Source organism: Helicobacter mesocricetorum (assembly GCF_900198605.1).
Lineage (GTDB): Bacteria > Campylobacterota > Campylobacteria > Campylobacterales > Helicobacteraceae > Helicobacter_D > Helicobacter_D mesocricetorum.
This window is the reverse complement of record NZ_FZPJ01000012.1, coordinates 1-57,671: the sequence shown is the minus strand read 5'-3', so window position 1 is coordinate 57,671 and position 57,671 is coordinate 1. Positions and strand designations below refer to the sequence as shown.

Sequence of the window (57,671 nt, the reverse complement as noted above, 5' to 3'; positions counted from 1 at the left end):
GAGCACACACCCAAGATACCAAAACCATTCAAAAAAGCTTTGAAACCACTTATAAGATTTATGAAAAGCTACTCCCCATAGGCGCACAAACTCTAAGTATGGGAATGAGTGGAGACTTCGAGCTTGCCATTAAATGTGGAAGCAATTGTGTGCGACTAGGTTCTATACTTTTTAAATAATTAAAAATTAAGTTTGACAAGTTTTTGCGGAATCTTGACAACAATCTTTTGGACAAGCTCACTTTCGGCAATGGAGATTCCACCTGCATGAACATCGTTAGATTCAAAAACTGCTAACTGCCCATTAAAGAGTAATAGCGTTGAAGCATAAATACTGGGATAATACTCTATTAAATCCCTCTCTTTATCATAAGGTTTCTTAACTTCACAGAGACTATGGGGGGCAACGAAAAATATCTCCCTGCCCTTTAATACCATTTGAAAATCCACCATTTCTTGATGACTTTCATAAAATGCTTCTTTAGGAGGCTTTGTATAATAGGCTTGTTCGATGACTTTAATATCCTCACCCAAACACACTTCAAAACTCTCACCAGCCCCTAAATTTGTGATTCTGCGATAAACTTCACTTTCCTCATCTAAGGCTTCATCTAAATAACTACACACCTTTAAGAGAGAATCGCTTTTCTTAAACTTTCTCAAAACATCAGCAAAATAGCCCACAAACATACTAAGCCTTTAAAAGTTTCTTAAGCCTACTAATCGCCATTTATTATCCTTTTGCTCTAGCTCCACCACACAACCTTTGCCAATCTTTAAAGAAAATTCCCCGCAAAGGTATCGCACAAATTCACTTATGGTAGGCTCGTGTCCTACGAAACTTACCACTTCCCAATCTTGCTGTATCTCTTCTTTGCATTTAATATAGCCCTCTATTCCTGCTTCTGGATTTAAAGAGGGGCTTAAAAAGAAAGTGCTTTGCTTTTGATGAGCGGCGACATATTTAGCCGTATCAGAAGCCCTAATGGCTAAAGAGGCAATTATGGCATCAATTTGGTATTTTTTAAGATATTTCCCTATATTTTTGGCTTGTTTAATGCCTTTTTTGGTTAGAGGTCTTCTTAAATCTTCTTTCGCACTCCATTTTTCTCTATCTTCAGCTTTCGTATGACGAACCAAAATTAAGCGCATTACAGCCCCATTTTCTCTACCATTTTAACAACAAGTCGTGTGCTTTTTCTTGCCGCCTCCTCTAAAAACTCTTCATAGCTCACCAAGGCTTCATCACTTGCATTATCAGAGATTGCACGCAAAATACAAAAAGGGATTTGCAAATTATCACACACCACCGCTACACTAGCACCCTCCATTTCTATGGCATCGGCTTTAAAAGTATTTTTAATCCACTCTTTGCGTTCAAAATTATGAATAAATTGATCCCCTGTGGCAATCACTCCTTCATACATTCTAAAACCTTCATTTTTGGCAACTTCTTTAGCGATACTATTGAGTTTCTCATCGGTTTTGGTAAAAACTTTTCCTCCTGATAAGAATCCAAAAGGATGCCCAAAAGCAGTAATATCTACATCGTGTTGGGCTAATTCTACCCCTAAGACTAAATCACCAATTTTATAGTTTGGATTAACACCCCCTGCAACCCCTGTAAAAATAATACGCTCACAACCAAAATGCAAAATCATAATAGAAGCACTAAGAGCAGAAAACACCTTACCGATGCGGCTACTTGCGACAATGATTCCATTTTGTTTGATTTTATAAAAAGTATTTCCGCCAAAGCAAATACTCTCATAATCTTTATAATGCTCCAACAAAAGCATTATTTCTTCATCCATTGCCCCTAAAATACCAACTTTCATTAAAAATCCTTCTCTAAAAATTCTTGCACTTCTTGATAGTTTTGCAAGCTTATCGTGTCTCTTTGTGTCAAACGTTTATTAAGCCCTTTTAGCACATTACCACCGCATTCGACAAAAACCTCAATTTCTGAATCATTTTCACGGATAGATTGCTTATAAAGCACAGGAGAGATAAGCTGATTAGATAATAGCTCTAAAGCCTCATCCTTTGTGTTATAGGGCTTTGCGCTAACATTAGAAATAACAGGGAATCCAAAGGAATCTTTTAAAAAATCTTGCAAAATTGCCTTAAAATCTTCACACATTCCTTCTAAAAGAGGACAATGACTAGCAACAGAGATAGGAAGCATTAATGCCCTCTTAGCACCAAGCCCTTTTATCTCTGCTTCAAGACTTAATAAATCTCCTCTATTTCCTGCTAATACCATCTGCCCATCAGCATTATAGTTCGCACACCAAACCTTCAAACCTACATTATGCTTTTTTTGACAAAATTCCTCCAGCACTTGATCATCTAACCCCAAAACAACCATCATACCAGCATTTTTCTCCTTACAACACTCCTCCATTAACCTCCCTCTTTGATTAACCAAAGCTAAGGCATCACCAAAATCAAGAACGCCACTAGCACATAAAGCACTAAATTCTCCCAAAGAATGCCCCAAGCCAAACTTTATCTTTCCTTTAATCTTAGGATAAATCAAAGAATACACTCCATAGCTTACAAGCAAAATCGCTGATTGCGTATATCGGGTAAGATTTAACTTCTCATTTTCCTCAAAACAAAGCTTTGCCATATCTTCTTGCAAAATATCACTTGCTTTTTCAAAAAGCATTCTAACCTCTTGTGAGTTTTCATAAAGGTCTTTTCCCATTCCTATGCTTTGGCTACCTTGACCAGGAAAAATTACTGCAACATTCATTATTATCCTTTACATTTTTGTCTTTGCTTGTATGCCCAAAAGCTCTAATCCTTGAAAAATGGCTTGAGCTACAATCTTTAAAACACTTAAAATTTGCTTTTCATTTTCGGTGTGCAAAATCTTTTCTTCATTATAAAAATGATGAAACTCTGAAGAAAGCATACGCAAGTATTCCACTACCTTTTGAGGCGCTCTTTGGTAAAAAGCATCTTCTAAAACCTTATGAAAACTCAAAGCCAATACCAATAAATCGCGCAAAGATTCATTAATGCCCTCTAAAGACTCGCCTTGAAAACTTTCAAAATCTTGATGAGATTTTTCAAAGAGGGTATGAATCCTAGCGTGTGCATAATTAATATAATACACGGGGTTAGAAGAATCTTGTTTCTTTAAATCCTCCACATCAAATTCCAAATGGGTATCGGCTTTTTTACTCAAAAAAGTCAAGCGCAGGGCATCAGAGCCAACCTCTTGTGCCACATCTTTTAGCAAAATAAAATTACCCGCTCTCTTGCTCATCTTATAGGTTTCACCACCTTTTAACAAAGCCACCATTTGTGAGAGTAGCACTTCTAGCTTCTTGCTATCATAGCCCAAAAACTCTATGGCAGCTTTTATTCTAGCTATATAGCCGTGGTGGTCAGCCCCCCAGATATTGATACATCTATCAAAGGAACGTTGAAACTTATCCCTATGGTAAATAATATCTCCGGCAAGATAAGTAGGCTCTCCATTCTCGCGAACAATCACTCTATCCTTTTCGTCTCCATATTCACTAGATTTTATCCATAACTTTTGCTCTAATTCATAAACCCCATTGCCTCTTTGTAATTGCTCTAAGGTGCTATCCCATTCCTTAAAAAGTGCTTTTTCGCTCACAAAATTATCAAATACGATTCCAATCTGGGCTAGATTTTCTTGTATTTCCTCTAGCATTTTATCTTTTCCAAAGACGCTTAAACAAAAGATATTTTTCTCCGCTTCAAAGCATTCTTGACCAAAAGTTTCTTTTGCTTCTTTTGCTAACTCTAAGATATATTCTCCTTTGTAGCAACCCTCTGGCATTTCATAAGATTCACCAAAATACAAATGCCTCCCTGCAATATAAATAGATTTTCCTAGATTTTCTATTTGCGCTCCGGCATCATTAATATAATATTCACTGACAACCTCAAAACCCAAGTATATTCCAAGACGCACCAAGCAATCCCCAAAAATCGCCCCCCTTGCGTGTCCAATATGCAAAGGACCTGTGGGGTTAGCACTCACATATTCAAGCAAGATTCTTTCTTTGGTATTTTTGGGAGATTTTGGAGCTAGAAAATCCTTTGCGCACTCTTGCAAAAACCCATCGCTTACAGAGAAATTCACATACCCACCTACAACATTGACACTAGCAATCTGTGGCAAGGATTGTAAAGTTTCTCCAAACTCTCTTGCGATTTCTTGAGGATTTTTTTTAAGGTTTTTAGCAAGGCTAAAAGTTGGTAAAGCAAAATGCCCGAACTTTTTATCTTTGGGTTTTTCTAAAAAGCATTCAATAGCTAATGCCTTATTAATAAGAGCTTTTAGGCTTTGATACATTTTTAAACTTTAGTGCTTTCAGAGTTATTCATTGTAGTTGTTGAAGCATTTTCTTGTTTATCTTGCTCAATTTTAGTATTTGTTGCTATCTCCTCCTCTTCTTCTTTTACAGCTTTTTTGAAATTTTTAATCCCTGAACCTAACCCTTTAGCCAAATCTGGAATCTTCTTAGCCCCAAATAAAACAATGATAATTAATAAAACAATTAATAATTGTTGCACGCTTGGCATCATTTTTGCATCCTTTGAAAAAATTTCCAAATTATAGCATACATTTAAACTTGCAACCTGTATCAAAACCTATCTAAGATGCCAAAAACTTGCTTGATAAAACTCATTAAAATAACCCGCACTATCTCCCTTACTATCCCTCAAAATAGCGTTGTAAATCCCTTCTTGTTTATTGGTTTTAAACACCACTTTCCCATCTCTAAGCAATAACACATCCTCACAAAGTTGCAAAATAATGCGCAAATCGTGCGAAATCACGAGATAAGTGATAGAAAGCTGCTTTTGCAAAGACTTTAACATCTCAATCATTTTCATTTGCAAATGCACATCCAAATTAGAAAGTGCTTCATCTAAAATTAATACTCTAGGCTGAAGCGCCAAAACCCTTGCAAGATTAATCCTTTGTTGTTCCCCACCACTAAATTCAAAGCTCTTTTTATCCAAAGAATCTTTAGGTAAGCCTACAAGCTCCGCTAACTCTTCGCTCTGATCTTTGGGATTTTTAAGCATTTTAAAATTTTCTAATCCCTCTAATAAGCATTTTCTAGCACTCCATCTAGGGTTTAGAGAACTTTGAGGATCTTGAAAAACCGCCTGAATGAGCCTCCTCTCCTGCTTTTTGTCAAAAAACATTCTCACCTGACCACTTTTTGGCTTTTCTAATCCTAACAAGATTCTAACAAGGCTTGATTTTCCTGCTCCATTGCGTCCTAAAATGCCTAAATTTCTATTTTCAAACAAAGAAAAACTCACCTTCTCCAAAGCCACATTCAAAGGAGCTTTAGAGAAAAAATTACCTTTTTTATAATATTGAGACACTCCATCAACTCTAATTAACTCTCGCACGAAAATCCCCCCAAGGTGTTTGGAATAGCTTTTGATTCTCATCAAGCAATTCTTTTGTTTTGATAGCTTTTGGAGTCTTTAAAATCTCTTGTGTTTTTCCATATTCAATCATTCTCCCATTATCTAAAATCGCAATAGTATCTGCGACTTTAGCAGCCAAAAACACATCATGCGTTACAAACAAGATTCCAAATCCCTTTTGCCTCTGCAAAGACAACAATAATTCCACAATCTCATTAACTCCAATGCAATCCAAATCACTCGTCATTTCATCACTAAAAACAAAATCAGGATTAATACAAAGTGCTAAAGCAATCATAGCCCTTTGAAGCATTCCTCCACTTAACTCAAAAGGATAAGAATCTAGCACATCTCTTGCTAATCCCACAGATTCTAGCCCCCATTTTTCTTCTTCTAAGTCCATTTTATGTGCTTTAAGGGTTTCTACAAAATGGCTTCTTAAGGTATAGATTCCATCAAAACAGCTCGAAGGATTTTGCAAAATTACGCCACTTCTTAAGCCATTATAAACCTGCCCTATTTGACAAATATTTTGAGGCAATAGCCCCAAAATAGTCCTTAAGAGCATACTTTTCCCACTGCCACTCTCACCTAAAATAGCTAATTTCTCGCCCCTTAAAACACTCAAAGAAATATTTTTTAAAATCTCTTTATGTGGGCTTTTTAAAGAAAGATTTTCTACTTTAATCATTTTTTACCTTTAAGCAATCTAAGGCGTATTTATCCCGTAAAGCTTCCCCTAAAGTATTAAAAACTGCCACACTTATAAAAATACAAAGCCCCGGATAAAGCATCAAATGAGGATACTCCATCACAAAAGGCGCAAAATCTTGAATCATAACCCCCCACTCTGCCATTGGAGCTTGCACCCCAAGCCCCAAAAAAGACAATCCTGCAACATGCAAAAGTATATGCCCAAAATCTAGGGTAATGAGAATAATCATCTGCACAAAAACCACAGGTAAAATATGTTGGCATAAAATCTTTAACTCACTCCCGCCAAGCATTTTAGCAGCCATTATGTGGTTTTGTGTGCGCACTTCTAGCACAATGCTTCGAACCATTCTTGCATACCAAGCCCAATGCGTAAGAGTAATCGCTAAAATCACATTCACCAAACCAACACCCAACACAGCAATAAAAAACAACGCCAAAACAAAGGTAGGAAAAGTCAAAAACACATCGCAAAAACGCATTAAAATATTATCCACCATTCCACCCCTATATCCAGCAATCATCCCCACACTAAAAGAGCTTATAATAATCAAAAAGCTAACACACAGCACACTAAAAAAAGAGATTCTTGCCCCATAGCCCAAACGGCTTAAAATATCTCTTCCCAAGTGATCACTCCCAAGCCAATATTCACTGCTAGGAGAAGAAAATTTCATTTGCAAATCCCCTATATTTGGATCGTGAGGAAATATCAAAGGGGCAAAAATAGCCACAAAAATCAAAACAACACTTAAAAACAAGGCAATCTTTAAACGCATTTAAACTTCTTTATAACGAATTTTGGGATTAAGAGAGGCTAATGCAATATCAACCAACAAATTTACTAAAGTAAAAACCACCACCATTAAAAGCATAAAAGCTTGAATCACCGGATAATCGTGGCTATAAATTGCCCCTATGGCATATCTGCCAAACCCGGGCATTCCAAAGAGGACTTCTACAACCACAGCCCCACCTAAAAGCTCCCCAAAGTGCATTCCAAAAGAAGTGATGATTGGCAAAATAGAGTTTTTCAAAATATGCTTATAAATAGTGCTTTGGGATAATCCCCTAGCATAGGCATACAACACACTTCTTTGGTTTTGATGCTCTAAAAAACTCACCCGCATTAATCGCATATTAATCGCTATGGACATCAAGCTTAAAGTAATAACTGGCAAGATATAGCTTGTAGGTGAAAAATCCTCATAAGGAGACAAAATACCAAACTTCAAGGTAAAAACATAAATTAGCAAAAACCCAAGCCAAAAACTTGGTGTTGAAACTGCCACAAAAGCAAAAATCCCAAGCCCTCTATCAAGGATAGAATCTTTCTTCACAGCTCCTAATACACCTAGAACAACCCCAAAACCCATAACCACAATCATCGACAAAAAGGCAAGGTTTAAAGTTGTGGGCAGATAATACAAAATATCCCCTAAAACTGGAGCTTTGGTAACATAAGAGATTCCAAAATCTAGGTGCAAGATATTTTTTAGCCATATCCTATACTGCTCCAAAAAGGGAAGGTTTAAACCTAGCTCCTCTCTAGCAGCCTCTAATGCTTCCTGTGTTGGGGGTATCTGGGATTGCGTAAGATAAGCAAATGCAGGATCAATAGGGCTTAGACGCAAAATCCCAAAAACAATAAAAGAAACCACTAGCAAAGTAGGAATCAAAAATAAGAGCCTCTGTGCTATAAACCTAAACATCTATTGAATCTCCACATTTTCAAATAAAAATTCATTTTCCATATTGCCAAGCATATAAGATTTAATTTTGCTTTTATGATACACCCCTAACACCACGTCATAGGCTAAAGGCAAATAAACATCACTCTTATGAAGAGAAAAAAGTAGAGTCCTATATTCTTCTTGCAAGGTTTTTTCTTCATAAGCATTTAAGATTCTATGAATATTTGCATCAATGTCTTTTTTGTTTTCTAAATCTCTTTGAATCGCAAAATCAGCGTGTGATGGAATTAGCATTGAAGCGACAAAAGAATGAGGATCGTAGGGATTCCCCCAAGTATCATTAAAGATTAAATCAAAATTACCATTTTTTTGACGCTGAAAAAATGCAGTGGATTCACTTGCGACCAATTTAACTTCAAGTCCAATTTTACTCAAATCCAAAGCAATTGCTTCGGCGATGGATTTTTGTGTGGGATTGTTAGCCACATAGACAAACTCCAAAGGCTTAAAATTCTTATCTTTTAGCAATGTTTTTGCTTCTGTTATATTAAACGCAATCTTTTCTAATCCTACATCACAAAAGGGCAATGAAGGGTTAAATAAAAAATCTGCTTTGGGATCAATTTGCAACAAAATCTTTTCCCAAATGAGATTCTTATTCACACCTGCAATAATCGCCCTTCTTAAATCTTGATTAGAAGTTACCCTATCCTTTGAGGCGTTAATAGCAATATGAAAAGTCCCCTGCGGTTTGGAAGTGATAACCTGATATTTTGGATTTTGACTAAGTCGCTTAAAATTCTCCCTAGAAATAGCATCTTTGCCGACTAAAATATCCAAAGAGCCACTTTCAAAAGCCAAGATTCTAGCATTGGCATCGGGTAAAATCTTCATCACAAGGCGGGAGATTTGTGGTTTTTTGCCTACAAAGTGAGGATTAGGGACGAACACATCACGTACGCCAGATATACTCTCTTCTAACATAAAAGCACCACTACCAATAGGGGCTTTTATCCCATTTTTAGTGCTTTTATCTATCATCGCCTCTGGAGCAATCATTCTAAAAGGGCGCGGTAAAGCAAGTTCATTCAAAGTCGCCACATAAGGACTATTAAGCTCCAGCCTAAAAACATCTGCACTTAGGGCTTTGTAGCCAACAATCTTATGGATTAATCCAAGCCAAGAATGCCTTGAACGATTTTCCAAAATTGCTACAAAGTTTGCTTCAATCGCATAGGCATCTAAAGGACTTCCATTAGAAAACTTTAAATCTTTTTGAATCTTAAAAGTATAGGTTTTGCCCCCATTAGAAATCTCCCAAGATTTAGCAATTTGTGGCTCTATGCCCTTTTCTGTATAGCGCACAAGCCCTTGATAGAGCATCACTTGCGCATAAAGCTGATTGGGAGAATAAAGATGGGGATTAATCTTGCCCGCATTTAAAGACCACGCACTAGTAATCTCAATAGAAAAACTATAAGAAAAGAAAAGGAAGATAAAAAACAAAACTCTCATCACTCTACCTTTGCATATCTAAGATATAAGACGCAATTTTACATTTCAAAACTTAACAATTTACTTAAAAACAATTTTAATAATGAGAATATTAAATCTAAGAACTAACCAAAAATAAGATTAATTAAGAATAAGAGAATCTAAAAAATAAAATGAGAATAAGAAAGCCTGAAGAGAAAGATTAGCGGGAGAGGGATTAGTGAGAAACCGCCTCACTAATACCAATACCACTTTGCGCTCTAAAATCTTGTGCATTAAATCCACTTTTATCAATCTCTGCTCGTTTGGAAGTATCAAGCTTAGAAATAATATAAATAAGGACAAAAGTCAAAGGCATAGAAAAAATCGCTGGGTGATTATAAGGGAATATTGCCTCACTAAAGCCAAAGCTCTTCACCCAAATGCTAGGGCTTAAGATTACAAGAATCAAAACAACAACAAGTCCGATTAAACCGCCCCAAAATGCTCCTTTTGTCGTAAGATTCCTCCAATAAATACTTAGTAGAAGAATAGGGAAATTAACACTAGCGGCAATCCCAAAGGCTAAACCAACCATAAAGGCTACATTTTGCTTTTCAAAAATCATACCTAAAACAATAGCGACAATCCCAATACCAATCGTAGCAATTTTTGTTACCCTCCTCTCTAGCTTTTCATCACATACACCATTTTTGCAAACATTCACAAATAAATCGTGGCTTATTGCCCCAGCCCCAGAAATAGCAAGTCCAGAGACAACAGCTAAAATAGTCGCAAAGGCAACTGCGGAAATAAATCCTAAGAAAATATCCCCACCTATAACCTCTGCTAAAGTAATAGCAACCATATTAGCAACACCATTAAAAGTCCCATCTGCATTGGTATAGTTAGGATTCCCAAGCAAAAGAACAATTGCTCCAAATCCTATAACGAAAGTTAGAATATAAAAATACCCAATAAACACTGTAGCATAAAAAACAGATTTTCTTGCCTCTTTGGCATCTTTAACCGTGAAGAATCTCATTAAAATATGAGGCAAACCTGCTGTCCCAAACATCAATGCAAGCCCTAATGAAATAGCAGAAATGGGGTCTTTTATAAATCCACCCGGACTCATAATACCCTCACCTTGAGGGTGATTCTTTATTGCTTCAGAGAAATAATAGGTTAAATCAAATTTTGTAAGATACAAAATCATAAAAGACATAAAAGTAGCCCCACTTAAGAGTAGAATTGCTTTAATGATTTGCACCCAAGTTGTAGCGTGCATTCCGCCAAAAGTTACATAACAAATCATTAAAATCCCAACTAAAACAACCGCCACAGCATAAGGAAGCCCAAAAAGCACTTGGATTAACTGCCCAGCACCAACCATTTGCGCAATGAGATAAAAACTAACGACACTTAAAGCAGACACTGCGGATAAAATTCTAATAGGCTTTGAATCCAATCGGTAAGCGGTAATATCTGTAAAGGTAAATTTACCAAGATTCCTAAGCTTCTCTGCAATTAAAAATAAAATAATAGGCCAACCAACCAAAAACCCAATGGAGTAAATCAATCCATCAAAGCCATTGGTAAAAACAAGTGCGGTGATACCCAAAAATGAAGCAGCACTCATATAATCCCCAGCAATGGCAGTCCCATTTTGGAGTCCTGTGATATTCCCTCCAGCGGTATAAAAACTACTTGCAGATTGACTTTTTTTGCTTGAATAATAAGTAATCCCTAAAGTTGCTAAAACAAATGCCAAAAACATAATAACGGCAGTTGGGTTAAACTGCGCTTTTACAATCTCACCAACATCAACACCCGCCCCAAAACACAAACTACTGAAAATACTTAAAAAGATGATTGTTTTTTTCATTTATTATCCTTATAATAAGTAATCTTACCTTCTTTAAAATCCTCTAATAAACCACTGCTTTCTAACTCTTGTAATGCTTCTTGTTGAGTTTTATCAAAATATACATTCGCAAAGAAAGTATAAATTCCTGTTGCAACGACACAAATAATAATTAAGAAAATACCAACAACAATTCCAAGCGTGACTGCGCTAGGTCCCAAACGATATCCAAGAATCTCTGGAAAAGAACCAACACCGACTATAAAAGCATAATATAAAACCAAAATAACAATAGATAATGTCAAAGAAACCCTATTTCTTAGAGAAATAAAATTCCGAAACTTTTCAATAACCTCATCATTTTTCATAATGCCATCCTTTAGAGTTGAAAATGTATTCTATATGCTACTTAAAAACTCATAAGTTTTACCTAATAATTTTTAAGCAATCGCAATAAATAGAAAAGATTGTTTATTATAGTAACTATGTACCATAAAAATTTTGATTTTGGGTATAATAGAAACACCACAGAATCCTTATCTGCTCTCTATTCATAAGGATTCCATCAAATCTACCCTAATACTTTTTAATAAAAGCTCTAGCAAAATTTTGCTATTTGCAATCAATGCCCTCCAAAATTTATTGACTAAAAAATTATTGCTTAATACCTTGATGAAGCAACCAAAATATCAAATGTCTTAAAACTTTTGTTATAATGCAAGGACAAATTATAGATTCCAAGGATGCGTATGCAATACATTAATAATACTTTAGAGGGAAAGCATATTTTAATCACTGGAGGAGCAGGATTTATAGGCTCTAATCTAGCATTATATCTCCAAAAATATCATCCTAAAGCCAAAGTGGTAGTCTTTGATTGCTTCAGAAATGAAGAAATTTTTAGTAATGGCAATCTCAAATCTTTAGGGCATTTCAAGAATCTATTAGGTTTTAATGGAGAGGTAATTGTTGGCGATATTAATAATAAAGAGGATTTAAAACGATTAGAAGAAAATAGATTTGATTACATCTTTCACCAAGCGGCTATTTCTGATACAACTATTAGCGACCAAGAAGCGGTTTTAAGAAGCAATGTAAATGCCTTTAAAGATTTATTACAATTATGTTTGAAAATGGATTCTAAGATGATTTATGCCTCTAGTGCAGGGGTATATGGAAATACTCCTGCTCCAAACAGCATAGGAAGCGGTGAGATTCCAGAGAATATTTATGGATTTTCTAAACTTATGATGGATAATCTAGCCAATAAATATTTACAAGACAATCCTTGCTTACATATTGTTGGATTGCGGTATTTTAATGTGTATGGAGAAAATGAGTTTTACAAGGGAAAAACGGCTTCTATGATTTTGCAATTAGGGCTACAAGCTCTAAAAAACAAAAAAGTTCGCCTTTTTAAAATGGGGGAACAAAAACGCGATTTTGTCTATATTGAAGATGTTATTCAAGCCAATATTAAAGCAATGGAAGCTAAAAAAAGTGGAGTTTATAATGTAGGAAGCGGAAATGCTAGAAGCTACAATGACATAGTGGATTCTCTTAAGCAAAATTTAGGAGAATTTGAAGTGGAATACTTTGATAATCCCTATGCTTTCTTCCAAACACATACACAAGCTAGTCTCACACTCACTAAAGAATTTCTAGGCTATGAGCCTAGATTCTCCTTAGAAGTTGGTATTAAAAAATATATAGAACAAATTCAAGAAATTCATCTAAAGGGTTGGTAATTGAAGCCAAATATCTTAGTTATTGGGGATTTAATCTTAGATCATTATGTTTGGGGAGAATGCGAGAGAATCTCTCCTGAAGCCCCTGTGCAAGTTATTGAAGTAACCAAAGAAACTCTAAGTTTAGGTGGTGCTTGTAATGTTGCCAATAATTTAGTGGCTTTAGAAGCGGAAGTCTTTATCTGCGGGATGATAGGTGCTGATGAAGCAGGAGAAAAGCTAAAGCACCAACTACAAACTCTCCATATCCATACACAGGGAATCTACATTCATAAAAATCGCCCCACAACGAAAAAATCAAGAATTATCGCCGCACACCAACAGGTTTTACGCGTAGATAAAGAAGATAAAGAAATGATTTGCCAAGAAGGAGAATCTTTTATCTTAAACTTTAGTGTGCAGCTTATCAAAAACCACAAGATTGACTGCATCATTCTTTCAGATTACCAAAAAGGAGTTTTAAGCCCTAAGCTTACACAAGAGCTTATCACTCTTGCTAATAAATCTAAAATCAAGATTTTAATCGACCCAAAAGGCAAGGATTATCAAAAATATCGAGGTGCGACACTCCTAACTCCTAACAAAAAAGAAGCTAAAGAAGCCACGAATATCTCTATTTATAATGAAGAAACACTACTTTTAGCGACTAAAAAATTAAAACAAATGTGTGATTTGGAGTTTTCTTTAATCACCTTAAGCGAAGATGGCATAGCGGTTTTAGATAAAACCTTACAAACAATTCCCACAGTAGCCAAAGAAGTCTTTGATGTAACAGGTGCTGGAGATACCGTGATTGCTGCCTTAGCCTATATGCTTTCCTTACAAAAAAATATTCTCCAAAGTGTTTATTTTGCTAATGCAGCAGCGGCTGTTGTTGTGAATAAAATAGGTTCAGCCACCGCCTCTAAGGAGGAGATTATTAATTATTTAAAGAAAAACAATTTACTAAACTCACAATTTGTCGATGCCAATTTTTTATCAACCCTACAAGAGGATAACCACAAAAATCCTCCTTTCTTTTTGCAACTCCAAAAAACACCCCAAAAAATAAGAAATTATAGGGATAAATACATTAGCCCCCCACACTTAAATGATTTTTTTACAACCCTAAAAACCCTAGAATCTAAAATTGTTTTCACAAATGGTTGTTTTGACATTTTACATTTAGGGCATATTGACTACCTCAACCAAGCAAAAAAATTAGGGGATTTACTAATTGTTGGCTTAAATAGTGATGATTCTATTAAAGCCCTTAAAGGCAAGGAACGACCCATCAACGCACAATATGATAGAATAGCAATGCTATGTGCATTAGAATGCGTGGATTTTGTGATTGTTTTTGAGGAAGAAACCCCTTTAGAGCTTATTAAAAAAATCAAGCCTGATATTTTAGTCAAAGGCAAAGATTACCTAGATAAGGAAATAGTAGGAAGTGCTATTGCCAAAGAAGTGCGCTTAATAGATTATATAGAGGGCAAAAGTAGCACCGCTATTATTGAAAAAATTAAAAATTCCAAAAATAAAGATTAGGAGCATTTATGATTCAAATCACAGGGTTAGGTATGCAATATGCCACCAAAAAGCTTTTTGAAAATATTAATTTAAAACTTGATAAAGGTAAGCGTTATGGACTAATTGGGGCTAATGGTGCAGGAAAATCAACCTTTTTAAAAATCCTAAGCCAAGAAATAGAACCTACCAATGGAAATATTGCTTTTGCCCCTAATGCAAGAATTGGCATTTTAGGGCAAAATCAATTCGCCTTTGAATACTTTAGCATTGAAGATTGCGTTTTATATGGCAACAAAAGACTTTATGAGGCTATCAAAGAAAAAGAAAAGATTTATGAAAGCGGGGATTTTAGCGATGCTATTAATGAACGCTTAGGGGAGCTTGAAACCATTTGCGCCGAAGAAGACCCTACTTATGAATATGATATACAGATTCAAAAAATTTTAGAAGATTTAGGGTTTCGTGCTTCTATCCATAAGGAATTAATGAAAACTCTAACAGGGGGAGATAAGTTTAAAGTGCTATTAGCACAAGTGCTTTTCCCACGACCTGATATTTTGTTTTTAGATGAACCCACTAATAACTTAGACTTAAATGCTATTGCCTACTTAGAAGAACAATTAAAAAGACACGAGGGGACTTTAGTAGTTATCTCTCACGATAGACATTTTTTAAATAGCGTTTGCACACATATTTTGGATTTAGACTTTAAAAATGTGCGCGAATTTAGCGGAAATTATGATGATTGGTATATTGCTAGCACACTTATAGCCAAACAACAAGAAATGGAACACAATAAAAAGCTCAAAGAAAAAGAAGAATTAGAATCTTTTATCGCACGATTTTCAGCAAATGCCTCCAAAGCACGACAAGCCACTAGCCGACAAAAACAACTTGAAAAGTTGGATATAAAAAATCTTGAAGTCTCTAGCCGAAGAGAACCTAGCATTCTCTTTAAACCCGAACGCAATATTGGAAATGAAGCTTTAGATATTGAAAACCTAAGTTTTGCCTATGGAGATTTGGAGATTTTAAAAAATCTTGATTTAAAAATACTTCCCGGAGATAAAATCGCCCTTATTGGACGCAATGGAATTGGAAAAAGCACTTTTTGTGAATTAATTTGTGAAAATCTAATGCCAAAAGAGGGAAGCATAAAATGGGGAGCAACTATAAAAAGAAGCTATTTTCCCCAAAATACTACCGAACTTATTGTAGGAGAAGAAAGTCTCTATGAATGGCTTAGGGGCTTTGATAAGAAAAAAGAATCTACAGAAATACGCAACGCTCTAGGAAGAATGCTCTTTAATGGGGAAGAACAAGAAAAAAGTGTAGGGAGTTTAAGTGGAGGGGAGAAACATCGCATAATGCTTTCTAAGTTAATGCTAGAGGGGGGGAATTTTTTAGTGCTAGATGAACCCACTAATCATCTTGATTTAGAAGCCATTATTGCATTAGGTGAAGCACTTTATAAATATAATGGGAACATTATTTGCATAAGCCACGATAGAGAATTAATTGATGCTTTTGCTAATCGCATTATAGAATTTAAAGAAAATAATGAAATCCTAGACTTTAGAGGGAGCTATGAAGAATATATAGAAAATTCCTCAAAGTTTTAGTATTAGCGCATCAAAGAATAACTCGATACTAAAATAAAGATGAACTATGATATTTTCTAATCTTAAAATCCGCACAAAAATGCTATTACTCTTATGTGTTCCTCTAGTTATTTTTACTTGTATCTCTGTTTTGCTTATCCAAAATAGCTATAAAGAATATCGTAGAATCGAACTTTTAGAAAAGGGCATTTTATTTTCTGCCAACATTAGTGCAACTATCCACGAATTACAAAAAGAAAGAGGGGCTTCTGCAGGTTACTTAGGGGCAAAAAATGAAAAATTCCAAAAACTCTTATTTGAGCAAAGATTATTAACAGATAAAGAAATAAAAAACCTAAAAGACTTTTTGCAGTCCTTTAATTTTGCGGATTATCCAAGGATTCTCCAAGAATCTTTAAATAACTCCTTAAAACAACTAGAATACCTACAAAGTATTCGGGGTGGGGTTGATTCTTCTAGTATCAAAATTGGAGAGGTTTTAGGCTATTATACACAAACGATTTCAAGCCTTATAGAAAATATCACAGAGATAGCAAACATTAGCAGAGATTATGTAGTTGTTCGCTCTTTGATTGCTTTTATTGAGCTTGTTAATGCAAAAGAAAATTCTGGACAAGAAAGGGCTGTTTTATCTAATGTTTTAGGGGCTAATAAGTTTGCAGAAGGATTATACCAACGCTTTATCTCCTTAATAACAGCGCAAAATATCTATTTAGAAAACTTTATCCATTATAGCACGGAGGAAGGATTAGAATTTTACCAACAAGCCATCAAAGACCCAAGCTTCCAAGAAGTAGAAAGAATGCGCAAAATCGCTATTGCAAAAGCAGAAACAGGCAATTTTGGAATCTCACAGGCTTATTGGTTTGACACCATTACATCAAAAATTAATATTTTAAGAACTATTGAAGATAGGCTTTCTAATAATCTCATCTCAACCGTTTCACAAAATAAATCTAAGAATTTCTTTAATTTTGTAGGATTAAGTGTTGTCTTGGTGTCGGTTATTATTTTAACCTTAGGAATAAGCTATCTTATCGTTTATAACATCACCTCGCGTATTAAAAAAATTTTAGAATTCCTTGTTTATATCAACAAAACTAAAAACATTAGCCAAACCCTTGCTTTCAAAAAAAGCTCTGATGAAATTGGGATTATGTATCAAGCAATTCAGAATTTTTTACAAACTATTAAACAAATTTTCATAGAGCTAAACTTACAAAGTAAGCATAACCTCCAGATTTCCCAAGATTTACTCAAAGGCGCAAAAGATGTCTTAGGTTACACAAAAGAGAGCTTTAGGCTTTCTAACTATTCTAATGAAATCGGAAAAGAGGTTGGGGAATCCCTAGAAATAAATATCCAAAAAACAACCCATACAATGACAGATATTATAGGAGCAAAATCCCAATTAGATGAAACCAAGAATTCTATTGTAAATTTTTCAGAAAACATTGAACAAGACGCACAAAATCAAGAGACATTGGTCGATAATATCACAACACTTACCCAAGATGCGCAAAATATCAAAAATATACTAGCAACTATCACTGATATTGCAGACCAAACAAACTTATTAGCACTCAATGCTGCTATTGAAGCAGCAAGAGCAGGAGAACACGGAAGAGGATTTGCGGTTGTTGCTGATGAAGTTAGAAAGTTAGCAGAGAGAACAGGAAAATCTTTAAATGAGATTGATACCACCATTACGATTATCACACAATCTATCAATAATGTTAGCACACAGATTTCACAAAACTCCAAAAAATTCTTCTCTTTTGTGAATAGCTCTCACCAAATTCAAGAAAATATCAATAAGGTTAATGAAGCCATAGAAGAGGTAAGCTCTCTTGCTAATGAAACCATTACAAGTTCGCAACAGCTCAATAGTGAAGCAAACTCACTTTTAGACAACAATAAAAAGCTTAATGAACATCTACAAAATATTTCGCAAGAAATGGATAAAATCTCTAATATTTCTAAGGAACTCTCAACGCAATCACAAAAGATTGAATCTAAAATTAATGAATTTAAGCTCTAAGAAGACAACCGCTTTTTTAAGGCTATTAAATGACAATTTTTGGAGATTATGTTTATTCTAAACCCCTTAAACACATTTTTACTTTTAAGAAAAAAGATCTACCCCTTTGCTTTAAAAAAATCCAAAAATATTCCAAATATGGATATTTGGTTGGGTATGTTAGCTATGAGGCAGGATTATTTTCCTCCAAGGAACAAAAAGAATACAAAAAACCTTTATTAGAATTTATCCTTTTTAAAAAACGTTCTTTACTCTCTAATTCATCTTTAAAAACCAAAGCTTTGTTTTATCCTACCATTAAGCAAGGACTTAATGAGGAATTTTATAAGCATACTTTTCAAAAGGTAAAGCAAAATCTAAAACTTGGGAATACCTACCAAGTTAATCTCACACAAGAACTACATTTACAAAGCCATTGTGAGGGATTAGAGATTTTTAAAGCTTTACTCCACACGCAAAATACAGATTATAAAGCCTATTTTAAAACCCCTTTTGTTGAAATTATTTCACTCTCCCCAGAGCTTTTTTTCCAACTTAAAAAAGACAAAATCACTTTAGAACCGATGAAAGGAACGATTAAACGAGGTAAAAACAAACAAGAGGATAAGAAAAATAAAAAAAGCTTAAAACAAGATTCTAAAAATATTTCAGAAAACATAATGATTGTGGATTTATTGCGCAATGATATTAGCCAAATTGCTAAACTCCACACCCTAAAAATCAAATCCCTCCTTACTATTAAAACTTATCCCACACTCCACCAAATGGTTTCAAAACTCCAAGCAAAAATCCCTAATCAACCCCTTTATAAAATCTTTAGTGCTTTATTTCCTTGTGGCTCTATCACAGGAGCACCTAAAAAATCTACTATGGATATTATCCAAAACCTAGAACTTAGGGATAGGGGAGTGTATTGTGGTGCAATAGGGGTTATTACAAAAAATAAGGCTTGTTTTAATGTCCCTATACGCACACTGATGAAATACCAAGATGAAGACTTTTATCGCTATGGTGTAGGCAGCGGAATCGTGTGGGATTCTAAATGGGAAGAGGAATTTAAAGAATTGCAATTAAAATCTCAATTTCTCTTTCCTCATAATTTTAAGCTTTTAGAAACTATTCTTGTACGTGGCAATCAAGCCTTTTTACTCTCTTACCATTTAAAAAGGATTTTAAAAAGCGCAAAAGATTTTGGTTTTTATTGCCCTAAATTCTTAGAAGATTCCTATGAGGCTTTATGCTCTAAAAATCTTAATATGATGAAAAACTTTCAAGCCTTTGAACCACTTTTATCCAAGATAGGGTGGCAAAGTATCCCCGATATACTTTTACCGTTCCTCCAAAGGGATTCTAAACCTTCTATTTTGCGTCTTTTATTAGATCAAAAAATACTTTTTGAGCAAACTCCCTATACTCCTATTTGCTCTTATAATATTGCCTTTGCTAAAGACTGCATTTATTCGCATAATGATTTACTCTATCACAAAACCACCCTAAGGAGACATTTTACTAAGACTCCCAACCAAAAAATTTTTGATTATATCTACACCAATGAAAAAGGAGAAATTACAGAGGGCAGTAGGAGTAATATTATAATCTTAAAAAATAATACCTTTCTCACTCCTCCTAGAAAAAGCGGTTTATTAGGGGGTTGTATCCGGCAATTCCTTTTAGATTCTAAACTTATTTATGAAAAGACTTTGTTAAAAAAAGATCTTTTAGAAGCAGAAAAAATCTTTTGCACCAATGCCTTAAGGGGTATTGTAGAGGTTACAATCAATGCGCAAAAAAATACTTCTGATTGATAATTATGATTCTTTTACTTACAATCTGTATTATTACTTTTTATCCTTAGGTGCAAAGATTAAAGTTATCAAAAATGATGCTATTGTGGAAAAAAATTTTGTGGAATCTTTTAGCCATCTTGTTATTTCTCCAGGCTTTGGTTCCCCTAAAGATTCAGGAATATCCTTGAAAATTCTTACAAGCTTCCCCTATAAAAAAACTCTTGGGGTATGTTTGGGTATGCAATGTATTGCAGAAGTCTATGGAGGCAAAGTAGAAGAAATGGACACTCCACTACACGCTCAAAAAATGCTTTGTGAATTTATCCCCAATAAACTTTGTAAAAATATTTATAAACCCTTTCAAGTAGCTCTCTACCACTCTTTGTATGTTTCAGAACTTGGAGAATGCCAAATGTTAGGATTTATCACAAAAAATCATCGCAAAATCCCTATGATAATCCAACATAAACATCTTCCACTCTATGGCATACAATTCCACCCAGAATCCATTTTACAATCCCAAGGCAAACAATTACTCCATAATTTCTTAAAAATCTAAAATTTAACAAAATTTTAAACACTAAAGACTATTTTTTAAAAACTCTCATAAATTTACATTTTGTAACTTCAAATAATAAAACATATTAATTTTAATAAAATACGATATGTATTTATAAAATAATAGTATAATGCTATTTTATATCTATAGCAACAAGGAAAAAAATGAGTAATATTTTAGGATTCCCACGCATTGGGAAAAATAGAGAATTAAAAAAAGCATTAGAAAGTTTTTGGGGTGGCAAAAGCAAGGAAAAAGAATTAGAACAGGTTGCACAAGATTTAAGAGCAAAACATTGGGAATTACAAAAAGATCTTGACTTTGTATGTGTGAATGACTTTAGTTTGTATGATAATGTGTTGGATTTAGCTTATGCTTTGGACGCAAAGCCAAAAAGATTCAAAGGTTTAAGCGGTTTGGAGGGCTATTTTGCAATGGCAAGAGGGTATAAAGATGGCGTGGCTTGCGAGATGACAAAATGGTTTAACACTAATTATCACTATGTTGTTCCAGAACTAAGTAATGAGGATACTTATAAAGCTGACGCTAGTAAAATTATTCAACAATACCAAGAAGCCCTAAGCTTAGGCTATACACCAAAAATTCAACTTATTGGGATTTTTACTTTCTTTGCTTTAAGCAAAATCATTGATGGAGAAGAAAAGGAAATTTTTAAAAAACTTAAAAAGGCTTATTTAGAACTCATTGAGCAAATATCCATACTTAATAATGTAGTCATTGAATTTAGTGAGCCTATTTTTGCTAAGGGTTTTAATGAAAAATCTCCTAATTTACAATGTGTATATAATAGTGATACCATTGAATACATTTATAACGAAATTAGCAAAAAAGGAATTAAGGTAATTGTAAGCACCTTTTTTGAACATAGTTGTGAGCTTACAGAAGTTTTACTAAAAACAGATATTTATGGCATAGGGCTTGATTTTATTTATGGAGAGAAAAACAAACAAAGCCTAAAAGCCTTGGCTAAAAGTAATAAAGTCCTCTATGCAGGAGTGATTGATGGACGCAATATTTGGATAGCGGATTTAGAATCTAAATTAGCCCTTTTAGATTCTATAAATTCCTTTATCCCAAAGGAACGCATTGTCCTAAGCAGCTCTTGCTCTCTTTTGCATCTGCCTTTTAGTAAGGAGGGAGAGGATAAAATTGAAGATGAGATTCTCTCTTGGCTTAGTTTTGCAAAAGAAAAGATAGAAGAATTAAAAACTTTAGAACTCGCCTTTAGGGGTGAAAAAAAAGACTTTAAAAAAGCTTTGGAGGAAAATGCTAAAATCAATTGCTCTAGGAAAAATTCTACCAAGACTAATAACCAAAAAATTCGCAATAGAGTAAAACAAAATACTCTCAAACAAAGAAATATGCCTTTTAAAGAACGATTAAAATTACAAAAAAATTTTCTCAATCTCCCTATTTTACCTACTACTACAATTGGTTCATTCCCGCAAACTCCAGAACTTAGAGCATTAAGATTGGATTACAAAAAAGGCAATATTGATAAAGCGACCTATGAAAAGGGCATTAAGGATTACATTAAAGATTGTGTAGCTTTTCAAGAAAGTATTGGAATTGATGTATTAGTGCATGGTGAGCCAGAGAGAAATGATATGGTGGAATATTTTGGGGAGCAATTAGAGGGATTTGCATTTAGTTCTAATGCGTGGGTGCAAAGTTATGGAAGTCGTTGCGTAAAGCCTCCTATTATTTATGGTGATGTAGAGCGAAAAAATCCTATGACAATAGACTGGATTACCTTTGCCCAAAGCCTAACAAAAAAGGCAATGAAGGGTATGCTAACAGGTCCTGTAACCATTCTTAATTGGAGTTTTGTGCGAGATGATATTCCAAGAAAAGCAGTGTGTGAGCAAATTTCCCTTGCTATTGCCGATGAGATTAATGATTTACAAAAAGCAGGAATTTCTATTATCCAAGTTGATGAGGCGGCTTTTAAAGAGGGGTATCCTCTAAGAGAAGAAAATATTAAAGAGTATGAAAAATGGGCTTTAGATTGCTTTAAAACCTCAACAGCCATAGCTTCACCACAAACTCAGATTCATACCCATATGTGCTATAGTGATTTTAATGATATTATTAAAACCATAGAAGCCCTTGATGCAGATGTGATAAGCATAGAAACCGCTAGAAGTGGAAATGAACTTCTAAAAGTCTTCAAAAAAATAGGTTATACCCACGAGGTGGGACCAGGTGTTTATGATATACATAGCCCTAGAATCCCAAATATAGAGGAAATACAAAAGCAAATTCAAGCCTTGCTTGAAGTGCTGCCAAAAGAGCAATTATGGATTAATCCTGATTGTGGGTTAAAAACAAGAAAATGGGAAGAAGTAAAACCTAGCTTAAAAAATATGGTAGAAGCGGTTAAAGCCATTAGAAACTCATAAGCTACTATAGCTTTTAGGGCATAGTAATTCGTTTTGGTTTATCTAATATTAATTATGTTACAATAAGCTCCTTTATAATATAAGGAGTGGAGTTTCAATTATGGTAATAAATTTGAATTTTTATGCTACTTTGGTTGCTTTAGTAGGTGTTTTACTGCTTGGGCGATGGGTGATAAGTAAGAGTAAATTCTTACAAGATTATAATATCCCTGATCCTGTTGTAGGAGGCATTATCATTGCTATTGGTATCTTTTGTTTATCGCAATATGGTGAGATTAAGTTTAATTTTAATGACTCCTTAAAAGATCCTTTAATGTTGGCTTTTTATGCAAGTATTGGCTTAAGTGCAGATTTTGCTTCCCTTAAAAAAGGAGGAAAGATTCTTTTTATTTTCTTAATTTTTGTGAGTTTGTTGCTGTTCTTGCAAAATATCGTAGGGCTTTTTATCGCAAAGCTTATGGGGGTAAATCCGCTCATTGGGCTTTTAGGAGGCTCTATTACAATGAGTGGCGGACACGGAACAGGAGCTACTTGGGCAGAGATTTTTAAGGCTAATCCTTATAATTTTGATGCGGCTTTAGAAGTTGCCCTTGCTTGTGCAACCTTTGGCTTAATTGCAGGAGGGCTTATTGGAGGTCCTGTTGCCCATTATCTTGTTAGAAAATATCATCTACAACCTACTTCTGATATAAATGAAGAATTATCCCCACATGGATTTGAAAAACCAGAAAAAGAACGTTTAATCACAGCGGCTTCTTTCGTGCAATCTTTGGCTTTGATTGCAATTGCCCTATTATTGGGAACTTTACTATCTGAATACTTGAAAAACTACTTTTCTTTGCCGACTTTTGTATGGTGTTTGCTTGTTGGAGCGATTTTACGCAATCTTCTATCTTTGACTAAAATTCATCAAGTTTTTGATAGGGAAGTTTCTGTTATTGGAAATGTAAGCCTATCACTCTTCTTAGCCTTTGCCTTAATGACGATTAATCTCTCACAGCTCATTTCTTTAGCCCTTCCTATGTTTGTAATACTTACTGCTCAAGTTATACTTATGGCAAGTTTTGCAATTTTTGTAACTTTTAGATTCTGCGGTAAAGATTATGATGCGGCAGTTTTAGCCGCAGGACATTGTGGGTTTGGATTGGGTGCTACTCCTACAGCTATGGCAAATATGCAAACCATAACACAACATTATGGAATAAGCCATATGGCATTTATTGTCGTGCCATTAGTTGGAGCATTTTTTATCGATATTATTAATGCTATTATTATTAGTATCACTCTAAAATTACCATTTTTCTAAGGAGCTATTATGCTGCAATACTTCAAACGTTATTTTGCTAAACTTATTTGTGCCTTTATCCCCATCAAATCTTATCGTCAAAAAATACGGCAAAGGATAGAAAATAGATTCCATACTATTACTTTAGATAAAGTGGATTCTTTCCTTCCCTCATCATTAGCGACAACCATTAATGGTTTCAGCAATGAGGATTTTTTGGTATTAAATTTTGCTAGAGAACAAAACTTGGCTATAACACAAGAAAATCTAACAATCTCTAGTGCAACAAAAACTTCTAAACCCTACACCCTAGAATCCTCCAAAACTCTAAGTCTAAATGCTTTAATAAATAATGGGGGGGGGGGGGCAAAATAAGGCATTATGGCTTCTTTAGCTTTGATAGCAATGCCAACAATCCCAAATCCCCACTTAATCCTTGGGCGTATATAAGGGTAAAAAATGAAGCAAGGACGCTAAGAGCGTCCTTGGATTCTATCCTTCCGGCTATACAAAGAGGAGTGATTGGTTACAATGATTGCGATGATGGAAGTGAAGAAATTATTTTAGAGTTTTGTAAAACCTATCCAAGCTTTATCCCTGTGAAATATCCCCATAATGTGCAAATTAGGAATCCCAAAAAAGAAGAAAACAAGATTTATTACTATTCCAATTATGTTCTAAATTTTATCCCTCAGGAAGAATGGTTTATCAAACTTGATATGGATCATATCTATGATGCTAAAAAGCTTTATAAAAGCTTTTATCTGTTAAAGAAAAATACTGATATACTTACGCTCTCAAGGATAGATTTTTATATTAAAGGCGGGAAAATTTATATTAGTAAATCAGGAAGAGGCTATTACAATAGAGCAGGGGATCAAACTTTAAGATATAATCAGGACTTTAAATATTATGAACGCATACTTTCCCCAAAATTGCAAAAATGGCAAGAACAAATCTTGAGGGATAAGCCCACACAAGCTCAAATTGAAGCCTTACAAGACGATTATGAATCTTATGAAGCAAAGATAGATGATTCTTATAGTAGAGTTTATCGCTCTGAGTTTTGCCATTATCATTTTCCCGGTATAAAAAAGAGAAGAGAAGGTATTCCAGAGGGAGTTTATACTTTATCATTACAATATTTTCAAGATGAACTAGACGTAGAAATAGATCCCAAAATGCTTGAAAAAGAAACCATACTTTCGCTTTATAGTCGATTTGATTTGGAGAGAATTTAGCATTAATTTGTTACAATCGCCTTTTACTTTAAGGTGATACTATGAAAACAAAAACTCCATTAAAAAGTCTAGGGAACCAAACTTCTTATGCTTTCAGCTATGATTTTAATCTATTAGAGACTTTTGAAAATGTGCATCAGGGGAGGGACTACTTCGTTGAGTTTCATTGTCCAGAATTTACTACCCTCTGCCCCATAACAGGACAACCAGACTTTGCCACTATAAGAATTAATTATATTCCCCAAGCTAAAATGGTGGAATCAAAATCTTTAAAACTCTATCTCTTTAGTTTTCGCAATGAAGGCGAGTTTCACGAAAATTGTGTCAATAGAATTTTAGAGGACTTAATCAAACTTTTAGAGCCTAAATATTTAGAAGTTTTAGGGAATTTTACTCCAAGGGGAGGCATTAGTATCAATCCTTACGCAAATTATGGAATCCCTAATACAAAATATGAAGAAATGGCAAATTTTAGGCTTTTACATTTTAATTTAGCAAAATAATGGAGAAAAAATGGAGAAAAAACAACTCAATATAGGTTTGATAGGATTAGGAGTTGTGGGTAGCAGTGTCGCAAAGATACTCAAAAACAATCAAGAATTAATCGCCGCAAGGGCTGGTTGTAATATCATAGTTAAAAGTGGGGTTGTTAGAGATATTTCTAAGGCTAGAGGGGATTTTGATTTTCCTATCACTGCTAGAGTGGAGGATGTTTTAGAGGATAAAGAGATTGATATTGTCGTAGAGTTAGCCGGGGGGGTGGAAGTGGCTTTTGAGATTGCCAAAAAAGCCTTGTTTGCTTCTAAACCTCTTGTAACTGCCAATAAGGCAATGCTTGCTTATCACCGCTATGAGCTAGAACAAATTGCAGGGAATTTACCTATAGGGTTTGAAGCAAGTGTTGCGGGTGGGATTCCTATCATTAAGGCTTTGCGCGATGGTTTGGGGGCTAATCATATTTTAAGCATTTATGGAATCATCAATGGCACTTGCAATTACATTCTAACAAGAATGAAAAATGAGGGAGTGGAATACCAAAAAGTGCTTCAAAAAGCACAAGAATTAGGATATGCAGAAAGCGATCCTAGTTTTGATGTAGAAGGATTTGATTGCGTGCATAAACTCTTAATCTTAGCAAGTATCGCCTATGGGATTAATGCAAAACCTGAAGATGTTTTAACGCAAGGAATTACAGAAATCACACAAGAAGATATTGCTTTTGCTAAAGAGTTTGGCTATCATCTTAAGCTTTTAGGAATCGCTAAAAAAAGTGGCGAGGAGGTGGAGTTGCGCGTTCATCCTACTTTTTTACCCAAAGAGGCAATGATTGGCAAAGTCGATGGGGTTATGAATGCTATTAGCGTGGTGGGCGATAGTGTAGGGGAGACGCTTTATTATGGAGCAGGAGCTGGGGGAGATGCAACAGCAAGTGCGGTTATTTCAGATATTATTGAGATTGCACGAACTAAGAGTTCTCCAATGCTAGGGTTTAAAAATCCCTTTGAAAAGGATTTGAAGCTAAAACCCATTGCGCAAATTAGCAGTGCGTATTATCTAAGAATCTTGGTGCTTGATAAATCAGGAGTGTTGGCAAAAATCGCTACGATTTTAGGAGAGGAGGACATTTCTATTGAGACTTTTTTGCAAAGACCCTCCAAAGTGCAAAATCATTCGATATTGCTTCTAACGACCCATATTTGCATAGAATCCAAGATTAAAATCGCCCTAAAAAAGATTGAGGATTTAGAAGTTACCAAGGCAAAGCCTGTGATGATTAGGATTGAAAAACCTTAAAACAAATAAGATGAAAAATACCACACAAAAGGGCAAGGAAGCTGAAAATATCGCTTGTGAGTTTTTGCAAAATAGAGGCTTTGTGGTGCTAGAGCGCAACTTTTTTACCCCTTATGGAGAGATTGACATTATCGCAAAGGATAAAGAGGTTTTATATTTTGTAGAAGTTAAAAGCGGGATAGGGTTTGAGCCTGTGTTTAATATTACTAAACAAAAGTTAGGGCATTTAACAAAAAGTATGGATTATTATTTGCAAAAAAAGAGACTTTCTTTGCCTTATTGCTTGAGTGCGCTTATTTTGTCAAAAGCACAAGAAAATGAAGATTACCAAATACAATGGCTAGAAAACCTAACACTTTTTTAATGAAAATAAAGTGATTTTAAGTTATTGTTAGGAGTTTATTTTAAGAGAAAAGAATGAAAGAGATTCTAAAACAAATCCCAAAAACCGATAAATTACTAAATGCTAAGGCTCTAAGCGGATATAATCCAAACTTCTTAAAACCTCTTATCCAAAGATTCTTAAAAAATTATCGCGAAAGCCTCTTAAAAGGTGGAGAAGTTTTAAGCTTTGAATCTTGTGTAGAGCAGATTTCTAAAGAATATTGGCATTTAAGCCAAAAATCCCTCAAGCCCCTCATTAATGCCACAGGAGTGATTATACATACAAATTTAGGCAGGAGTGTGTTTTCTAAAGAATTACTCCAAGAGATTTTTCCAACTTTGATAGCCTATAATAATTTAGAATACAATCAACAAACAGGAAAGAGGGGTGAGCGGTATGCGCATTTAAAAAAATTTCTCACCTCTGTGGATTTTGAGGATATTTTAATCGTCAATAACAATGCCGCAGCGGTGTTTTTAATCTTTAACACCTTTGCCAAAAATAAAGAAGTGCTTGTCTCAAGGGGAGAGTTAATAGAGATTGGAGGGAGTTTTAGAATCCCTAGAGTAATGGAGGATTCAGGGGCGATTTTAAAAGAAATTGGAACGACCAACAAAACTTATTTACAAGATTATCAAGAAGCCATTAACGAAAATACCGCTATGCTTTTTAAAGCCCATAAATCTAATTATGAGATTGTTGGGTTTCACGAAGAAGTGGCTTATGAGGATTTGATAAAACTCGCTAGAGATAGGGGGGTTGTGGATTATTACGACTTAGGGAGTGGGTATTTTGAGATAAAAGGCTTAGAAACTCTCAAAAATTTTGAACCAAGTTTGCAAGAGATTGCAGCTTTAAAGCCCTCTTTAATAAGCTTTAGCGGGGATAAACTTCTAGGTGGGACGCAAGCGGGGATTATTTTGGGCAAAAAGCAATATATCGCAAAGCTCAAGCAAAACCAGCTCTTAAGAATGCTAAGGGTGGATAAATTTACACTTTGTGCGCTAGAGGCACTTTTTTGCGCATATTTAAAAGGAGAGTATGAAAAAATCCCCACTGCTAGAATGCTTCTACAAACCAAAGAGGCTTTAGAGACTAAGGCTAAGAATCTCTTAGCAAAGATTCCTGCCTATTTTTCTCCTAAGATTTTGCCAACTAAAGGCTATGTGGGAGGGGGAGCGATGCCAAATAGGGCTTTGGATTCTTATGGAGTGGCACTAAAGCCAAAAAATACCACAAAAAATATCCAAAGCCTAGAGGAGCTTTTAAGGCAAGAGGGGATTGTAGCAAGGATAGAGAATGAATGTCTAATCTTGGATGTTATGGCACTTTTTGAGAGTGATTTTGAAGCGATAAAAAATGCGCTTTTAAAGATAAAATAATGCAAGAGAGATTGTATCAAAGAGAAAACTTAATTATCGGAGTGATTGGGCATATAGACCACGGAAAGACAAGTCTTATAGCCGCACTCAATGGCTTTTGGGGAGATGAGAGAGAGGAGGAAAAAAAGAGGGGCATAACCCTAGATTTAAGCTTTTCTAACCTTAGTAATGGGGATAAGAATATCGCTTTTATTGATGTGCCCGGACACGAAAAGTTAGTTAAAAATATGATTGCTGGGGCTTTTGGGGTGGATTATGTATTGCTTGTCATCGCTAGTAATGAGGGGATTAAGCCACAGACTTTAGAGCATTTAAGAATCACGCATTTATTAGGCATTAAAGAGTTTTTAGTCGTCTTAACAAAAACAGATTTGGCAAATAAAAATGAAATAGCCACCCTAAAACTCGCAATAAAAGAGCTATTTTCACCCTATCGCCTACAATACAAAATCTTTGAAAGCTCTATTTGTGATAGCCATAGTATCCAAACACTCAAAGAGGCTTTATTTTTATTACCCAAAAAACTCCATAGGGACTTAGGCTGCTTTCGCTATTATATTGATAGGGCATTTGCGATTAAAGGTTCAGGCTGTGTGGTAAGCGGGACACTTTTAGATGGGGATCTTAGTGTGGGGCAAAAAATATGGTGTTGCAACCTCCAAAAACCTTTGGGGATTAAAAATATCCAATGCCATAATACCTCTCTCCAAGAGGCAAAGAGTGGGCAAAGGGTGGCTATTAATCTATCAGGAATATCCCATAATGAACTAAAAAGGGGATTTTTACTCACCAAAAAGGGGTATTTAAGGGGCTTTAATGGGGTGGAAGTTTGCTTAGAGCTTTATGAAAATGTAGCACATAATAGCGAAGTTTTGGTTTTTATTGGTGCATTAAAATGCAAAGCTAGAATCTTATTTTTAAAAAGCCATCAAAGATTTGCGACTTTAAAGTGTGAGATTCCAATTTTTAGCGTTTTTAATGAGCGATTTATTTTGCGAGACGAAAACAAAACATTAGGAGGAGGTAGGATTCTAAGCCCTATTGGAGACCCTATGAATAAGAATCAAAAATTAGCTTTTTTAGAATCTTTAGATAAAGGGGACTTCAAAGAATCTTTTGAGATTTTGCTCCAAGCGCACAAAAAGGGCTTTGGGCTAATTAGTGCGATGCAACGTTTTGGAATCTCACAAAAGGAAGCTATAAAAATCGCTTCGCAAATACAAGATTGCTTTGTGAGTGAAAAACATCTCGTAGCCTACTGCCAACAAACCCAAAAAATCCTAGAAAAAATGATCCAAAAAATCCTAGAAAAAAACCCAAATGCCCTCCTCTCTCCTGCTCTTTTGAGCCAAAAACAATCGTGGATTACAGAAGATTTTGCTAAAGTGGTGTTAGAAAAAATGCACCAAAAGCAACTACTCCATAAAAACGAATCTTTTTATGTCTCCTTAAATTTTCAAGAAAATATCCAAGATTATCTTTATAAAAGCATTTATCAAACCCTACAAACACAAGGCTTTGAACCTATTGCTCCTTATAATTTATACGAATCATTAGATCTGGATAGGGCAACCGGTGATTTGGTGCTTAAACAATTAACCAAAGAAAAGAAAATTATCCGCTTAAACCATAAACTTTTCATCACCACCCAAAGCCTATCCCAAATCTTAACGCTTATGCGAAAAATTCTACAAGATGAGGGCTATTTAGAGTTTAACAATTTCAAAAATCACTTAAACCTAAGCAGAAAATACCTCATCGCCTATTTAGATTATTTGGATAGCTTTGGGGATATTATCAACAAAGAGGGTAGGAGATTTAAAAAGGATCAATTATGCTAGATTATTTGCAAAATCCACCTATTAAACACAACTTAATGCAAGAGTTTATCCAAGTAGATTCTCCTAATTATTTCGCCCTGACCCCCAATGCCTCGCAAAAAATCCAGCAAGACAAAGAAGCATTAAATTTGGTATTAAAAACAAAGGCACTCAAGCCTTTTAGCTTTAGCTTAGAATCTTTTTATTTTCTCCTAGACCAATTAAGCCAACAATTCAAAGTAGCTCTCATCTTAAGCTCCCACAAAATGCTCTATGAGGCTTCCTTGCACTTTAAAAAAGGCACTTTTATCCCATTAATCCCTAATTTTGAGGATGGAAAAATACCTATTGACAAAGCCATAGCAGAGGGTGCAGATTGTTTCATCGTGCCTTATTTAAACGAAGACATTCTTACAAGCAATGCCAATCTTGATGAGATTTTAAAGCCTTATTTTAGCATTTGGGATATTAGTTATGCACTTGCCCTAAAATTACCCCTACCCCAAAATGCAAATATTTATCTAGCTAATGGCGAGAATCTAGGGCTTATTCGCCCCTTAGGCATTATGGCATCTAAAGACAAAGATTTTTATGGCTTAAGCGTGGGCTACTTAGAGCTTGAAAATCTCTATGCGGTTTTTCTACAAGCCATACAAACACAAAAAATATCCCATAAAGACTATGCGCTACCCTTTTTTGAGAATCTGCACAATCTCTTAGGGGATGATTCTTATATCTTCTACCCTAGTGTGGCTAATACCTTAGCATTAGGCTTAAAAGGAATCAAAGCTAGATCTTTCATACAAAGCTTGATTTTTGATAATATCCGCCTCATCAATGGACAAGATTGCCTCTTTGGATTCTTAAGCCCCTCCTTTGTCTTGCAACTTATGGGACACACCCAAGAGAGGGCAAGGGAATTATTAAGCATAAGCTTTATAGACTTCCAAGGAGATATACAAAAACTCACGCAAAAACTTGCGCAGAAATATTTGCAAGTGAAAGCTTTATGAAAGGAATGAGAATGATTACAGCGATGATGTCTATTCAAGAGGCGATGGATACTTTAGTGAAAGCAGGTAGGGGTTTTCAAAACAATGAGGAAATTTTGCCACTTCAAGAATGCTTAGGAAGGTTTTTAGCGCAAAATATTCTTTGCAAAAAACCTCTTCCTGCCTTTGATAACTCCGCTATGGATGGCTATGCGGCGTGTGTGCAAGATGAGGGTAAGAGGGTAAGGATAATCCATAGTGTATTTGCTGGAGATTGTGAGGAGAGAGAGATTAGAAGTGGCGAGTGTGTAAAGATTATGACAGGGGCAAAAATGCCAAAAAATGCTAATTGTGTGATTCCTTTTGAGGAAATTGAGGGAGGACTTGGCGCGCAGGGGGATATTGTTTTGCCAAAAACTCTAAAAGAGGGGGCAAATATCCGAAAAATGGGCGAAGAAGCGCATTTAGATTCTAAACTCTTAAGCAGAGGAGAGGCACTTGATGAATACCATTTAACCCTTCTAGCCTCACAAGGTATTGCCTATACAAAAGTTTTTGAATCCCTAAAAATCAATGTCCTCTCTGGAGGCAATGAACTCAAAGAACCTTGGGAGTCCTCTCATTCCTATCAAACTTATAATTCCAACACAACAATGATTCTTGCAACCCTAAAAAGTTTTGGATTTTGTGGGAGTTATGGAGGGGTATTACCCGATAAAAAAGAAATTTTAACCCAAGCCTTACAAAAGCCTTATGATGTGATATTGACCACAGGCGGAGCAAGTAGGGGAGAGGCAGATTGGATGCGTGTGGTGCTGCAAGAGTGTGGGGCGCAAATGCTTATTGATGGGATTAAAATTAAGCCTGGAAAACCCACTATGGTGGCAAGATTAGGGGAGAAATTCATCGTTGCATTGCCTGGGAATCCTCTTGCCGCAGCGGTTTTGTTGCGCCTTTTGATACTTCCTTTCTTGCGTCAAATTAGTGGGGCTAGTAAATATCACCCCCAATATCTTCTTTTGAAAAATTGCGATTCCTTTAAACTCAAAAGTAGAATGAATGCAATGTTAGGAGACATCACAAGTAATGGGTTTTATCTCACGCAAAAGGGAAAATATAACTCTGGAGAAATTCTTCCTCTGCTAAAGAGTAATGCTCTAGCCATTTTTGATGAACAAAGCACAGAGATTCCATTGGGGAGAGAAATTAAAGTTTTGCCTTATCAAATGCTTTGGAGTGAAGAAAAATCTGATATTATTAATCATCTTTAGGAGGTTTTATGAAAAAGATATTATTAGCCATTGACGACACACCAACTTGCCACAAAGCTGCGGAATTTGTTATAGATTTTTTTGGTTATAGAGAAGATTGCGCTATAAGCATAATCCATGTAAAAACACCTATTATTCTTTATGGAGAAGCTGTCCTTGCATCTTATGAAGAAATCAAACAAAGGGAGAATGAAGAAAATGATGCACTCATTCAAACCTTTAAAGAAATTTTTAGCAATAAAGGAATCACCATACAAGAATATATGGTAGAAGGAGAGGCTGTTGCAGAAGTAATTGCTTATGCAAAAGATTTTGATTTATTGGTTATTGGGGAGAGTAAAGATAGCTTTTGGAACAAAATTTTCTCAAGTAATCAAAATGATTTTTCGCAAAAATCGCCCATTCCTATTTTGATTGTAAAATAATGCCTAAAACTCATACGAAGTGTTTAAGAAAAATGTCCTACCTTGCCCTAAAAAAAGCTATAACCTGTGATAACATCACTAATCCCTATTGTAAAGCCGATAATAAAACTTATCAAAGAGATTTCTTACTCCAACATCTAAAGAAAACTCTCCAAATCGTGCATTGATTCCAATATCTGTGAGGTTATAAGCATTAATTTTATTTTGACTGCTATCCCTTTGACTGCCTATAAAAGCATTAGAAATCCATACATTATAATGTTTTCCAATTTTATAATCCACATAAAGTCGCTTTATTGAGAGCTTACATAAGGGATTCTTTCTTTTGTATTTGTTCCATTATTTTTCTTAACTCTTGAATCAACATAGGCAAAGCTTTGGCTTAAAGTATTATAAGTTTCTCCATCTATATGAGTAGGCAGGTAATAACTATTATTAGCAGGTCGCCTTAAGAGTGAATTAGGAGAGGGAGAGACATAGCCCCTTTCATATTTTGCATAAATATTTCCGGTATTAGAATACTGATAGTTTGGCACAAAATCTAAGGCAAAATTCCACAAATTATCTTTTAAAGATCCAGAGGATTTTATCGTGCTAACATTTCTACCCATAATAGAAATATTTTGATTATTCTGAACCTCTATATCATATTTGGCATACTCAATCCTTCCCCCTCCACTTAAAGAAAATTTATCTGTAAAATCATATTTGTTGAAAGCATAAAAAGAATTTGTCCATTTATCTCCCTCAAAAGGAATATTCATAGGGTAATAATAAAAAGGTATATTCATCGCTGGGGCATTTGGTATCGGGCTTGCCGCACTAATAATTGTTTCCATTGTTCGCTTACTCATATTATAAAGCGATTGAATGCCTAACATAAGTAGCCCATTCTCATAATATGTAGTGTATTTACCATTAATGCCAATTCTTTGATCATCAAAGAAAGAGCCACTTTGATTAGCCAAAACATCATTTAATGTGATATTTCTAAAGGTGTAGCGACTAATAAGCGTCTTTGTATCTAAATAATCTATTTTATTGAAGTGATAAAATCCCTTAATTTCCAAAGAAGAATCAGGAGAGACTTTATTCTCATAGTCCATTTGTATATCCATACGCAATTGAGCGTTTTCAAATCTCCCATTACCATCTAACTCCCTATCTTTTTTCTTAGGTTTTGGATTATCTAAAAAAGAATTATTGGGAGAGGATGTAATATCTGCTTTAAAAAAATCCGCCCTAAAAAATAAATTTTCACTTCCACTTAAAGCGGGAGAAAGATGAAAGTTGATTCCAGCCCCCTTATTTCATATCTACACCAAAATCATTACCCTCCCCTCCTCTTATGATATGGGAATAATTTATCCCTGTGCTAAAATAGGGCTTTTCATAGTTTTTAGTAGTAATAATATTGACCACTCCGCCCCTAGTTCCATTTCCATACATTACCGCTCTGCCACCTAGAAGTATTTCAATAGCTTGTATTAACATCCATAGTATTTAAAGGTGTAACCCCGTGGCTTGAATCTAGCATATTCAAAGGAATCCCATTGACTAAAACTTGCACACTTGTGTTTGCCTTATTCCCCTGCCCTCTTATATCCAGATTATTACCCAACCCTACATTAATTAAGCCGACAATTTGTTTCATCTGCCCCTATATTTAACAATGCAAAAGCCCAAGAATCTCTATGAGCAAGAATCTCTATGGGAAAAAAACTCAAGCTTTATGTTTATGAGGATTTTTATCTACTAGCGGGATAATTTCGCCATTTTTAATATCATAAGCCCCACCAAATCCCTTAACAAATCGCCCCTCTTGAAATTCTAATTTAATAAGATGAAAATCAAGCATTTTACGAATAGTTTTTAAAGAGGCATTAAAAGCATTTTGCTCTTCAAAAACATCATAAACCCTATCAAATAGCTCTCCTCTTTCTATAAAAATGGTATGGGTTTTAAATCGCACCCTTTTGCGTAAAATAGCAGAATGTGCTTCTTTTTCATCTTGCAAGAACATAACTTCCACATTCTTAGGATTAGCAGCAATACTTGCATAATGTTCAGAAACTTCACTAATATAAATATAATACTCTCCAAAAGCTTGAATGAGTGGTGCATAAGAACATACCACATTACCCTGTGGATGAAGAGAAGCTAAACAAACAGACTTAAAGCCCTGCATAAACTCCTGCATTTCTTTTTGAATAGATTCTATATCTAAGGATTTCTTAGCACTTAAAACTAAAGCAATAATCACATCTTTAAGGGTTTCTGAAGTAGCTTTAGCAGGGAATGCCAGATATAATTCTTTATTATGATTATAGACTAAAGTAAGTCCATCATAATCGACCTTTAGAGCCTTTACATTAGTAACTTCTTTGGCATTATCAAACTTCTTACATAAATCCATCAAATCCTCTTGATGATGCTCATTTAAATGCTTTAAAACATATTCAAAACTCATTAATATCTCCAAAAATTAAATGCCTACATAATAATAAACATTGCTTAAAACACAATAAAATAATAATAGCTATCATAGGATGAAAAATTACGCATTAAAATCCAAATAATAATCTTCCTTAGCCCTATAAAAAAAAACCTTAAGATCTTCTTGATAATGAGATAAAATTTGGGAACATTGGGGGCAAAGCTTTAGAGGCTTATCATTAAAAAATTTTCGTTGAATCTTATGGGAATGGATTCCTAGAAAAAATCGCAAATCCATTTTAATGATTGCTAAAAAATCTCTATGGTTAAAATTTTTCTTGCTTTCTTCACAAGCACATAGATGCACCAAAGGTTCTCCTCTAGTATGAAAAAGACTTTCTTGAATCTGTGCTTGATAGAGCATAACTTTGCTAACTTCTTTATTAGGAAATAAGAAATAAATACCCCTCTCTCCTACCCGTAAATCTGCAAAATTAGCTTTTATGCCACCATCTTTTAATGTTTCTAAAAGTTTAGAACTTAAATTACAATCTTCTTTTTGGTGTAATTGCAACATTTTTTCAAAGAACAAATAAACTCCTTATAAAGTGTTTTTTTGTTCTTCCTCGCTAAAGGGAGGACCTTTTTGAATAAGCTGTGTTAGGGTTGCGGCTTTTTGCGGATTCATCTTGGCTAAAATCTTGCTCATTGTTTTTGTATCAAGCCCAAAAAGTATTGTTGCGGCTTCTTTCTCTGGCAAATTCTCTAAGATAGCAGCAGATTTAGAATCTTTCATTCCTGCATAAGTTTCATTTACTTTACTTTCAGTCTCTGCCCTAACTTGCTTCAATAATTCTTCATTTTTTTTAATCATTCTTGCAATCAAAGCTTCCTTTTCTTCAAGAGCCTTTCTCTCACTTGCTATTCCAGCCTCCCGCTTTTTTAAATCTTCTTCTCTTTGATTTAAAACATTTTGTGTTGCGCTTTGCAAAGCCTGAAGAGCTTGTTGTTGTTCATCAATTTTTTCAATTTCTTTTAAAATCTCTGCTTTTCTTTGTTCAAAAATAATATTACAATTAACAATTTGTTGCTCATTATCTTCGGCAAAAGACATAATAGCAAATACCAAAACTATAAACTTTTTCATAAAATCTCCTTATTATTGGCATAAAGCATTACAGAAATTTCATCCATTTCTACATTTTCTCGTTTTTTTAACTTTTGCAATACCTTTTTAACTTCCAAACTATCAAGGTATTTAGCCTTTTCAAGCTCAACATTTTGCACTCTAAAGGATTCTTGCAATTCTTGCTTCTTCTTCTTAAGCAATGCTAATTCACCCATTTTATAATCAATACTCTGGCGATATTCATTTTTATGATGCACAAAAGTTAAAAAGGCTTGATAAACTCCACTTGTTGGCTCTTTTAAGGTTGCAAACTCTGCAATAAGCATATCAATTTCTTCTTGTTTAATCTTGATAGCTTGTGTATTGCGCTGAAGTTCTTGCTCTATAACATCAATTTTTTGTTGTTGTAATAGCACCAAAGGCGTAAATTTTGTCTTCATTAACGCAATATCGTGTCATTTCTATCAGGGCTTGTTGAAATCATAGAAATTTTTACACCAAAAAACTCTTCTAAGGCAAAGATATAATTTTGGGCATTTTTTGGAAATTTATCAAAATCCCTAATTCCTGCTGTTTTATCCCAACCTTGAAAAACCTTATAAAGGGGCTTCACTCCGTTAATATCACTAGGATAAGATTCTAAAGTTTTACCTTGTTTATCACTATAACCCATACAAACTTTTATCTCTTTAAAGCCATCTAATACATCAAGCTTCATCATAGCCAAAGCACTTACACCATTAAGCCTACAAGCATACTTTACCGCCACAGCATCAAGCCAACCACAACGTCTAGCTCTCCCTGTTGTCGTGCCAAATTCACCACCTTTTTGTTGCAACAATACACCTATCTCATTCTTTTCTTCTGTGGGGAATGGACCATTTCCAACCCTTGTGCAATAAGCCTTAATAACACCAATTACCTCTCCTAATTCTCTAGGCGCAATCCCACTTCCGCTACAAGCTCCAGCAGCTGTTGTAGTGGAGCTTGTTACAAAGGGATAAGTGCCGTGATCAATATCTAGCATACTCCCTTGCGCCCCCTCGCACAAGACTTTTTCACCCTTATCCATAGCTTCCCATAATAAATTCGTAGTATTTGCTAAAAAGGGCAATAAAGATTCTGCATAGGAGTCTAATTGGGATTGTAAGATTTCTTTTTTAGGAATTTCAATCCCAAAGCTCTGTAAGTCTCTTTGTTTTATTTGTTCTAAGATTTTCTCACAAAGAGAAGCGGTATTTTCTAGCTCTTCAATCCGCACACCTCTCCTTGCAACCTTATCTGTATAAGCTGGTCCTATGCCCTTGCCCGTAGTGCCAATAGCCTTTTTGGCATTTTTTTCGTGAAGTTTATCAAGAAGATTATGAAAAGGAAGAATCAAATGCGCCTTTTGGCTAATAAAAAATCTATTTTCTAAATTCTTAAACTGCTGCATTTCTGCAATTAAATCACTAGGGCTAATAACTACTCCATTCCCAATAATGTTTTTACATTTAGGATACAAAATACCAGAGGGTATCAGGTGTAAAGCATATTTTTTACCATCTACAACAATAGTATGCCCTGCATTATGCCCCCCTTGATAGCGCACAACATAATCATAATTCTGCGCTAATAAATCTACTATTTTCCCTTTCCCCTCATCGCCCCATTGAATCCCAACGATTAAATCTGCTTTTGTTTTCACAATTCTCCTTAATTTAAATGTAGCATAATATGGTCTGTATAAATCCCAAAACCACAAGCTTTCTGTCCCAAAATCTCATAATCTCCGCCCAAAATAATGGTTTGATTATCAAGAAAGAAGCGAAAAAGCATTCCATTATAATAGGGCATAGCTGGACAATATAAGGGAGATATAATAGGATTTTGCTGTTGTAAATTTTGCGCAATTTCCAATAAATACTTTAACTCTTGCTTTAAAACCTTTGGTAAAGAAAAGTTCTGAATATCTTTAAAAACCCATTGAATAGATGGTAAATCCTGCACTTCTAAAAGTCTTGCCATAAAAGGATGAGCATTTTCTATAACAGAAATATCAATCTTTTCAAAGGCTACAAAAGGGATATTAAAAATTTGCGAACAAATTTGTGGTATCTTGACATTAGTGATTTGCAAACAAGGTTGAATTTGGACTTGATTAAGAATCTCAAGAGACATTTGTATAAAAGAAGCAATATCACAATCCTCTAAATTCTCAACACCAATTTGGTAAAACTCGGTTGTAGGATAAGTAAAAATAGGTTGGATATAAAACCATTTTTTACCGATATTTTGCTCTTTGAGATGCGGAGCCAACAATCGTATGGCATCAATGGTTGAGTCATTGCGCAAAACAATTTGTTGGTTGTATTGATTGTTAGTTCTCACTACTTCTCTGTTTTGTATATCTCTTTGGTGTTGCAAATAAGCAAAAGTTGGGGTTACAATCTCTTCATAGCCATTCTCATAAAGTATTTTACTCACAAGGTTTTCTAAATCCCTTTTTATTCTTGCGCTCTTGCCAAAATATAATTTAGAACCCTGCGGTATTTCGTGGCTTAAAATCACAAATCTTCCCTTAATGCTAAATGATGTAGCATTATAGCACAACTTCCACCAAAAAGCCTTTATTATGCCTTACAAAGACTTTAGCTCTAAAACAGATTATTCTTTTTTAGAAGTTTAAAAAATAGCTAAAATTCACTATTACTCATAAGACTTTTCATACATTTATAAATATCTAGTAGCTTTCAAGCCACATCTTTTTCTTTTAAAGAATCTTATTCCAAAAACTTGTTAAAGGGATTCTTTAATATAAGATTAAAAGCCTCTTTGAAAAGCTCTCCAACCTACAAACTTGAAACTCCAAGTAGCCTCTATCACTCTTTTTAACCAAACTGCAATTTTGCCTTTGATGTTGATTTTCCCAACATAACCAATCGCATATTGCGAACCAACAGAGCAAATCGTTCCTTTTGGTTTATAAGAAAATTCTTCAGAGAAATTCTTGCCTTGGAGTTTTTCTGCTAGTAATTTAGCTAAAAACTTGCCCTGCTGCATAGCAATTTGTGCTGTTGGGGGGTAGAATCTTTGCGTTGTTGGGTCTTTTATGGCTGCACAATCTCCCACAACAAAGATATTTTGCATTGATTCTTGATTGGTTTGATTAATCGGTTGCAGATAAGTATTTACTTCTACTTTGCTCCTTTGGGTAGTGAAAAATTCAGAATCTTCCATAACTTGATTGCCCTTCACTCCTGCTGTCCAAATAGTGAGCGAAGAATCAATCTTTTGCCTTTGCCCTTCTTTTTCGACGATGATTCCATCACTTTGACACTCTAGGATTTTACAACCTAACTCAAAAACAATATTTTTCGCCTCAAGATAAGCCTTAGCACTATTTGATAGCTCTGGATTAAACATAGGTAAAATATTTGGCATCGCTTCAATACAAGTAATCTTTACTTTTTCTTGATGGATATTAAAAAGCTTACATATTTGTGGCAATTCCTCCACCAAAGAACCAATAAACTCTATTCCTGTAAAGCCTGCTCCACAAACAGCAATATTAAAGCCTCCTAAATCATTTTTAGCAGCATAATCTCTTAAGGAATTGATAATTTTTTGCTTTAAGCCCAAAGAACCTTCATAATTGACAATAGAATCTGCATATTCCTTAATACCCGCTATCCCAAAACTATCACTTTGGAATCCTAATCCAACGACTAGGTAATCATAATCATAAGAGTTTTTTTGCGCCTCAATTTTTTGTGAAGTGATTTTTGTTACCTTATCTTGGATACATCGGATATCTTTGGGCAAAATAGAAGATAGGGGCAAAGTAACTTCACTCTCACAAACTCCGCTTGCCACCTCGTGCAAAAGAACACTAAAATAGTGGAAGGGAGTATTAGAGATTAGCAAAAACTCATATTGCTCAAAAATATCGCTTGGAAGAGCTTTAATAAGGGACATATTAGCATAACCTGCCCCAAGTAGAACAACTTTTTTCATTTATATTCCTTCAGTGAAACAATCAAATTATAAGAACTTAATAAGAGCTAATTTTAAGAGAATCCAAAGAGGATTTATCAAAGTTTTATCAAGACAAAGCACTCTTTGAAATCTCAAAAAATTTTACCAATTAATCTTTACAGCAGGTTTTATTAGTCCTTGAGGTTTGTTTTTCATCATATCTAAAGATTGCTGGATAGCCTCTAAGCCTCCCTCTAGTCTATGAGTAATGATAGGTTTAACATCAAGCTTTTTGGTTTGTAAAAGACGCGCAAGTTTTTCCATTCTGTATCTTCCACCAGGAGTTAAGCCACCTTTTATGGTTTTATGTCCCATACCGACATTCCACGCCAAACGCGGGATAGTGATATGCTCTCCACTTCCTAAGTAATTTACATTAGAGACGATTCCACCATTTACCAAACATTCGCAAGCATCCCCGATAGTGCCAAGCCCACCTCCTGCAATGAGAACCTTATCTACACCTCTGCCTTTGGTTAATTCATTAATTTGCTCTTGAAAAGGAGCTTTTGTGAAGTTGATATAATGGGTGGCTCCATAGTGCTTGTTAGCAACTTCATATCTAAAATCCACACAATCAATCGCATAAATCTCACTTGCACCCATCAAATTCGCCCCCGCTGTCGCCATTAGCCCAACAGGACCCAAACCTACAACTGCCACACTCTCTCCGGGCAAAATCTCCGCATTTTCTGCACAATGAAACCCTGTGGTAATCATATCACATAGCATTACTGCATCGACTGGATCTACTCCTTCTGGCAAATGCGCAAGATTCCCATCGGCATCATTGACATGGAATCTCTCCGCAAAAACCCCATCTTTGAAGTTTGAAAACTTCCATCCTGATAACGCCCCACCACTATGTTGCGCAAATCCTCTTTGTGCGTTTTCTGCATTCCAATTAGGAGTAATGGCGGGAACTATGACCTTATCCCCCACTTTAAAATCCCTAACAAGCCCTCCTACCTCAACGACTTCTCCGACTGCTTCGTGTCCTAAAAACATATTGGTTCGCTCACCAATCCCGCCTTCATAGCAAGTATGTAAATCCGATGTGCAAGGAGCCACTGCAATAGGGCGAATAATCGCATCAAGGGGTCCCATTTCAAGTTTTTTGCCTGTGGTTACTTCCTCTAAATGATCTTTTTGGATGATTCCTACTGAACCAATGCTTAACATTGCAAAACCTTTAACACTCATATTGTCTCCTTAAAATATTTATTAAGCTATGTATTTAAAATACAAAGCATACAATCAAAACCAAATTGATCGATTTATTTTTATCTTTATGGGGCTAAAAATTGGCTTAAGGATGTCTAAATAAATAATCAATATGTTACCAATAGTAACTAATAAAACTCCTCATATCCTACACTTCCCAATCACTTACTAGAATGCAAACCAAAAGCCATATAATCCCTTAGCAAATATCATTAAAAACCTATACTCCATAATGTCTTTCTTATTGAAATATTTATGCTAATCAAATTTAACAGACAACCGCTAAAATTAAGTTACAATTGCAAAAAACAATAATGCTATTTAAGGGAGGAATGCAATGTTTGAAATGGAAATTCCAATTTTGCTTTTATTGTTTGCCGTAGCATTCATAGGAGGTTTTATAGATTCTATTGCCGGAGGTGGAGGTAGCATCACACTCCCCACCCTCTTATTTGCTGGAGTTTCTCCACTTGAAGCACTTGCTACTAACAAACTTCAAAGCTCTTTTGGTAGTTTTTCAGCTACAAGACATTTTTACAAAAAAGGCTATTTTAGCTTAAAGCAATGCCTCCCTTATGCTATTTTGGTATTTGTTTTTTCTGCTTTTGGAACTCTTAGTGTGCAATTTATTAACACAGACTTTCTCTCAAAATTCCTACCCTTTTTGATTATGCTTTTTGGCTTTTATTTTCTCTTCTCACCAAAAATTACAGAAGATAAAAGAGCTATGAAATTTCACAAAGGATACTTTTTGTTCGCCTTAGCTGGGATTGGCTTTTATGATGGATTTTTTGGACCAGGAACAGGCTCTTTTTTAATATTATCCCTTGTTACACTTGCAGGATTTGGTCTTACTCAATCCGTAGCACAAGCAAAGCTTTATAATTTTTCTACCAATCTTGCTTCTTTAGTCTTTTTTGCTCTTGGTGGAAATATGCTTTGGGGGATTGGCTTTATTATGGCAATTGGACAAATTATTGGAGCAAATCTAGGTTCAAGAGCAGCTATTAAATACGGCATTAAACTCATTAAACCACTTATTGTGATTGTTTCTTTTACAATGGCATTAAAATTATTTTACGAACAGCTAGACTAAGAAAGCTTAACCTTTAAATCTTAATACGTGATTGCAAAGCTCGAATAATAGAAAGCTGGTCTATGTTTTCTAAACTCACACCCGTAGGCACACCTTGAGCAATCTTGGTAAATTGTATCCCCAAATAAGAGAGTTTATCTTCTAAATATAACATCAAACTATCATTACCAAGTGTTGGACTTAAAGCAAAAATCACTTCTTTAATCTTATCTCTAAGAATCTTATTTTCTAAAGCTTTTAAATTAAGACTTTCTAAAGAAGTAATAACAAAATACTTGCCATTAAACTCTCCACTCTCCTCAAGCAAAAAAATCTCTCTAGGGTTGGCAACAATGCAAAGCTCTCCATTATTCCTTGTAGGCGTAGAACAAATCTCACAAACAGACTTAGAGCTAATCCCTAAGCATTCCTCACAAACACATAACTCACGCACACAGACTTCTATATTATGCGCTATTTGTAAAGCACTAAACTTATCCTCAAAGGCAAGGAAATACGCAAGTCTTGTAGCAGATTTTTTACCAATACTAGGCAATTTCTCTAATGATTCAATAAGCTTTGCAAAATTTTCAGGGATTGACTTCATACAAGAGAGTTTAGCTCAAAAACTTTTAATAACTAATAAAACTTATTTTCGTTACAATCCTAGACTTTATTTATGCTACTTAATTTTAGGAGTCCTCTTTGGAAGAATTTGACTATTATGAAATATTAGAAATATCGCGTAATGCCGATGGAAATGAAGTAAAAAAAGCTTATCGCAAAATGGCACTTAGATACCATCCTGATAGAAACCCTAATGATAAAGAAGCTGAAGAGATGTTTAAAAAAATCAATGAAGCCTACCAAATCTTAAGCGATAAAGAAAAACGACAAATTTATGACACTTATGGAAAAAAAGGTTTAGAGAGCAGTGGCTTTGGATTTTCTGATATGGAAGGGAGTATCTTTGATATCTTTAATTCTGTTTTTGGTGGAGGATTTAGCGGAGGATTCAATACACGCTCACAAAGGCAAGATAAATACCCTCGTGATTTAGGGATAGAGCTTCAACTAAGTTTTAATGAAGCCATTTTTGGTTGCAAAAAGGAAATTGAAATTCTGTATAAAAAGGCTTGTAATGCTTGTCAAGGAAGTGGGGCAAAAGATGGAAAAACAACAACTTGTGATGTCTGTAAAGGAAGCGGTAGGGAAAGCTTTTCGCAAGGTTTTATGACTTTTGCCCAAACTTGTTCTAAATGCCGTGGAAGCGGACAAATCATTGCGGATAAATGCGAAAAATGTAATGGAAGGGGCTATCAAGAAGAGAGTGAAAAGATTGAAGTTAATATCCCAGAGGGCGTAGATAACCACAATCAGATTCGAGTTGCAAAGCGCGGAAATATAATGCCAAATGGCAGTAGGGGCGATTTATATCTTGAAATCTCTGTGGAAGAAGATGAGCATTTTATCCGCCATCATAATGATGTTTATTTGGAAGTTCCGGTATTTTTCACACTTGTAATGTTAGGAGGGGTGATAAAAATACCTGCCCTAACCAAAGAATTAGAATTAAAAATACCCATAGGGGTAAAAGACAAGCAACAATTCATCTTTCACGGAGAAGGCATTAAAAGTGTTAATAGTGGTAGAAAAGGAAACTTTATTGTTGTCATTAATATTACCTATCCTACCAAGATTGATGAGAAACAAAAAGAAATGCTAAACTCCCTACACCAATCTTTTGGATATAAAGAATCCACCCCTATTAATTGCTTAGAAGGATTGGTAGATAAAGTTAAAAACTGGTTTAAATAATCCAAACTAAGGCTTTATAATGGCTCTATTGCTTATAGCCTCTGTTTATTAGAGGCAAAGCCATAAAGAAATAAACTAAAGACTTCATCAAAATAGCCATACTCTAAAGCACACTCAAAGAACCTAAAACAAGACTTACAGCACATCCGACAATAAGAACTAAATATTGAATAAAACGATTTTTCTTGGAATTAAAAAGCGTTATGATAAGCCCAGAGAGATAAAGGATAGCTATTGCCACACCAAAACCAACCGCTAAAATATTAAAATACCACTGCCCCTTTGACTTATGGAGCATAATAATATCCCCAACAAATGAACGTTTAAATGTCATAATATCATAAGTATCCTCTCCTAATTTTTTAATACCTGCAAAATAATGAACACTGCCTATGCGCAAATATCCCTTTTTATCTAATCTTGGCTCACTCTCTCTTGGGAGGGAAATCTTATTTGCCCTAAGATACTCTAACATTACTTGAATCTCTTCTCCTTGTGGGATAGTAGCCTTAATTGTATAGCTGTGTTTAGAAGCCCCACTATCTTCATCAACGCCAAAAATATACAATACACCCGTAAGTGCATACATCAAAGCCACAGGCAAGAAAAATAAACTAAGATAAATATGTATATTGCGAAACTGCTTTACCATTTGTAAATCCTCGTATTTGAATTTGAAAATACAATCATAATCACAAAATGTCAATTTTTTGTTAAAATAAAACTTTAATCTGAATTTAAAAGCTTAAGGGAAGAAAAATAAATGGACTTAAAGCCCAATATCGCCATCATAAGCACAGGAGGCACTATTACAGGTAGTGCAAATAGCATACTCTCGACAAAAGATTATGAAATAGGCAAAATAAGCATTCAAAACCTATTAAATTCTATCCCCATATTCCAAAGCATTGCCAATATCTCTTTAGAAGAAATAGTCCATATTGATAGTGCGAATATGAGTAATGCAATATGGATTGATTTAGCCCATAAAACCAATAATCTCTTAGAATCTCCCAACATTGATGGCGTTGTAATCACTCACGGGAGCGATACTTTAGAAGAAAGTGCTTATTTCTTACATCTAGTGATTAAAAGCCATAAACCTGTTGTCTTCACAGGAGCAATGAGACCCCCTAGTGCCACAGGAAGTGATGCTCTTAAAAATCTCTATAATGCTATTTCCCTAGCAGGGCATAAAGAAGCCTCTAATAAAGGAGTAATGGTGGTTATGAATGATAAAATTTATAGCGCAAGGGAAGTGAGCAAAACCCACACATTAAACCTTGAATCCTTTAGCGCACCAAACTCTGGAGCAATGGGATACATAGTAGATGGGGAAATATTTTTTCACACTATGCCGCTAAAATCTCATACCCAAGATACCCCTTTTAGCATCAAAGATTTACAAATATTGCCAAAAGTGGATATTGTTTATTCTTATTGCGATGATGGCTCTAAGGTTGCTGTGAAAGCCTTTTTAAAAGCAGGCTCTAAAGGCTTAGTTGTAGCAGGAAGCGGTGCAGGAAGTATCCATAAAGACCAAAAAGACTACTTAATACAGCTTTTACAAAAACAAGCAATAGTCATTGTTAAAAGCTCTCGGGTTGGAGCTGGATTAGTGCCTTTAACCCAAGAAGAACGCAAACAAGGTTTCATAAGTGCTAATAACCTAAACCCCCAAAAAGCGAGAGTGCTTTTAATGCTTGCCTTAACCAAAACTAAAGCTATTGATACTCTTAGAGAGTATTTTAAAAAATATTGAAATTTTTATTTTTATGCTATCATTTCTCAATAGACTAGAATAAAAGTAATGTATGCAAGATACCATCTCTAAAATAGATTCTTTTTCCTCCTTAAGAAAAGAACAATAAGGCTAGAAGAAATGCACACAAAACAAGCTGTATATCCAGAAGATAAGAAAAATATCATTCCAGCAGACTTATTTTTAGCAAGAGTTTCCATTGGAGACTTTAAGTCTAACTTAAGAGGCTTTAAGAAAATCCTCCCGCAATTAAAATTTGCGCATTCTAGCAATGCATCAAGTTAAAAGACTCCAATGACTGAATTTATCCATCTCTTAAAAGAAGGAATTCTTACAGATTCCAAGCTACCCTCCTCCTTTATGAATATTTTAGAAACTCTCAAAAAATTTGACGCCATTACGACCAAAAAACAACAATATCTCCTAAAAAAATCCTATTGCATCGGAAAAATAGAGCTTACCAAAGAAGGATATGGCTTTATCACTCCCTTGCCCAAAATCAATAACCAACCTGATTGGCTCATTGAAAAAAAGCTTTTAAAAAATGCCAACAAGGGGGATATAGCATTAGCAAAAATCCTTACAAAAACTCCACATAAGACTAAAGCAAAAGTCCTAACTATTTTGGAGAGAAAATGCCAAAATGTCATTGCTTATTTAGAAAAATACCAGCTTGATTGCATAGCTATCTCAATCCCCAATGAAATACCCTACAAAATCAAAGCTTCCCAAAAATCCCTTAAAATGCTACCAAAAGGCACACTTTTAAAGCTTAATCCTAAAAATGGCGAAATTTTAGAAATTTTAGGGACTTTAGAGGATTCAAATATTGATGAAGTACTTTCCTTAAGCCTTTATCAAAGGCAGGAATCTTTCTCTCTCCAAGCAGAGATACAGGCACAAAACACCAAAAAAGTAAAAATCCAAGACTTCAAAGAAAGAATTAATCTTACACATCTCCCCTTTTGCACCATAGACCCCAAAAATGCAAAAGACCACGATGATGCGATTTTTTATGATTCTCAATATTCCTTGCTTTATATAGCAATTGCTGATGTTAGCCATTATGTAACCCCTAATTCCCCTTTAGATATAGAAGCCAAAAACCGCTCCTTTAGTATTTATTTTCCTCATAAATCTATCCCTATGCTTCCCCCTGCCTTAAGCGAAAATCTTTGTTCTTTACAAGAAGGTAAAATACGGCTAGCTATGACTTTTAAGATTAGACTACATAAACGCACTAAAGCTATCTTACATACAGAACTTTTGCATTCCCTTATTAAAGTGAAACAAAAACTAAACTATGAAGAAGTTGATGAGCTTTTAGAAAGCAAACGAAGTTCTATTATCAAAACTCCTTTAAAGCCTATGTTATTAGAGCTTAATACTCTAGCGCAAACTTTACGCAAAAAACGATTACAAATTGGTTTTGATTTTTTAGGGGATTCTTTAGAATTAGAATTAGACAAAAATACGGAATTAAAATCTGCCCATTTAAAGTATCAAACACTCTCTCACCAACTTGTTGAAGAATGTATGCTCTTAGCCAATATACAAAGTGCAGAAATGCTTGAACAAAAAACCTCTCAAAAAGATTCTACTCTTGGAATTTATCGAATCCACCCAAAACCAAAACCCCAAAATATTAAAGCTCTATTTTTGGAATTAAAAATGCTTGGACTTTGGAAACATAATACAATACCAAAAACCACAGAAGCCTTTCACGAAGCCATCTTGAGAGTTCAAAAATCTGCTAAAAAAGCAAAATTAGCCATAGAAGTCGATAAACTTATCGTAAAATCTATGGAACAAGCTAGTTATGCAAGCCATAATATAGGACATTTTGGACTTGGCTTTAAAGCTTATAGCCATTTTACTTCCCCTATTCGTCGTTATAGTGATTTGCTCTTCCATAGAATCTTAAAAGAAAAAATCACACTAACACAAATGCCCTCTTCTAAAGAATCCCTACCCTCTCTTTGCGAAGATTTAAGCCAAAAAGAAAGAGAGGTAGCCAAAATAGAACAAGATTTTCAAGATAGAAAATTTGCTCGTTACCTCTTTAAACATATAGGACAAAGTTATGAGGGAATTATCCATAGCCAAAACAATCACATTCCCATTGTAACATTAAGTAGCCCTCCCCTAATAGGTGCTAAAGTTATCTCATTAAAGAATTGTGGGACAAAATACCAAAAAGTAAGGATTCAAATCCTAGAGGTTAATCTAGCTACTGCTAAGATTTATGGTAAAGTCGTAGAATATCTCAATGAGGAAAATAAACAATTACTTCATTATTTCTCACACAAATTACAGAATAAACCCCATAAATCACAGGCAAAACAAACAGCAAAACAATTAATAAAAAACATCAAAACCCATAAGAGAAAGAACAATGTATCAAAAAGAACTTGAAGTAAAACTTGCCAAAAACACTCTTATAAGAGCCATTCTACTTTATGGCGAAGATTCTTTTCTTATAGAATATTATGGAGAGAAAATCGCACAAAAACTTTTAGAACAAGATTGTGAAAAAAATAGTTTTTATTTTAATGATTTTGACTATGAATCTGCCCTATCTTGCCTCTCTCAAGGCTCTCTTTTTGGAGATTCTTCACTTGTGTGGGTTAAAATAGATAAAAAAATCCCCAAAAAACAGCTAGACTCTCTTTTAGCAACCCTACAAAAAACCCAAAGTGGGCATTTAGTCTTAGAATTTTATCAAGCTGATAACAAAACCCCTGCACAATATGCACAAGATTATAAAGCAATGTCTCAAAGCTTTAAAGGTGATAATTTTTTTGAAGTGCGTTTTTTTAAGCCTAATTTAAAAGAAAGCCTAAACATTTTACGCGAATTTGCCACAAAGTTTGAACTTAGAATTTCAGATTTTCTTTTAAAAAAGATTTTAGAGCAACAAAATTTCGATTTAAACCTAGCCCTTGCGGAGCTAAGAAAATATTGTATTTTTGATGAAGAAATTAATACACAAATTGTTGATTCCTTAGGCTATGGATTAGGAAATATTGCCTATGAAGAAATTTTAGAATTATTGCTTACAAAAAGACCCTATTATCAACATTTAGAACAATTTTTAGAGCAAGGTTTTGAGGAGGTTTCACTCATTAATGAAATCCAAAGATATTTCTTCACTCTTTTTTTATTTGCCTCCCATATTAAACTCTATGGAAATATAACCTCTGAAGAAGTCTTAGGCTATAAACTCCCTCAAGCCCTTTTAGATAAGAAAAAGAATCTTGCTATTCGCCTTAATGAATCCCAATACCAAAAAATATTTTATAGATTAAATAAATGGCGTGAAGAATCCATTAAAGGTAAAACTAAAGGCAATGGGTTTTTAAATGTTTTAATTAAAATTGAAGCAATTTTAAAATAGAATAAGCCCCTATCTAGTTATCTAGTTTATTCCTTGCTCTTTTAAAAGGGCAGAATCCAAAAGGAGTTTTATGCGTTTTTATGAAACTATGTTTGTGGTAAAACCCACTTTAACACAAGAAGAAATCACAACAAAAATCGATTTTTACAAAACAGCGATTTTAAATAATGGTGGAGAAATTAGTGCGACTTTGGATATGGGTATGCGAAATCTTGCCTATGAGATTAAAAAAAATAAACGCGGTTATTATTTCGTGATTTATTTCAAAGCCGAGCCTAAATTAGTCTTAGAGTTAGAACGTCTTTATCGCATTAATGAAGATATTTTACGATTTATTGTTATCAAATATGATAGCAAGAAAGAGCAAAAAGCGTGGGAGATTCTTGTTGATAGAGCTATTCACAACAAAAAACCTATGGGCTTAAAAGAATCCAAAGACAAAGAAGCCAAAGAGGAAAAAATTGAAGACAACAAAGAGCAATCCCATACAACAGAAGTTTAAAAGCTTATAAGGATTAGTATGTTTAATAAAGTCATTTTAGTGGGAAATTTAACCCGTGATGTGGAGTTAAGATATTTACCAAATGGTTCAGCATTAGCCAAATTAGGGTTAGCTACAAATCGTCGCTACAAAAAACAAGATGGCACACAAGGTGAAGAAACTTGTTTTATTGATGTGAATCTCTTTGGTAGAACCGCTGAAGTGGCAAATCAATATTTAAAAAGAGGTTCTCAAGTGCTTATAGAGGGTCGCTTAGTGTTAGAATCGTGGATGGATAGTAATGGGCAAAAAAGGAGTAGGCATAGCATTACAGCAGAAAGTATGCAAATGCTAGGGAGGTCGCAAAGCCCCAATGAAACCTATGGAAACAACCAAGAGGATAACTACACACCAGAATATACAGCACCAAGTAATTCTAATTACACACAACAAAAACCCCAAAACACAACAAAAGAACAAGAAATACCCGTCATAGATATTAATGATGAGGAAATACCATTTTAAAAGGATAAAATATGGCAGAAAAGAAAAGATATTCTAAAAGATATTGCAGATACACAGAAGCAAAAATTGATTTCATTGACTACAAAGATATTGATATGTTAAAGCATTCTTTATCAGAACGTTACAAGATTATGCCGCGTCGCTTAACAGGAAACTCCAAAAAATGGCAAGAGCGCGTGGAAGTGGCTATCAAACGCGCAAGACATATGGCACTTATCCCTTATATTGTAGATAGAAAAAAGGTTGTAGAAAATCCTTTTAAAATCTAATATCCCCCTAAAAGGGATAATGCTTTATAAACCTTCCTAAAGATTTATAAAGCATTATCTTAAGCTTTGGAGATTTTTATGCCTTTAGCAGTGAAGATTCTTTGTATTTTTATCTTTACCTTTTTAATCATTGCTTCTAACTACCTTGTGCAATTTCCACTCAATGATTTTCTTACCTATGGTGCTATTACCTATCCTTTCACTTTTTTATTATCAGATATATTAGCAGAACGTTACAATAAAGCAGAAGTATTAAAAATAGTCAGAATCGGCATATTATTGGCTTTCATTCCTTCTTTGTTTCTAGCAGAATTTAGGATTGCTATTGCTAGTATAATTGCTTTTTTCTGCTCCCAACAAATGGATGTTTATCTCTTTTATTGGATAAAGTCTAAATTCCCTAAAGTATGGTGGCTTAGGAGTGCTGGAAGCACGGCATTATCTCAATTCATTGATACAATAGTCTTTTTCCATATTGCCTTTTTGTTTGTTATGCCTTGGGACAATGTTTTAATGCTCATTCTTGGAGATTATGCCATAAAATTCATTTTTGCCTTTTCTAATACTCCGCTCTTTTATCTTTTTGCGATACGAATCCAGAATTTCTTAGGCATTATGCGCTAAATGAAAAAACGAAAAATTGTTTTCTTTGATAGAGACGGGGTTGTGAATTTAGAAGATTCTCCTTATGGTTATAAAATTGAAGAATTTTATTTCGCCCCTTATTTTATGGAGCTTTTTTTAAAACTCAAAGAACAAGATAGCCTATGCTTCCTAATTACCAACCAATCTGGAATCAACCGCAAAATTTTCACACAAGAAGACTTTCATCATCTAAGTGCCTATATGCAAAACTGCATTACCTCTTGCCTTATGATGCCCTTGCGTAAAAAGGGATTTATGCCAAAAAACATAGCCTTTGATGCAATCTACTTCTGTCCTCACACACCTAATGAAGTTTGCGAATGCAGAAAACCAAAAAGCGGTATGCTCTTACAAGCCCTTGATGATTTCAACCTCTCCTTAAAAGACTACCAAACCTATATCATTGGGGATAAAGATACGGATATGATTGCAGGGCTAAATGTAGGGATAGAGCATAGAATCTATATAGGAGAAGATTACGTCCCTAATGCAACACACCATATTCATTCTTTAGAAGAAGCATTAACTTTATTCTAAAAACTATAAGCCACAAATTCTAAACTCCCCCCCTTTATAAATTAATCTATTAAGAAATAAGCTACCTTATTCTATTGCCTTATTTTTGCAAGTAAGTAATTAACCCCCTAAATAATGCCTTTTAATCTCTGGATTATTAAGTATATTCTCCGCATTATCTTCTAAGGTAATTTGTCCATTTTCTAAGACATAAGCCCGATTAGCTATTTTTAGAGCCGCAAAGGCATTTTGTTCGACTAGCAAAAGAGTAATCCCATCATTCCTTAATTGAAGCAATATCTCAAAAAGCTCTCCTACAACCTTAGGGGCTAAACCCAAGCTAGGTTCATCAAGCATTAAAAGCTTAGGTTCACCCATTAAAGCCCTTGCAATAGCCAACATCTGTTGCTCTCCTCCACTCATAGTCCCCGCCATTTGCTTGTAACGTTCTTTCAATCGAGGAAAAAGCCCATACATTTTTTCTTTCATAACTACAAAATTCTCATCATTATAATAAGCACCCATTCTTAAGTTCTCATCAACACTCAAATTCATAAAAACCCTACGACCCTCAGGCACTAAGGCAATCCCCCTTTGGACAATCTTATGTGTTGGGATTCTTGTAATATCTACACCAAAAAACTGCACCTCCCCCTTAGTTTTCACACTATGCACAATGCCATTAAGCGTGGAAGACTTACCCGCACCATTACTGCCAACCAATGCAATGATTTCGTGTTCTTCTATATGAAAACTAATACCCTTTAAAGCGGCAATTAAACCATAATAAACCCTTAAACCCTTAACCCTTAGCATAATAATCTCCCAAATAAGCCGCAATAACTTCTGGATGATTAATAGCTTCTTGAGGTTTTCCACTAAATAATTTCTTGCCATAATCAAGCACCAAAACTTCAGAACAAAGTTTATTCACAAAAGGCATATCGTGTTCGATTAATAATACACTTAGCCCAAAATCTTTTTGCATTTTAATAATCAACTCACCCAATTCTTCTGTTTCCTTAGGATTCATCCCTGCTGCTGGTTCATCAAGCAAAAGCAATTGAGGTCTTGTTGCCAATGCTCTTGCAATTTCAACTTTTCTGCTATTTCCATAGCTTAGAGCATTAGCGTTTTGATAAATCTTATCACCAAGCCCTAAATATCCTAAAAGCTCTATCGCTTCTTTTTTGATTCTTCGCTCTTCTTTAAAAAATCTTCCAAAGCGAAATGCTGCTTCAAAAAAAGTATAATGCGCTGTATTATGCAATCCAATTAATACATTTTCTAAAACACTCATAGAATGAAAAAGCCGAATATTTTGAAAAGTTCTAGCAATCCCTAGCTTAACAATGCTATTAGGCTTACATTTAGAAATATCTTTACCTAAAAAAGTTATCTTCCCAGAAGTTGGTTTATAATTTGCCGTAATAATATTAAACATTGTTGTCTTACCCGCACCATTTGGACCAATAAGCCCAAAGACCTGATTTTTCTTAATACAAAAACTAACACCATCAATAGCCTTTAACCCACCAAATGCAATGCTGATATTTTCAAGCTTTAATAGATTTTCCATTTAAATACGCGTCTTTGCAAACATTTTAAAAGTATTTTTAGGGTTTAAATCCCATAACTCTTTTTTGCCCATAATCCCCTCTCTAGCAAAAAGCATAATGCCAAGCAAAATAAGCGAGAAGAAAACCATCCGAAGTCCCGGATAAGCACCAAAGTCTAACCCTCCAAACACCAAAGGAGCATCTAAAAATCTAAGCCACTCACCCCCTCCTACAACCAAAATAGCTCCCAAAATTGCACCTGTTGTGCTTCCAAGCCCACCCAAGACAATAATAATCAAAAGCTGAAAGGTTAATTCAAAACCAAATATTTTAGGATCAATAGTCGTAAGCCAAACCGCTAAAAGTCCGCCACCCACTCCTTCTAAAAATGCACTCGTACTAAAAGCAAAAGTTTTAATTTTAAAAGTATTAATCCCCATAGCAATAGCTGCATCTTCATCATCTCTGACAGCTTTCATAGCGCGTCCAAATTTAGAATATACAATCTGCAAAATTAAAATAGTAGATGCCACAGCAATAATACCACTCCAAAAAAGAATAGTAATATTAGTATTCTCAAAAGAATGTTTATAAATCATCCCAAAAAAAGATTGCAAAAACGGAGGAATATCAGAAGAAGCTAAAGCCTTTAAAACCTCTCCAATACCTGCAACTACGGAATCTGTATTATTAGGAATCTCATTTAATCCAATAGCACCATTAGTCCATTGCGGATTATTAATAGCTAAAATCTTAATAATAAAGCCAAAGCCTAAGGTTACAATGGCTAAATAATCACCCCTTACGCGAAAGACAGGAAAAGATAATAAAATAGCAATAATAGCAGCCACCACCCCGCTAACAAAAAGCGCAGGCAGTAATTCAGTATATAGGATTAAGACAAAAGGATGCGGATCGGCAAGCTGAAACATATCCAACTTCAAATCCTTATCTAAAAGCATTAATGCTGTAATATAAGCACCAATAGCCACAAATCCATTAGGCTCTAAAGAGAGCTGTCCTGTTACGCCATTAATAAGGTTATAACTAATAGCCAAAATAATAAAAATCAAAATATTATTAAAGATTCTTAAAGAATAATCATCTAGCAATACTTGTAAAGCAAATAAAATCACGATAGTGCCACTATAAAGTAACAAATGTATGCCCAATGTAGCCAAAGAATTATTGATAAAATTTTGCGCTCTATACATTAGCTCCCTTAAAATCTACTCTTTTCTAATCTCCAATCACCCATAATACCAATAGGGCGGAAAAGTAGAACCAAAATCAAAAACAAAAAAGCAAAGGCATCTTTATACCCACCAAGATCTGGAAAAATAGCAATCGCCATAACTTCACTAAAACCCAAAATAAACCCTCCAAGCATTGCTCCACCAACACTCCCAATCCCTCCTAATACCGCAGCAGCAAATGCCTTAAGACCAATTAAAACCCCCATAAGAGGATCGATAGTAGGATAAGAAATAGCATAGAAGATTCCCCCAATTCCTGCTAAAGTGCTACCAATAGCAAACACTAAGCCGATGATGGTATTCACATTAACACCCATTAAAGCAATGGTATGAATATCAAAGGCACTAGCACGAATAGCCATACCCTGCTTAGTGCGATAAAGAATACCAAGCAAAACCACGAGTAAAACTAAAGCCACAATGGGAACAATCAAGGTAATAATTGTGAAATTAAAACCCAAAAAATTAATAGTTTGAGAGAAAAAATCTGGTGCATCAAAAAATCTAGGAGTAGAGCCAAAAACAACATTAAAGAGGTTTTCTAAAAAGAAACTAACGCCAATAGCTGTGATTAACATAGAGATTCTAGGGGCATTCCGCAAAGGCACATAAGCAACTTTATCAATCAAAATGCCTAAAAATCCACACAATGCAATAGCAAAAATAGCAGAAACAAAAAAAGGCAATCCAAAGCTATTCATACCAAAAAAGCTTAGAAATGTCCCCACCATCATAATATCAGCGTGAGCAAAGTTAATAAGCCGCAGACAGCCATAAACCATAGTATAGCCTATGGCGATTAGAGCATACATACTACCTAAACTTAATCCATTAATACATTGTTGAAAAAAAGTTGCAATATCCAAAAGTTTCCCTATGGCTCAATGGTTGTCTTATAAATTAATTGACCATCTTTTACCTCATTAATAACTGCACTCCTTATAGCTTCTCCATTTTCTAAAGAAAACTTACCACTAACACCCTCATAATCTTGTATAAATTGAATCGTGCTATTAATACATATCCTATCTTTGCCTCCGCACTTCTCAATCGCCTCTAATGCGACACCATAAGCATCAGCAAACATAGCCGCAAAGCTACTTACAGGCTCATTATATTTTTCTTCATAAGCTTTAATAAAGGCAATCCCCTTAGGTGTCTGCACAGAGTTTGGAGAATAATAATCTGTTACCATATAGCCATCTCCTGCTTCCTTGGCTACTTCAAAAAACACTTTATTAGAAGCTAATCCATCCCCACCAATAGTTTGGACATTTAATCCAAGTTGTTTAGCTTGCACAGCAATCAATGCCCCCTCATTATAATAAATAGGGAGATATAAGACATCAGGATTTTTTGCCTTAATATTTGAAAGTTGCGCTCTAAAGTCTTTTGTTCCAGCTTGTGCGCTAGTTTCAATCACAATCTCTCCACCCAATTTTACGAATCGTCCCTTAAAAGACTTTGCTAAACCAATAGAATAATCACTGCTGTTATCAAGCAAAATAGCGGCTTTTCTAGCTCCTAATTCCCTAAAGGCTAAATTAGCAGCAATCAAACCTTGAAAGCTATCCGCAAAAGCGATTCTTGCGACAAACTTCTTGCCTTGAGTTACCCTACCATTAGTAGCGACAGGCGCAATAAGAGGCATCCTATTATCATTAGCAATCTTTACCATTGCCAAAGCATTGGTTGAAATCATCGGACCAATAACAACACTAATATCACCATCAGAAATAAGCTTTTGCATTGCATTAGCAGATTCAATCTTATCACTTTTGTTATCCACAAGGACAATTTCAATCTTATCACCATTTTTTGTTTTATTTTGTGTAGCATAAGCTAAATCAATCCCTCTTTTACCAAGCTCACCAAACCCACCAACAGCCCCACTAATAGGCAATATAACACCAATCTTAATGTTTTGAGCATTTGCCAATACTCCACAAATAGCGACAAACAATAAAAATAACTTTTTCATCAACGAATCCTTAGAAAAATTTACGAAAACTTTAATCAAACTTATCTTTAATCCTAATTAATTTATTCTTTAATTCAACGCCTTAATTTATGCTACAATACTAAG

General features: G+C 34.8%; 62 protein-coding genes (1 of these 62 running past the window's edge). 30 read left to right on the top strand and 32 right to left on the bottom strand.

Going from position 1 to position 57,671, the window contains the following annotated elements; genetic code table 11:
- A protein-coding gene (locus tag C6H18_RS03755) for a YggS family pyridoxal phosphate-dependent enzyme (RefSeq protein ID WP_199770116.1) crosses the window boundary here: on the top strand, nt 1–179 show its final stretch. It extends 490 nt beyond the left edge of the window; the window shows 179 of its 669 coding nt (coding positions 491–669); its start codon lies off the left edge, out of view; its stop codon occupies nt 177–179.
- Here the strand turns inward: C6H18_RS03755 and C6H18_RS03750 are convergent, their stop codons facing one another.
- The 13 genes from C6H18_RS03750 to C6H18_RS03690 form a co-directional block, all read right to left on the bottom strand.
- The gene (locus C6H18_RS03750) at nt 180–689 is read right to left on the bottom strand and encodes a YhcH/YjgK/YiaL family protein (protein ID WP_104721775.1); all 510 of its coding nucleotides are present in this window, start codon (nt 687–689) and stop codon (nt 180–182) included. It lies immediately after the preceding gene.
- A 9-nt stretch (nt 690–698) separates the two neighbouring features.
- Nucleotides 699–1,151, bottom strand: a complete 453-nt coding sequence (gene sixA, locus C6H18_RS03745) for a phosphohistidine phosphatase SixA (RefSeq protein ID WP_104721774.1) — start codon at nt 1,149–1,151, stop codon at nt 699–701.
- Nucleotides 1,151–1,837 carry a 5'-methylthioadenosine/adenosylhomocysteine nucleosidase gene (locus C6H18_RS03740; RefSeq protein WP_104721773.1) on the bottom strand — a complete coding sequence of 229 codons (687 nt, stop codon included), beginning with the start codon at nt 1,835–1,837 and terminating at the stop codon, nt 1,151–1,153. The genes sixA and C6H18_RS03740 overlap by 1 nt, the downstream gene beginning before the upstream one ends.
- A complete protein-coding gene (fabD, locus tag C6H18_RS03735) occupies nt 1,837–2,760 on the bottom strand; it encodes an ACP S-malonyltransferase (protein ID WP_104721772.1) in 924 nt (307 codons plus the stop codon). The genes C6H18_RS03740 and fabD overlap by 1 nt, the downstream gene beginning before the upstream one ends.
- Before the next feature lie 9 nt (nt 2,761–2,769).
- The gene (gene argS, locus C6H18_RS03730) at nt 2,770–4,344 is read right to left on the bottom strand and encodes an arginine--tRNA ligase (protein WP_104721771.1); all 1,575 of its coding nucleotides are present in this window, start codon (nt 4,342–4,344) and stop codon (nt 2,770–2,772) included.
- A 2-nt stretch (nt 4,345–4,346) separates the two neighbouring features.
- Nucleotides 4,347–4,577 carry a twin-arginine translocase TatA/TatE family subunit gene (gene tatA, locus C6H18_RS03725; RefSeq protein ID WP_104721770.1) on the bottom strand — a complete coding sequence of 77 codons (231 nt, stop codon included), beginning with the start codon at nt 4,575–4,577 and terminating at the stop codon, nt 4,347–4,349.
- A gap of 66 nt (nt 4,578–4,643) precedes the next feature.
- Nucleotides 4,644–5,420, bottom strand: a complete 777-nt coding sequence (locus C6H18_RS03720) for an ATP-binding cassette domain-containing protein (protein WP_104721769.1) — start codon at nt 5,418–5,420, stop codon at nt 4,644–4,646.
- Nucleotides 5,404–6,132, bottom strand: a complete 729-nt coding sequence (locus C6H18_RS03715) for an ABC transporter ATP-binding protein (RefSeq protein WP_104721768.1) — start codon at nt 6,130–6,132, stop codon at nt 5,404–5,406. Before C6H18_RS03715 ends, C6H18_RS03720 begins: the two co-directional genes overlap by 17 nt.
- Nucleotides 6,125–6,934 (bottom strand): nickel ABC transporter permease subunit NikC, encoded by an 810-nt coding sequence (gene nikC / locus C6H18_RS03710; RefSeq protein ID WP_104721767.1) that lies wholly within the window; start codon nt 6,932–6,934, stop codon nt 6,125–6,127. The genes C6H18_RS03715 and nikC overlap by 8 nt, the downstream gene beginning before the upstream one ends.
- On the bottom strand, nt 6,935–7,867 hold the full coding sequence (locus tag C6H18_RS03705) for an ABC transporter permease subunit (RefSeq protein WP_104721766.1): 933 nt from the start codon (nt 7,865–7,867) through the stop codon (nt 6,935–6,937). It lies immediately after the preceding gene.
- A complete protein-coding gene (gene nikA / locus C6H18_RS03700) occupies nt 7,868–9,364 on the bottom strand; it encodes a nickel ABC transporter substrate-binding protein (protein ID WP_104721765.1) in 1,497 nt (498 codons plus the stop codon).
- A 196-nt stretch (nt 9,365–9,560) separates the two neighbouring features.
- Nucleotides 9,561–11,210, bottom strand: coding sequence for a cation acetate symporter (locus tag C6H18_RS03695; protein ID WP_104721764.1), 1,650 nt, complete (start codon nt 11,208–11,210; stop codon nt 9,561–9,563).
- Nucleotides 11,207–11,557, bottom strand: coding sequence for a DUF485 domain-containing protein (locus tag C6H18_RS03690; RefSeq protein WP_104721763.1), 351 nt, complete (start codon nt 11,555–11,557; stop codon nt 11,207–11,209). Before C6H18_RS03690 ends, C6H18_RS03695 begins: the two co-directional genes overlap by 4 nt.
- 381 nt (nt 11,558–11,938) lie before the next feature.
- Between C6H18_RS03690 and rfaD the strand changes: the two genes are divergently transcribed.
- From rfaD to C6H18_RS03600, 18 genes are all read left to right on the top strand, one after another.
- The gene (gene rfaD / locus C6H18_RS03685) at nt 11,939–12,937 is read left to right on the top strand and encodes an ADP-glyceromanno-heptose 6-epimerase (protein WP_104721762.1); all 999 of its coding nucleotides are present in this window, start codon (nt 11,939–11,941) and stop codon (nt 12,935–12,937) included.
- Nucleotides 12,938–14,467 carry a D-glycero-beta-D-manno-heptose-7-phosphate kinase gene (rfaE1, locus tag C6H18_RS03680; protein WP_104721761.1) on the top strand — a complete coding sequence of 510 codons (1,530 nt, stop codon included), beginning with the start codon at nt 12,938–12,940 and terminating at the stop codon, nt 14,465–14,467.
- Between the two features lie 8 nt (nt 14,468–14,475).
- Complete coding sequence (locus tag C6H18_RS03675) at nt 14,476–16,071, top strand: ABC-F family ATP-binding cassette domain-containing protein (protein ID WP_104721760.1); 1,596 nt, start codon at nt 14,476–14,478, stop codon at nt 16,069–16,071.
- A 46-nt stretch (nt 16,072–16,117) separates the two neighbouring features.
- The gene (locus C6H18_RS03670) at nt 16,118–18,112 is read left to right on the top strand and encodes a methyl-accepting chemotaxis protein (RefSeq protein ID WP_104721759.1); all 1,995 of its coding nucleotides are present in this window, start codon (nt 16,118–16,120) and stop codon (nt 18,110–18,112) included.
- A 29-nt stretch (nt 18,113–18,141) separates the two neighbouring features.
- Entirely contained in the window at nt 18,142–19,917 is a 1,776-nt protein-coding gene (locus tag C6H18_RS03665) for a bifunctional anthranilate synthase component I family protein/class IV aminotransferase (protein ID WP_104721758.1), read from the top strand.
- Complete coding sequence (locus C6H18_RS03660; RefSeq protein WP_104721757.1) at nt 19,892–20,458, top strand: anthranilate synthase component II; 567 nt, start codon at nt 19,892–19,894, stop codon at nt 20,456–20,458. The genes C6H18_RS03665 and C6H18_RS03660 overlap by 26 nt, the downstream gene beginning before the upstream one ends.
- A 164-nt stretch (nt 20,459–20,622) precedes the next feature.
- Nucleotides 20,623–22,881, top strand: a complete 2,259-nt coding sequence (metE, locus tag C6H18_RS03655; protein ID WP_104721756.1) for a 5-methyltetrahydropteroyltriglutamate--homocysteine S-methyltransferase — start codon at nt 20,623–20,625, stop codon at nt 22,879–22,881.
- Between the two features lie 100 nt (nt 22,882–22,981).
- Nucleotides 22,982–24,187: a sodium/glutamate symporter gene (gene gltS / locus C6H18_RS03650; RefSeq protein ID WP_104721755.1), complete on the top strand. Its 1,206-nt coding sequence runs from the start codon at nt 22,982–22,984 to the stop codon at nt 24,185–24,187.
- Nucleotides 24,188–24,196: 9 nt separating this feature from the next.
- Nucleotides 24,197–24,541: a hypothetical protein gene (locus tag C6H18_RS09700; RefSeq protein ID WP_104721754.1), complete on the top strand. Its 345-nt coding sequence runs from the start codon at nt 24,197–24,199 to the stop codon at nt 24,539–24,541.
- Nucleotides 24,538–25,407, top strand: a complete 870-nt coding sequence (locus tag C6H18_RS03640; protein WP_104721753.1) for a beta-1,4-N-acetylgalactosaminyltransferase — start codon at nt 24,538–24,540, stop codon at nt 25,405–25,407. The genes C6H18_RS09700 and C6H18_RS03640 overlap by 4 nt, the downstream gene beginning before the upstream one ends.
- 41 nt (nt 25,408–25,448) lie before the next feature.
- Nucleotides 25,449–25,910, top strand: a complete 462-nt coding sequence (queF, locus tag C6H18_RS03635) for a preQ(1) synthase (protein ID WP_104721752.1) — start codon at nt 25,449–25,451, stop codon at nt 25,908–25,910.
- Between the two features lie 10 nt (nt 25,911–25,920).
- The gene (locus tag C6H18_RS03630; RefSeq protein WP_104721751.1) at nt 25,921–27,201 is read left to right on the top strand and encodes a homoserine dehydrogenase; all 1,281 of its coding nucleotides are present in this window, start codon (nt 25,921–25,923) and stop codon (nt 27,199–27,201) included.
- A 10-nt stretch (nt 27,202–27,211) separates the two neighbouring features.
- On the top strand, nt 27,212–27,565 hold the full coding sequence (locus tag C6H18_RS03625; protein ID WP_104721783.1) for a YraN family protein: 354 nt from the start codon (nt 27,212–27,214) through the stop codon (nt 27,563–27,565).
- Between the two features lie 53 nt (nt 27,566–27,618).
- Complete coding sequence (gene selA / locus C6H18_RS03620) at nt 27,619–28,968, top strand: L-seryl-tRNA(Sec) selenium transferase (RefSeq protein ID WP_104721750.1); 1,350 nt, start codon at nt 27,619–27,621, stop codon at nt 28,966–28,968.
- Entirely contained in the window at nt 28,968–30,809 is a 1,842-nt protein-coding gene (gene selB / locus C6H18_RS03615; RefSeq protein WP_104721749.1) for a selenocysteine-specific translation elongation factor, read from the top strand. The genes selA and selB overlap by 1 nt, the downstream gene beginning before the upstream one ends.
- Nucleotides 30,803–31,801, top strand: coding sequence for a nitrogen fixation protein NifS (locus C6H18_RS03610; RefSeq protein ID WP_104721748.1), 999 nt, complete (start codon nt 30,803–30,805; stop codon nt 31,799–31,801). The genes selB and C6H18_RS03610 overlap by 7 nt, the downstream gene beginning before the upstream one ends.
- An 11-nt stretch (nt 31,802–31,812) precedes the next feature.
- Nucleotides 31,813–33,051 (top strand): molybdopterin molybdotransferase MoeA, encoded by a 1,239-nt coding sequence (locus C6H18_RS03605; protein WP_233704045.1) that lies wholly within the window; start codon nt 31,813–31,815, stop codon nt 33,049–33,051.
- 8 nt (nt 33,052–33,059) lie between these two features.
- Nucleotides 33,060–33,476 (top strand): universal stress protein, encoded by a 417-nt coding sequence (locus tag C6H18_RS03600; protein WP_104721747.1) that lies wholly within the window; start codon nt 33,060–33,062, stop codon nt 33,474–33,476.
- A gap of 78 nt (nt 33,477–33,554) precedes the next feature.
- Here the strand turns inward: C6H18_RS03600 and C6H18_RS03595 are convergent, their stop codons facing one another.
- From C6H18_RS03595 to C6H18_RS03545, 12 genes are all read right to left on the bottom strand, one after another.
- The gene (locus C6H18_RS03595; protein WP_104721746.1) at nt 33,555–33,758 is read right to left on the bottom strand and encodes a TonB-dependent receptor; all 204 of its coding nucleotides are present in this window, start codon (nt 33,756–33,758) and stop codon (nt 33,555–33,557) included.
- Nucleotides 33,759–33,769: 11 nt separating this feature from the next.
- Nucleotides 33,770–34,696, bottom strand: a complete 927-nt coding sequence (locus C6H18_RS03590) for a TonB-dependent receptor domain-containing protein (RefSeq protein WP_233704046.1) — start codon at nt 34,694–34,696, stop codon at nt 33,770–33,772.
- 85 nt (nt 34,697–34,781) lie between these two features.
- Complete coding sequence (locus C6H18_RS09405; RefSeq protein WP_158654858.1) at nt 34,782–34,970, bottom strand: hypothetical protein; 189 nt, start codon at nt 34,968–34,970, stop codon at nt 34,782–34,784.
- On the bottom strand, nt 34,951–35,130 hold the full coding sequence (locus C6H18_RS03585) for a hypothetical protein (RefSeq protein ID WP_104721744.1): 180 nt from the start codon (nt 35,128–35,130) through the stop codon (nt 34,951–34,953). Before C6H18_RS03585 ends, C6H18_RS09405 begins: the two co-directional genes overlap by 20 nt.
- Nucleotides 35,131–35,199: 69 nt before the next feature.
- Nucleotides 35,200–35,946, bottom strand: coding sequence for a HugZ family heme oxygenase (locus C6H18_RS03580; protein ID WP_104721743.1), 747 nt, complete (start codon nt 35,944–35,946; stop codon nt 35,200–35,202).
- Nucleotides 35,947–36,033: 87 nt separating this feature from the next.
- A complete protein-coding gene (locus C6H18_RS03575; protein ID WP_233704044.1) occupies nt 36,034–36,504 on the bottom strand; it encodes a hypothetical protein in 471 nt (156 codons plus the stop codon).
- 9 nt (nt 36,505–36,513) lie between these two features.
- The gene (locus C6H18_RS03570) at nt 36,514–37,059 is read right to left on the bottom strand and encodes a MotE family protein (protein WP_104721742.1); all 546 of its coding nucleotides are present in this window, start codon (nt 37,057–37,059) and stop codon (nt 36,514–36,516) included.
- The gene (locus C6H18_RS03565; RefSeq protein WP_104721741.1) at nt 37,056–37,481 is read right to left on the bottom strand and encodes a flagellar export protein FliJ; all 426 of its coding nucleotides are present in this window, start codon (nt 37,479–37,481) and stop codon (nt 37,056–37,058) included. Before C6H18_RS03565 ends, C6H18_RS03570 begins: the two co-directional genes overlap by 4 nt.
- Nucleotides 37,481–38,728, bottom strand: coding sequence for an adenylosuccinate synthase (locus C6H18_RS03560; RefSeq protein ID WP_104721740.1), 1,248 nt, complete (start codon nt 38,726–38,728; stop codon nt 37,481–37,483). Before C6H18_RS03560 ends, C6H18_RS03565 begins: the two co-directional genes overlap by 1 nt.
- Nucleotides 38,729–38,736: 8 nt before the next feature.
- Complete coding sequence (locus C6H18_RS03555) at nt 38,737–39,591, bottom strand: ATP phosphoribosyltransferase regulatory subunit (protein WP_104721739.1); 855 nt, start codon at nt 39,589–39,591, stop codon at nt 38,737–38,739.
- A 252-nt stretch (nt 39,592–39,843) separates the two neighbouring features.
- Nucleotides 39,844–41,037 carry an NAD(P)/FAD-dependent oxidoreductase gene (locus C6H18_RS03550; RefSeq protein WP_104721738.1) on the bottom strand — a complete coding sequence of 398 codons (1,194 nt, stop codon included), beginning with the start codon at nt 41,035–41,037 and terminating at the stop codon, nt 39,844–39,846.
- A 123-nt stretch (nt 41,038–41,160) separates the two neighbouring features.
- A complete protein-coding gene (locus C6H18_RS03545; RefSeq protein WP_104721737.1) occupies nt 41,161–42,261 on the bottom strand; it encodes an NAD(P)-dependent alcohol dehydrogenase in 1,101 nt (366 codons plus the stop codon).
- 358 nt (nt 42,262–42,619) lie between these two features.
- On the opposite strand from C6H18_RS03545, the gene C6H18_RS03540 reads away from it, so the two are divergent.
- Entirely contained in the window at nt 42,620–43,378 is a 759-nt protein-coding gene (locus C6H18_RS03540) for a TSUP family transporter (RefSeq protein WP_104721736.1), read from the top strand.
- 13 nt (nt 43,379–43,391) lie between these two features.
- On the opposite strand, the gene recR is transcribed toward C6H18_RS03540, so the two are convergent.
- A complete protein-coding gene (recR, locus tag C6H18_RS03535; protein WP_104721735.1) occupies nt 43,392–43,964 on the bottom strand; it encodes a recombination mediator RecR in 573 nt (190 codons plus the stop codon).
- A gap of 98 nt (nt 43,965–44,062) precedes the next feature.
- Between recR and dnaJ the strand changes: the two genes are divergently transcribed.
- Complete coding sequence (gene dnaJ, locus C6H18_RS03530) at nt 44,063–45,175, top strand: molecular chaperone DnaJ (RefSeq protein ID WP_104721734.1); 1,113 nt, start codon at nt 44,063–44,065, stop codon at nt 45,173–45,175.
- Between the two features lie 103 nt (nt 45,176–45,278).
- Here the strand turns inward: dnaJ and C6H18_RS03525 are convergent, their stop codons facing one another.
- Nucleotides 45,279–45,827, bottom strand: a complete 549-nt coding sequence (locus C6H18_RS03525) for a hypothetical protein (protein WP_104721733.1) — start codon at nt 45,825–45,827, stop codon at nt 45,279–45,281.
- Nucleotides 45,828–45,938: 111 nt separating this feature from the next.
- On the opposite strand from C6H18_RS03525, the gene C6H18_RS03520 reads away from it, so the two are divergent.
- From C6H18_RS03520 to C6H18_RS03485, 9 genes are all read left to right on the top strand, one after another.
- Nucleotides 45,939–46,937: an asparaginase gene (locus tag C6H18_RS03520; RefSeq protein ID WP_104721732.1), complete on the top strand. Its 999-nt coding sequence runs from the start codon at nt 45,939–45,941 to the stop codon at nt 46,935–46,937.
- A 120-nt stretch (nt 46,938–47,057) separates the two neighbouring features.
- Nucleotides 47,058–47,222 carry a hypothetical protein gene (locus C6H18_RS09400; RefSeq protein ID WP_158654857.1) on the top strand — a complete coding sequence of 55 codons (165 nt, stop codon included), beginning with the start codon at nt 47,058–47,060 and terminating at the stop codon, nt 47,220–47,222.
- 9 nt (nt 47,223–47,231) lie between these two features.
- Complete coding sequence (locus C6H18_RS03515; protein WP_104721731.1) at nt 47,232–49,352, top strand: RNB domain-containing ribonuclease; 2,121 nt, start codon at nt 47,232–47,234, stop codon at nt 49,350–49,352.
- Entirely contained in the window at nt 49,333–50,334 is a 1,002-nt protein-coding gene (locus C6H18_RS03510; RefSeq protein ID WP_104721730.1) for a DNA polymerase III subunit delta, read from the top strand. Before C6H18_RS03515 ends, C6H18_RS03510 begins: the two co-directional genes overlap by 20 nt.
- Before the next feature lie 70 nt (nt 50,335–50,404).
- Nucleotides 50,405–50,836 carry a 30S ribosomal protein S6 gene (rpsF, locus tag C6H18_RS03505; RefSeq protein ID WP_104721729.1) on the top strand — a complete coding sequence of 144 codons (432 nt, stop codon included), beginning with the start codon at nt 50,405–50,407 and terminating at the stop codon, nt 50,834–50,836.
- 18 nt (nt 50,837–50,854) lie between these two features.
- A complete protein-coding gene (locus tag C6H18_RS03500; protein WP_104721728.1) occupies nt 50,855–51,340 on the top strand; it encodes a single-stranded DNA-binding protein in 486 nt (161 codons plus the stop codon).
- Between the two features lie 11 nt (nt 51,341–51,351).
- Complete coding sequence (rpsR, locus tag C6H18_RS03495; RefSeq protein ID WP_104721727.1) at nt 51,352–51,609, top strand: 30S ribosomal protein S18; 258 nt, start codon at nt 51,352–51,354, stop codon at nt 51,607–51,609.
- Nucleotides 51,610–51,687: 78 nt separating this feature from the next.
- Nucleotides 51,688–52,233 carry a queuosine precursor transporter gene (locus C6H18_RS03490; RefSeq protein WP_104721726.1) on the top strand — a complete coding sequence of 182 codons (546 nt, stop codon included), beginning with the start codon at nt 51,688–51,690 and terminating at the stop codon, nt 52,231–52,233.
- Nucleotides 52,234–52,791 (top strand): D-glycero-alpha-D-manno-heptose-1,7-bisphosphate 7-phosphatase, encoded by a 558-nt coding sequence (locus C6H18_RS03485; RefSeq protein ID WP_104721725.1) that lies wholly within the window; start codon nt 52,234–52,236, stop codon nt 52,789–52,791. It abuts the gene before it with no gap.
- Nucleotides 52,792–52,890: 99 nt separating this feature from the next.
- Here C6H18_RS03485 and C6H18_RS03480 read toward each other — a convergent pair whose 3' ends face one another.
- The 5 genes from C6H18_RS03480 to C6H18_RS03460 are packed head-to-tail and all read right to left on the bottom strand — an operon-like array spanning nt 52,891 to nt 57,566.
- Nucleotides 52,891–53,586, bottom strand: coding sequence for an ABC transporter ATP-binding protein (locus C6H18_RS03480; RefSeq protein ID WP_104721724.1), 696 nt, complete (start codon nt 53,584–53,586; stop codon nt 52,891–52,893).
- Nucleotides 53,573–54,349: an ABC transporter ATP-binding protein gene (locus tag C6H18_RS03475; RefSeq protein WP_104721723.1), complete on the bottom strand. Its 777-nt coding sequence runs from the start codon at nt 54,347–54,349 to the stop codon at nt 53,573–53,575. Before C6H18_RS03475 ends, C6H18_RS03480 begins: the two co-directional genes overlap by 14 nt.
- Nucleotides 54,350–55,543 carry a branched-chain amino acid ABC transporter permease gene (locus C6H18_RS03470; RefSeq protein WP_104721722.1) on the bottom strand — a complete coding sequence of 398 codons (1,194 nt, stop codon included), beginning with the start codon at nt 55,541–55,543 and terminating at the stop codon, nt 54,350–54,352.
- Between the two features lie 8 nt (nt 55,544–55,551).
- Complete coding sequence (locus tag C6H18_RS03465; protein ID WP_104721721.1) at nt 55,552–56,451, bottom strand: branched-chain amino acid ABC transporter permease; 900 nt, start codon at nt 56,449–56,451, stop codon at nt 55,552–55,554.
- Nucleotides 56,452–56,459: 8 nt separating this feature from the next.
- Entirely contained in the window at nt 56,460–57,566 is a 1,107-nt protein-coding gene (locus C6H18_RS03460; RefSeq protein ID WP_104721720.1) for an ABC transporter substrate-binding protein, read from the bottom strand.
- Nucleotides 57,567–57,671: the final 105 nt, after the last annotated feature.

Coding starts and splice junctions, on each gene's coding strand:
- C6H18_RS03750 (WP_104721775.1), bottom strand. CDS start 689: ATGTTTGTGGGCTATTTTGCTGATGTTTTGAGAAAGTTTAAGAAAAGC.
- sixA (WP_104721774.1), bottom strand. CDS start 1,151: ATGCGCTTAATTTTGGTTCGTCATACGAAAGCTGAAGATAGAGAAAAA.
- C6H18_RS03740 (WP_104721773.1), bottom strand. CDS start 1,837: ATGAAAGTTGGTATTTTAGGGGCAATGGATGAAGAAATAATGCTTTTG.
- fabD (WP_104721772.1), bottom strand. CDS start 2,760: ATGAATGTTGCAGTAATTTTTCCTGGTCAAGGTAGCCAAAGCATAGGA.
- argS (WP_104721771.1), bottom strand. CDS start 4,344: ATGTATCAAAGCCTAAAAGCTCTTATTAATAAGGCATTAGCTATTGAA.
- tatA (WP_104721770.1), bottom strand. CDS start 4,577: ATGATGCCAAGCGTGCAACAATTATTAATTGTTTTATTAATTATCATT.
- C6H18_RS03715 (WP_104721768.1), bottom strand. CDS start 6,132: ATGATTAAAGTAGAAAATCTTTCTTTAAAAAGCCCACATAAAGAGATT.
- nikC (WP_104721767.1), bottom strand. CDS start 6,934: ATGCGTTTAAAGATTGCCTTGTTTTTAAGTGTTGTTTTGATTTTTGTG.
- C6H18_RS03705 (WP_104721766.1), bottom strand. CDS start 7,867: ATGTTTAGGTTTATAGCACAGAGGCTCTTATTTTTGATTCCTACTTTG.
- nikA (WP_104721765.1), bottom strand. CDS start 9,364: ATGAGAGTTTTGTTTTTTATCTTCCTTTTCTTTTCTTATAGTTTTTCT.
- C6H18_RS03695 (WP_104721764.1), bottom strand. CDS start 11,210: ATGAAAAAAACAATCATCTTTTTAAGTATTTTCAGTAGTTTGTGTTTT.
- C6H18_RS03690 (WP_104721763.1), bottom strand. CDS start 11,557: ATGAAAAATGATGAGGTTATTGAAAAGTTTCGGAATTTTATTTCTCTA.
- rfaD (WP_104721762.1), top strand. CDS start 11,939: ATGCAATACATTAATAATACTTTAGAGGGAAAGCATATTTTAATCACT.
- C6H18_RS03675 (WP_104721760.1), top strand. CDS start 14,476: ATGATTCAAATCACAGGGTTAGGTATGCAATATGCCACCAAAAAGCTT.
- C6H18_RS03670 (WP_104721759.1), top strand. CDS start 16,118: ATGATATTTTCTAATCTTAAAATCCGCACAAAAATGCTATTACTCTTA.
- C6H18_RS03665 (WP_104721758.1), top strand. CDS start 18,142: ATGACAATTTTTGGAGATTATGTTTATTCTAAACCCCTTAAACACATT.
- C6H18_RS03660 (WP_104721757.1), top strand. CDS start 19,892: ATGCGCAAAAAAATACTTCTGATTGATAATTATGATTCTTTTACTTAC.
- metE (WP_104721756.1), top strand. CDS start 20,623: ATGAGTAATATTTTAGGATTCCCACGCATTGGGAAAAATAGAGAATTA.
- gltS (WP_104721755.1), top strand. CDS start 22,982: ATGGTAATAAATTTGAATTTTTATGCTACTTTGGTTGCTTTAGTAGGT.
- C6H18_RS09700 (WP_104721754.1), top strand. CDS start 24,197: ATGCTGCAATACTTCAAACGTTATTTTGCTAAACTTATTTGTGCCTTT.
- queF (WP_104721752.1), top strand. CDS start 25,449: ATGAAAACAAAAACTCCATTAAAAAGTCTAGGGAACCAAACTTCTTAT.
- C6H18_RS03630 (WP_104721751.1), top strand. CDS start 25,921: ATGGAGAAAAAACAACTCAATATAGGTTTGATAGGATTAGGAGTTGTG.
- C6H18_RS03625 (WP_104721783.1), top strand. CDS start 27,212: ATGAAAAATACCACACAAAAGGGCAAGGAAGCTGAAAATATCGCTTGT.
- selA (WP_104721750.1), top strand. CDS start 27,619: ATGAAAGAGATTCTAAAACAAATCCCAAAAACCGATAAATTACTAAAT.
- selB (WP_104721749.1), top strand. CDS start 28,968: ATGCAAGAGAGATTGTATCAAAGAGAAAACTTAATTATCGGAGTGATT.
- C6H18_RS03610 (WP_104721748.1), top strand. CDS start 30,803: ATGCTAGATTATTTGCAAAATCCACCTATTAAACACAACTTAATGCAA.
- C6H18_RS03605 (WP_233704045.1), top strand. CDS start 31,813: ATGATTACAGCGATGATGTCTATTCAAGAGGCGATGGATACTTTAGTG.
- C6H18_RS03600 (WP_104721747.1), top strand. CDS start 33,060: ATGAAAAAGATATTATTAGCCATTGACGACACACCAACTTGCCACAAA.
- C6H18_RS09405 (WP_158654858.1), bottom strand. CDS start 34,970: ATGTTAATACAAGCTATTGAAATACTTCTAGGTGGCAGAGCGGTAATG.
- C6H18_RS03585 (WP_104721744.1), bottom strand. CDS start 35,130: ATGAAACAAATTGTCGGCTTAATTAATGTAGGGTTGGGTAATAATCTG.
- C6H18_RS03580 (WP_104721743.1), bottom strand. CDS start 35,946: ATGAGTTTTGAATATGTTTTAAAGCATTTAAATGAGCATCATCAAGAG.
- C6H18_RS03570 (WP_104721742.1), bottom strand. CDS start 37,059: ATGAAAAAGTTTATAGTTTTGGTATTTGCTATTATGTCTTTTGCCGAA.
- C6H18_RS03565 (WP_104721741.1), bottom strand. CDS start 37,481: ATGAAGACAAAATTTACGCCTTTGGTGCTATTACAACAACAAAAAATT.
- C6H18_RS03550 (WP_104721738.1), bottom strand. CDS start 41,037: ATGAAAAAAGTTGTTCTACTTGGGGCAGGTTATGCTAATATGTCCCTT.
- C6H18_RS03545 (WP_104721737.1), bottom strand. CDS start 42,261: ATGAGTGTTAAAGGTTTTGCAATGTTAAGCATTGGTTCAGTAGGAATC.
- C6H18_RS03540 (WP_104721736.1), top strand. CDS start 42,620: ATGTTTGAAATGGAAATTCCAATTTTGCTTTTATTGTTTGCCGTAGCA.
- recR (WP_104721735.1), bottom strand. CDS start 43,964: ATGAAGTCAATCCCTGAAAATTTTGCAAAGCTTATTGAATCATTAGAG.
- C6H18_RS03525 (WP_104721733.1), bottom strand. CDS start 45,827: ATGGTAAAGCAGTTTCGCAATATACATATTTATCTTAGTTTATTTTTC.
- C6H18_RS03520 (WP_104721732.1), top strand. CDS start 45,939: ATGGACTTAAAGCCCAATATCGCCATCATAAGCACAGGAGGCACTATT.
- C6H18_RS09400 (WP_158654857.1), top strand. CDS start 47,058: ATGCACACAAAACAAGCTGTATATCCAGAAGATAAGAAAAATATCATT.
- C6H18_RS03515 (WP_104721731.1), top strand. CDS start 47,232: ATGACTGAATTTATCCATCTCTTAAAAGAAGGAATTCTTACAGATTCC.
- C6H18_RS03510 (WP_104721730.1), top strand. CDS start 49,333: ATGTATCAAAAAGAACTTGAAGTAAAACTTGCCAAAAACACTCTTATA.
- rpsF (WP_104721729.1), top strand. CDS start 50,405: ATGCGTTTTTATGAAACTATGTTTGTGGTAAAACCCACTTTAACACAA.
- C6H18_RS03500 (WP_104721728.1), top strand. CDS start 50,855: ATGTTTAATAAAGTCATTTTAGTGGGAAATTTAACCCGTGATGTGGAG.
- rpsR (WP_104721727.1), top strand. CDS start 51,352: ATGGCAGAAAAGAAAAGATATTCTAAAAGATATTGCAGATACACAGAA.
- C6H18_RS03490 (WP_104721726.1), top strand. CDS start 51,688: ATGCCTTTAGCAGTGAAGATTCTTTGTATTTTTATCTTTACCTTTTTA.
- C6H18_RS03485 (WP_104721725.1), top strand. CDS start 52,234: ATGAAAAAACGAAAAATTGTTTTCTTTGATAGAGACGGGGTTGTGAAT.
- C6H18_RS03480 (WP_104721724.1), bottom strand. CDS start 53,586: ATGCTAAGGGTTAAGGGTTTAAGGGTTTATTATGGTTTAATTGCCGCT.
- C6H18_RS03475 (WP_104721723.1), bottom strand. CDS start 54,349: ATGGAAAATCTATTAAAGCTTGAAAATATCAGCATTGCATTTGGTGGG.
- C6H18_RS03470 (WP_104721722.1), bottom strand. CDS start 55,543: ATGTATAGAGCGCAAAATTTTATCAATAATTCTTTGGCTACATTGGGC.
- C6H18_RS03460 (WP_104721720.1), bottom strand. CDS start 57,566: ATGAAAAAGTTATTTTTATTGTTTGTCGCTATTTGTGGAGTATTGGCA.